The organism is Curtobacterium sp. Arg-1 (assembly GCF_025643395.1).
Taxonomy (GTDB): domain Bacteria; phylum Actinomycetota; class Actinomycetes; order Actinomycetales; family Microbacteriaceae; genus Curtobacterium; species Curtobacterium poinsettiae.
Map to the genome: position 1 here is coordinate 1 of NZ_CP095731.1, position 57,671 is coordinate 57,671.

The 57,671-nt window shown below is 69.3% G+C and carries 49 protein-coding genes and 3 tRNA genes (1 of these 52 running past the window's edge); 35 read left to right on the plus strand and 17 right to left on the minus strand.

The features are described 5' to 3' along the window. The 10 genes from dnaA to MXD64_RS00050 all read left to right on the plus strand — a co-directional run bounded on the left by dnaA (position 1) and on the right by MXD64_RS00050 (position 11,423). Positions 1–1,455, plus strand: coding sequence for a chromosomal replication initiator protein DnaA (gene dnaA, locus MXD64_RS00005; RefSeq protein WP_017887816.1), 1,455 nt, complete (start codon positions 1–3; stop codon positions 1,453–1,455). A gap of 407 nt (positions 1,456–1,862) precedes the next feature. Next, positions 1,863–3,008 (plus strand): DNA polymerase III subunit beta, encoded by a 1,146-nt coding sequence (gene dnaN / locus MXD64_RS00010; protein ID WP_017887815.1) that lies wholly within the window; start codon positions 1,863–1,865, stop codon positions 3,006–3,008. Between the two features lie 71 nt (positions 3,009–3,079). Next, a complete protein-coding gene (gene gnd / locus MXD64_RS00015; protein ID WP_017887814.1) occupies positions 3,080–3,967 on the plus strand; it encodes a phosphogluconate dehydrogenase (NAD(+)-dependent, decarboxylating) in 888 nt (295 codons plus the stop codon). Positions 3,968–3,998: 31 nt separating this feature from the next. Next, complete coding sequence (recF, locus tag MXD64_RS00020; protein ID WP_262118206.1) at positions 3,999–5,333, plus strand: DNA replication/repair protein RecF; 1,335 nt, start codon at positions 3,999–4,001, stop codon at positions 5,331–5,333. Further along, positions 5,333–5,833, plus strand: coding sequence for a DUF721 domain-containing protein (locus MXD64_RS00025; RefSeq protein WP_017887812.1), 501 nt, complete (start codon positions 5,333–5,335; stop codon positions 5,831–5,833). Before recF ends, MXD64_RS00025 begins: the two co-directional genes overlap by 1 nt. Before the next feature lie 133 nt (positions 5,834–5,966). Next, complete coding sequence (gene gyrB / locus MXD64_RS00030; protein ID WP_017887811.1) at positions 5,967–7,970, plus strand: DNA topoisomerase (ATP-hydrolyzing) subunit B; 2,004 nt, start codon at positions 5,967–5,969, stop codon at positions 7,968–7,970. Between the two features lie 114 nt (positions 7,971–8,084). Then, on the plus strand, positions 8,085–10,742 hold the full coding sequence (gyrA, locus tag MXD64_RS00035; protein WP_017887810.1) for a DNA gyrase subunit A: 2,658 nt from the start codon (positions 8,085–8,087) through the stop codon (positions 10,740–10,742). Further along, the gene (locus tag MXD64_RS00040) at positions 10,735–11,142 is read left to right on the plus strand and encodes a DUF3566 domain-containing protein (protein ID WP_017887809.1); all 408 of its coding nucleotides are present in this window, start codon (positions 10,735–10,737) and stop codon (positions 11,140–11,142) included. Before gyrA ends, MXD64_RS00040 begins: the two co-directional genes overlap by 8 nt. A gap of 75 nt (positions 11,143–11,217) precedes the next feature. Beyond that, positions 11,218–11,294, plus strand: a tRNA-Ile gene (locus MXD64_RS00045). A 56-nt stretch (positions 11,295–11,350) separates the two neighbouring features. Continuing rightward, positions 11,351–11,423 (plus strand) — tRNA-Ala (locus tag MXD64_RS00050). A gap of 413 nt (positions 11,424–11,836) precedes the next feature. On the opposite strand, the gene MXD64_RS00055 is transcribed toward MXD64_RS00050, so the two are convergent. After that, the gene (locus MXD64_RS00055; protein ID WP_017887808.1) at positions 11,837–12,412 is read right to left on the minus strand and encodes a hypothetical protein; all 576 of its coding nucleotides are present in this window, start codon (positions 12,410–12,412) and stop codon (positions 11,837–11,839) included. Between the two features lie 115 nt (positions 12,413–12,527). On the opposite strand from MXD64_RS00055, the gene MXD64_RS00060 reads away from it, so the two are divergent. Further along, positions 12,528–13,067, plus strand: a complete 540-nt coding sequence (locus tag MXD64_RS00060) for a peptidylprolyl isomerase (RefSeq protein ID WP_017887807.1) — start codon at positions 12,528–12,530, stop codon at positions 13,065–13,067. Between the two features lie 7 nt (positions 13,068–13,074). Continuing rightward, positions 13,075–13,929: a rhomboid family intramembrane serine protease gene (locus MXD64_RS00065; RefSeq protein WP_017887806.1), complete on the plus strand. Its 855-nt coding sequence runs from the start codon at positions 13,075–13,077 to the stop codon at positions 13,927–13,929. 349 nt (positions 13,930–14,278) lie between these two features. Here MXD64_RS00065 and MXD64_RS00070 read toward each other — a convergent pair whose 3' ends face one another. Next, the gene (locus MXD64_RS00070) at positions 14,279–14,533 is read right to left on the minus strand and encodes a cell division protein CrgA (RefSeq protein WP_017887805.1); all 255 of its coding nucleotides are present in this window, start codon (positions 14,531–14,533) and stop codon (positions 14,279–14,281) included. Positions 14,534–14,614: 81 nt separating this feature from the next. Here MXD64_RS00070 and MXD64_RS00075 point away from each other — a divergent pair, with 81 nt between their 5' ends. Next, complete coding sequence (locus tag MXD64_RS00075) at positions 14,615–15,259, plus strand: anthranilate synthase component II (protein WP_017887804.1); 645 nt, start codon at positions 14,615–14,617, stop codon at positions 15,257–15,259. 320 nt (positions 15,260–15,579) lie between these two features. Here MXD64_RS00075 and pknB read toward each other — a convergent pair whose 3' ends face one another. The 7 genes from pknB to MXD64_RS00110 form a co-directional block, all read right to left on the minus strand. After that, positions 15,580–17,412 carry a Stk1 family PASTA domain-containing Ser/Thr kinase gene (gene pknB, locus MXD64_RS00080; RefSeq protein WP_152427298.1) on the minus strand — a complete coding sequence of 611 codons (1,833 nt, stop codon included), beginning with the start codon at positions 17,410–17,412 and terminating at the stop codon, positions 15,580–15,582. A gap of 120 nt (positions 17,413–17,532) precedes the next feature. Continuing rightward, entirely contained in the window at positions 17,533–19,320 is a 1,788-nt protein-coding gene (locus tag MXD64_RS00085) for a serine/threonine-protein kinase (protein WP_056072692.1), read from the minus strand. Continuing rightward, positions 19,317–20,771: a peptidoglycan D,D-transpeptidase FtsI family protein gene (locus MXD64_RS00090; protein ID WP_017887801.1), complete on the minus strand. Its 1,455-nt coding sequence runs from the start codon at positions 20,769–20,771 to the stop codon at positions 19,317–19,319. Before MXD64_RS00090 ends, MXD64_RS00085 begins: the two co-directional genes overlap by 4 nt. Beyond that, positions 20,768–22,213: an FtsW/RodA/SpoVE family cell cycle protein gene (locus tag MXD64_RS00095; protein WP_259576541.1), complete on the minus strand. Its 1,446-nt coding sequence runs from the start codon at positions 22,211–22,213 to the stop codon at positions 20,768–20,770. The genes MXD64_RS00090 and MXD64_RS00095 overlap by 4 nt, the downstream gene beginning before the upstream one ends. Then, positions 22,210–23,568: a Stp1/IreP family PP2C-type Ser/Thr phosphatase gene (locus MXD64_RS00100; protein WP_017887799.1), complete on the minus strand. Its 1,359-nt coding sequence runs from the start codon at positions 23,566–23,568 to the stop codon at positions 22,210–22,212. The genes MXD64_RS00095 and MXD64_RS00100 overlap by 4 nt, the downstream gene beginning before the upstream one ends. 6 nt (positions 23,569–23,574) lie before the next feature. Further along, positions 23,575–24,126 (minus strand): FHA domain-containing protein FhaB/FipA, encoded by a 552-nt coding sequence (locus MXD64_RS00105; protein WP_017887798.1) that lies wholly within the window; start codon positions 24,124–24,126, stop codon positions 23,575–23,577. Then, on the minus strand, positions 24,123–24,803 hold the full coding sequence (locus MXD64_RS00110; protein WP_017887797.1) for an FhaA domain-containing protein: 681 nt from the start codon (positions 24,801–24,803) through the stop codon (positions 24,123–24,125). The genes MXD64_RS00105 and MXD64_RS00110 overlap by 4 nt, the downstream gene beginning before the upstream one ends. Positions 24,804–24,889: 86 nt before the next feature. Between MXD64_RS00110 and MXD64_RS00115 the strand changes: the two genes are divergently transcribed. After that, positions 24,890–24,976: transfer RNA gene (locus MXD64_RS00115), tRNA-Leu, on the plus strand. Positions 24,977–25,077: 101 nt separating this feature from the next. Here the strand turns inward: MXD64_RS00115 and MXD64_RS00120 are convergent. Continuing rightward, positions 25,078–25,557 (minus strand): hypothetical protein, encoded by a 480-nt coding sequence (locus MXD64_RS00120; RefSeq protein ID WP_263136908.1) that lies wholly within the window; start codon positions 25,555–25,557, stop codon positions 25,078–25,080. 90 nt (positions 25,558–25,647) lie between these two features. Here MXD64_RS00120 and MXD64_RS00125 point away from each other — a divergent pair, with 90 nt between their 5' ends. Continuing rightward, positions 25,648–26,328 carry an NUDIX domain-containing protein gene (locus tag MXD64_RS00125; protein ID WP_017887795.1) on the plus strand — a complete coding sequence of 227 codons (681 nt, stop codon included), beginning with the start codon at positions 25,648–25,650 and terminating at the stop codon, positions 26,326–26,328. A 35-nt stretch (positions 26,329–26,363) separates the two neighbouring features. Next, complete coding sequence (locus MXD64_RS00130) at positions 26,364–26,525, plus strand: hypothetical protein (RefSeq protein ID WP_156155365.1); 162 nt, start codon at positions 26,364–26,366, stop codon at positions 26,523–26,525. 84 nt (positions 26,526–26,609) lie between these two features. On the opposite strand, the gene MXD64_RS00135 is transcribed toward MXD64_RS00130, so the two are convergent. Beyond that, a complete protein-coding gene (locus MXD64_RS00135; protein ID WP_042539994.1) occupies positions 26,610–27,263 on the minus strand; it encodes a DUF1345 domain-containing protein in 654 nt (217 codons plus the stop codon). Positions 27,264–27,373: 110 nt separating this feature from the next. Between MXD64_RS00135 and MXD64_RS00140 the strand changes: the two genes are divergently transcribed. From MXD64_RS00140 to MXD64_RS00155, 4 genes are all read left to right on the plus strand, one after another. After that, on the plus strand, positions 27,374–29,959 hold the full coding sequence (locus MXD64_RS00140; protein ID WP_263136909.1) for a carboxylate--amine ligase/circularly permuted type 2 ATP-grasp protein: 2,586 nt from the start codon (positions 27,374–27,376) through the stop codon (positions 29,957–29,959). Beyond that, entirely contained in the window at positions 29,959–31,752 is a 1,794-nt protein-coding gene (locus MXD64_RS00145; RefSeq protein ID WP_263136910.1) for an N-acetylglutaminylglutamine amidotransferase, read from the plus strand. The genes MXD64_RS00140 and MXD64_RS00145 overlap by 1 nt, the downstream gene beginning before the upstream one ends. Further along, complete coding sequence (locus tag MXD64_RS00150) at positions 31,749–33,698, plus strand: S9 family peptidase (RefSeq protein WP_263136911.1); 1,950 nt, start codon at positions 31,749–31,751, stop codon at positions 33,696–33,698. The genes MXD64_RS00145 and MXD64_RS00150 overlap by 4 nt, the downstream gene beginning before the upstream one ends. A gap of 177 nt (positions 33,699–33,875) precedes the next feature. After that, positions 33,876–34,778: a GNAT family N-acetyltransferase gene (locus MXD64_RS00155; RefSeq protein WP_194589895.1), complete on the plus strand. Its 903-nt coding sequence runs from the start codon at positions 33,876–33,878 to the stop codon at positions 34,776–34,778. Positions 34,779–34,799: 21 nt separating this feature from the next. Here the strand turns inward: MXD64_RS00155 and MXD64_RS00160 are convergent, their stop codons facing one another. Beyond that, positions 34,800–35,654: an aminoglycoside phosphotransferase family protein gene (locus MXD64_RS00160; RefSeq protein ID WP_056072670.1), complete on the minus strand. Its 855-nt coding sequence runs from the start codon at positions 35,652–35,654 to the stop codon at positions 34,800–34,802. 499 nt (positions 35,655–36,153) lie between these two features. Here MXD64_RS00160 and MXD64_RS00165 point away from each other — a divergent pair, with 499 nt between their 5' ends. The 9 genes from MXD64_RS00165 to MXD64_RS00205 all read left to right on the plus strand — a co-directional run bounded on the left by MXD64_RS00165 (position 36,154) and on the right by MXD64_RS00205 (position 49,974). After that, positions 36,154–40,383 carry an RHS repeat-associated core domain-containing protein gene (locus MXD64_RS00165; protein ID WP_162243028.1) on the plus strand — a complete coding sequence of 1,410 codons (4,230 nt, stop codon included), beginning with the start codon at positions 36,154–36,156 and terminating at the stop codon, positions 40,381–40,383. 948 nt (positions 40,384–41,331) lie between these two features. Further along, positions 41,332–41,940 carry an RHS repeat-associated core domain-containing protein gene (locus MXD64_RS00170; RefSeq protein ID WP_031260109.1) on the plus strand — a complete coding sequence of 203 codons (609 nt, stop codon included), beginning with the start codon at positions 41,332–41,334 and terminating at the stop codon, positions 41,938–41,940. 457 nt (positions 41,941–42,397) lie between these two features. Continuing rightward, positions 42,398–43,114 (plus strand): GntR family transcriptional regulator, encoded by a 717-nt coding sequence (locus tag MXD64_RS00175; RefSeq protein WP_017887786.1) that lies wholly within the window; start codon positions 42,398–42,400, stop codon positions 43,112–43,114. Between the two features lie 93 nt (positions 43,115–43,207). After that, positions 43,208–44,230 (plus strand): sugar phosphate isomerase/epimerase family protein, encoded by a 1,023-nt coding sequence (locus MXD64_RS00180; RefSeq protein WP_017887785.1) that lies wholly within the window; start codon positions 43,208–43,210, stop codon positions 44,228–44,230. Then, the gene (locus tag MXD64_RS00185; RefSeq protein ID WP_017887784.1) at positions 44,227–45,180 is read left to right on the plus strand and encodes a 3-hydroxyacyl-CoA dehydrogenase family protein; all 954 of its coding nucleotides are present in this window, start codon (positions 44,227–44,229) and stop codon (positions 45,178–45,180) included. The genes MXD64_RS00180 and MXD64_RS00185 overlap by 4 nt, the downstream gene beginning before the upstream one ends. A 16-nt stretch (positions 45,181–45,196) precedes the next feature. Then, a complete protein-coding gene (locus MXD64_RS00190) occupies positions 45,197–45,976 on the plus strand; it encodes an SDR family NAD(P)-dependent oxidoreductase (protein WP_017887783.1) in 780 nt (259 codons plus the stop codon). Positions 45,977–46,124: 148 nt separating this feature from the next. Further along, on the plus strand, positions 46,125–47,516 hold the full coding sequence (locus MXD64_RS00195) for an MFS transporter (RefSeq protein ID WP_017887782.1): 1,392 nt from the start codon (positions 46,125–46,127) through the stop codon (positions 47,514–47,516). Next, positions 47,513–49,219 carry a dihydroxyacetone kinase family protein gene (locus tag MXD64_RS00200; protein WP_056072624.1) on the plus strand — a complete coding sequence of 569 codons (1,707 nt, stop codon included), beginning with the start codon at positions 47,513–47,515 and terminating at the stop codon, positions 49,217–49,219. The genes MXD64_RS00195 and MXD64_RS00200 overlap by 4 nt, the downstream gene beginning before the upstream one ends. After that, positions 49,216–49,974: a triose-phosphate isomerase family protein gene (locus MXD64_RS00205; RefSeq protein ID WP_159556190.1), complete on the plus strand. Its 759-nt coding sequence runs from the start codon at positions 49,216–49,218 to the stop codon at positions 49,972–49,974. The genes MXD64_RS00200 and MXD64_RS00205 overlap by 4 nt, the downstream gene beginning before the upstream one ends. On the opposite strand, the gene MXD64_RS00210 is transcribed toward MXD64_RS00205, so the two are convergent. From MXD64_RS00210 to MXD64_RS00220, 3 genes are all read right to left on the minus strand, one after another. Beyond that, positions 49,971–50,642, minus strand: coding sequence for a response regulator (locus MXD64_RS00210; RefSeq protein ID WP_017887779.1), 672 nt, complete (start codon positions 50,640–50,642; stop codon positions 49,971–49,973). The two genes, MXD64_RS00205 and MXD64_RS00210, sit on opposite strands and share 4 nt — an antisense overlap. Further along, positions 50,639–51,850, minus strand: a complete 1,212-nt coding sequence (locus tag MXD64_RS00215; protein ID WP_017887778.1) for a sensor histidine kinase — start codon at positions 51,848–51,850, stop codon at positions 50,639–50,641. The genes MXD64_RS00210 and MXD64_RS00215 overlap by 4 nt, the downstream gene beginning before the upstream one ends. A 250-nt stretch (positions 51,851–52,100) precedes the next feature. Then, complete coding sequence (locus tag MXD64_RS00220) at positions 52,101–52,787, minus strand: SDR family NAD(P)-dependent oxidoreductase (protein ID WP_017887776.1); 687 nt, start codon at positions 52,785–52,787, stop codon at positions 52,101–52,103. Between the two features lie 177 nt (positions 52,788–52,964). On the opposite strand from MXD64_RS00220, the gene MXD64_RS00225 reads away from it, so the two are divergent. Both MXD64_RS00225 and MXD64_RS00230 read left to right on the plus strand, forming a co-directional pair. Continuing rightward, a complete protein-coding gene (locus tag MXD64_RS00225) occupies positions 52,965–53,171 on the plus strand; it encodes a hypothetical protein (protein WP_139179578.1) in 207 nt (68 codons plus the stop codon). Between the two features lie 112 nt (positions 53,172–53,283). Beyond that, entirely contained in the window at positions 53,284–54,165 is an 882-nt protein-coding gene (locus MXD64_RS00230; protein WP_031260104.1) for a manganese catalase family protein, read from the plus strand. Positions 54,166–54,234: 69 nt separating this feature from the next. Here MXD64_RS00230 and MXD64_RS00235 read toward each other — a convergent pair whose 3' ends face one another. Together MXD64_RS00235 and MXD64_RS00240 are read right to left on the minus strand one after the other, a co-directional pair. Further along, positions 54,235–54,561 carry a hypothetical protein gene (locus tag MXD64_RS00235; RefSeq protein ID WP_017887773.1) on the minus strand — a complete coding sequence of 109 codons (327 nt, stop codon included), beginning with the start codon at positions 54,559–54,561 and terminating at the stop codon, positions 54,235–54,237. An 11-nt stretch (positions 54,562–54,572) separates the two neighbouring features. Next, positions 54,573–55,031, minus strand: coding sequence for an Hsp20/alpha crystallin family protein (locus MXD64_RS00240; protein WP_017887772.1), 459 nt, complete (start codon positions 55,029–55,031; stop codon positions 54,573–54,575). A 226-nt stretch (positions 55,032–55,257) separates the two neighbouring features. Here MXD64_RS00240 and MXD64_RS00245 point away from each other — a divergent pair, with 226 nt between their 5' ends. The 4 genes from MXD64_RS00245 to glgX all read left to right on the plus strand — a co-directional run. Beyond that, positions 55,258–55,440, plus strand: a complete 183-nt coding sequence (locus tag MXD64_RS00245) for a hypothetical protein (protein ID WP_017887771.1) — start codon at positions 55,258–55,260, stop codon at positions 55,438–55,440. Positions 55,441–55,458: 18 nt separating this feature from the next. Next, positions 55,459–55,995: a MarR family winged helix-turn-helix transcriptional regulator gene (locus tag MXD64_RS00250; protein WP_017887770.1), complete on the plus strand. Its 537-nt coding sequence runs from the start codon at positions 55,459–55,461 to the stop codon at positions 55,993–55,995. 133 nt (positions 55,996–56,128) lie between these two features. Continuing rightward, the gene (locus MXD64_RS00255) at positions 56,129–56,743 is read left to right on the plus strand and encodes a TetR/AcrR family transcriptional regulator (RefSeq protein ID WP_017887769.1); all 615 of its coding nucleotides are present in this window, start codon (positions 56,129–56,131) and stop codon (positions 56,741–56,743) included. Positions 56,744–56,802: 59 nt separating this feature from the next. Continuing rightward, positions 56,803–57,671, plus strand: the start of a protein-coding gene (gene glgX, locus MXD64_RS00260; RefSeq protein WP_263136914.1) for a glycogen debranching protein GlgX. 1,150 nt of this gene lie beyond the right edge of the window; 869 of the gene's 2,019 nt are visible here — the first part of the coding sequence; its start codon is at positions 56,803–56,805; its stop codon lies off the right edge, out of view.

The following is a 57,671-nucleotide window of genomic DNA, read 5'->3' on the forward strand; positions in this document are numbered from 1 at the left end:
ATGACGATGCCGGCCGACCCCGTCGAGGACCTCTGGTCATCCGTACTCCGAATCCTCGCCGAGGACCCCCGCATCACGCCGCAGCTCCACGGGTTCCTGAACCTGGTCGAGCCGAAGGGCGTGCTCGCCGGCACCCTGTACCTCGAGGTCCCGAACGACCTGACCCGCGGCATGCTCGAGCAGCGCATCCGCATCCCGATCACCGAGGCCGTCGCACGCATCGGCGACGACTCGGTCGCGAACTTCGCGATCACGGTCAACCCGGACATGGCGTCGGAGCCGCGGGTGGACCCCAACGTGCCGGAGTACGCCGAACCCGTGCAGGAAGCCGTCGAGCAGAGTGCCGCGCCGCGTCAGTACATCGAGGCGCCGTTCGTCCCGAGCCAGATCGACTCTCCCGGCACCAGCGGGCGCCCGGAGTCGCGGCTCAACCCGAAGTACAACTTCGACAACTTCGTCATCGGCTCGTCGAACCGGTTCGCCCACGCCGCAGCCGTCGCCGTCGCCGAGGCACCGGCCAAGGCCTACAACCCGCTCTTCATCTACGGGGACTCCGGACTGGGCAAGACCCACCTGCTCCACGCCATCGGGCACTACGCCGAGAGCCTCTACCCGGGGATCCGCGTCCGCTACGTGTCGAGCGAGGAGTTCACCAACGACTTCATCAACTCGATCGCGAACAACCGGTCGAACCAGTTCCAGCAGCGCTACCGCGACATCGACATCCTGCTGATCGACGACATCCAGTTCCTGCAGGGGAAGGACTCCACCCAGGAGGCCTTCTTCCACACCTTCAACACGCTGCACGACCACAACAAGCAGGTCGTCATCACGTCGGACGTGGCGCCGAAGCACCTGACCGGGTTCGAGGACCGGATGCGGTCGCGCTTCGAGTGGGGTCTGATCACCGACGTCCAGGCGCCCGAGCTCGAGACGCGCATCGCGATCCTCCGCAAGAAGGCACAGTCGGACCACCTGCAGGTCCCCGACGACATCCTCGAGTTCATGGCGTCGAAGGTGTCGAGCAACATCCGCGAGCTCGAGGGCACCCTGATCCGGGTCACGGCGTTCGCGAGCCTGAACCGGACGGCCGTCGACATGGCGCTGGTGCAGACGGTGCTCAAGGACCTGATCACCCTCGACGAGGACAACGTCGTCGCGCCGACGGACATCATCAACCACACCGCGGAGTACTTCAAGCTCTCCGTCGACGACCTCTACGGCTCGTCCCGCTCCCAGGCGATCGCCACGGCACGACAGATCGCGATGTACCTGTGCCGTGAGCTGACGAGCCTGTCCCTGCCCAAGATCGGGCAGCTGTTCGGCAACCGCGACCACACCACGGTCATGTACGCGAACAAGAAGATCACCGAGCTGATGAAGGAGCGTCGGTCGATCTACAACCAGGTCACCGAGCTCACCAGCCGCATCAAACAGGACCGCCGCTACCGCTGAGATCGGCGGGTTCCCGGACCCATCCACCATCTGAGACGGTTCCATGGGCCGGAGTTCTCACAGTGTGGATAGCCTGTGGATAACTGTGGAGGACACGCCGCCCGGTTGTACACAGGTGGGGGGTCGCCTGTGGACACTGGGGATGGAAGTGGATAGATGAGATTCATTCATCCCGTTAACGCTCACACACCGCTCACAAGTCACAAGCGTGTAGTTCCCTACTCCGGACCGGGATGCACAGGGTTATCCACAGTGTGCACAGGCGTTAACACCATTACTCCTGGTTAACGATCAATCTCCGCGGGACAACCTTGTGGACGGCGGGATGACAAGAAATCCGGCGCTCCTCCGCCTGTGCCAGAATGGGGCGGCCGGACAGTCCAAGCCGATCGACAGGGGTTCCAGCTGTGAAGTTCGAGGTCAACCGGGACGTCTTCTCCGAAGCCGTCTCCTTCGCAGTGAAGCTCCTCCCGCAGCGCACGACCCTGCCGATCCTGTCGGGCGTCCTGATCCACGCCGACGGCGATCGCCTGACGCTCTCGTCGTTCGACTACGAGGTCTCGGCGCAGACGTCGATCTCGGCGCAGATCGACGAACCGGGCACCGTCCTGGTCTCCGGCCGGCTGCTGAACGACATCGCGAGCCGGCTGCCGAACGCCCCTGTGTCGTTCACCACCGAGGACGCGAAGATCTCGGTCACCTGCGGTTCGGCACACTTCACGCTGCTGTCCATGCCGGTCGAGGAGTACCCGACGCTGCCGGAGATCGGTCCGCAGACGGGTGTCATCCCGGGCGACGCGTTCTCCGAAGCCGTGTCCCAGGTCGCCGTCGCCGCCAGCCGTGACGACGTCACCCCGGTGATCACGGGCGTGCAGCTCGAGGTCGGCGACAACGACCTGTCCCTCATCGCGACCGACCGCTACCGTGTCGCCGTCCGCACCATCGCGTGGGACTCCGGCCGAGTCGGCTCGGACCCCCTGCACGCACTGGTCCCGGCCCGCACCCTGCAGGAGGTCGGCCGCACGTTCGGTTCGGCGTCGACGGTGTCGGTGTCGATCAGCGGCAACTCGGACCGCGAGCTCATCGCCTTCCACGCGGACGACAAGACCGTGACGTCGCTGCTCATCAAGGGCAACTACCCGCCGGTCCGCCGGCTCTTCCCCGAGACCGTCAACGACCACGCGGTGATCAACACCGCGGAGCTGGTCGAAGCGGTCCGACGGGTCTCCCTCGTCCTGGAGCGCGAAGCCGCGCTCCGGTTCTCCTTCACGGTCGACGGGCTCACGCTCGAGGCGATCGGATCCGAACAAGCGCAGGCGTCAGAGTCGATCAGTGCGTTGTTGACCGGCGAGGAAACGGTGGTCTCGTTGAAGCCCGCCTTCCTCCTGGACGGGCTGAACGCGGTGCACTCCGAGTTCGTCCGCATCTCCTTCACCAAGACGGAGAACCCCAACAAGCCGGGCCCGGTGCTGATCACCGGCCAGACTTCGCAAGAGGCCGCAGCGACCGATGGATACCGGTACCTGCTGCAGCCCAACCTGCTGCTGCGATAGGCGCAACAGGCAACCTGCGCTGGCGCACACCACCGGCAGCATCAGCGCGACGACGAACAGAAGAGGAAATCATGCACATCGGTCTTGTCGGCCTCGGTCGCATGGGCAACAACATGCGTGCCCGTCTCCGCAACGCAGGGATCGAGGTCACCGGGTACGACGCCAACCCCGCCGTCTCCGACGTCGCTGACCTCGGCGCCCTCGCCGCTGCTCTCCCGGAGGGCAAGCGCCTCGTGTGGGTCATGGTCCCGCACGGCAAGATCACCGACGACGTGATCACCGACCTGGCCGGCGTCCTCGGCGAGGGCGACCTGGTCATCGACGGTGGCAACTCGAAGTGGCTGGACGACACCAAGCACGCCGAGCAGCTGGGTGCGCGCGGCATCCGCTACATGGACGCCGGCGTCTCCGGTGGTGTCTGGGGCAAGGACAACGGTTACGGCCTGATGGTCGGCGGTGACGCTGCGGACGTCGAGTTCGCGATGCCGGTCTTCGACGCCCTGCGCCCCGAGGGCCCCCGCGAAGAAGGCTTCTCGCACGCCGGCCCGATCGGCGCCGGCCACTACGCGAAGATGGTCCACAACGGCATCGAGTACGCGATCATGCAGGCGTACGGCGAGGGCTACGAGCTCCTCGAAGCCAAGGACCTGATCACCGACGTCCCCGCCGTGTTCGCCGGGTGGCAGCGCGGAACGGTCGTCCGTTCCTGGCTGCTCGACCTCATGGTCCTGGCCCTGAACGAAGACCCGAAGCTCGACGAGCTCGAGGGCTACGTCGAGGACTCGGGCGAGGGTCGCTGGACGCTGGAAGAGGGCATCGAGCTCGCCGTGCCGATGCCGGCGCTCTCGGCGTCGATCTTCGCGCGCTTCGTCTCGCGCCAGGGCAGTGCCTCGCCGACGATGAAGGCCGTCGCGGCGCTCCGCAACCAGTTCGGCGGCCACGCCGTCAAGAAGTCCTAGGACTTCCCGGGGGAACCCGGCCTCGGCCCGCGTGCACGTCGACCATCTCCAACTGACCGACTTCCGGAACTACCGGGAGGCGGACGTCGACCTCGCACGCGGGCCGAACCTGTTCGTCGGACGCAACGGACAGGGCAAGACCAACCTGGTCGAGGCGATCGGCTACCTCTCCACCCTCGGCTCGCACCGCGTCCCCACCGACGCAGCGCTCGTCCGCCAGGGTTGTGACGCCGCGATCGTCCGGGCTCGACTCGCGCACGAGGACCGCAGCATCCTCGCCGAGGTGCAGATCAACCGCACCGGTGCGAACCGTGCGCAGGTGAACCGTTCGGCGATCAAGCCGCGGGAGCTGCCGCGCTACTGCACGTCGGTGCTCTTCGCACCGGAGGACCTCGCCCTGGTGCGGGGCGAACCGGCCGGGCGACGCCGGATGCTCGACGAGCTGCTCGGTCAGATCGCGCCGCGGATGCAGGGTGTGCTCGCCGACTACGACCGCACGCTCCGGCAGCGGAACACCCTGCTGAAGTCGGCCCGCGCCACGGGTGCGAAGGCCAACGCCCTGTCGACGCTCGACGTCTGGGACGACCGCCTCGTGGGGCTCGGTGCCGAGATCGTCGCGGCTCGCGACCACCTGACCCGACGCCTCGCCCCCTTCGTGGCCGAGGCCTACGCGACCGTCGCCGGCGAGCACCACGACGCCTCGATCACGGGGGTCCTGTCGATCCGCGGTGGCGACCCGGAGTCCGCGGCGGCCACCGACCCCGTGCTCGGGACACCTGACGAACCGGTCACAGTCGCGTCGGCGGCCGAGGCGTTCGCGGCAGCGCTCGAACGACGTCGGCGGGACGAACTCGACCGCGGACTCACCCTCGTCGGGCCGCACCGGGACGACGTGCTGTTCCAACTGAACGGGTTACCTGCCCGCGGCTACGCGAGTCACGGCGAATCTTGGTCCTTCGCGCTGGCGATCCAGCTCGCGAGCGCGTCCATCCTGCGCGCGGAGTCGAACCTGGGCGACCCGATCATCATCCTCGACGACGTGTTCGCCGAGCTCGACGAATCGCGACGGGAACGGCTGGCGAACGCGGTCGCCGACTACGAGCAGGTGCTCATCACGGCAGCGGTGTTCGGTGACGTGCCCCCGAAGCTGGCGGCGCACACGGTGCGGATCGAAGCGGGCACGATCGTGACCGACGAGGCGGACGCGACCCGCGCCTCCAGTCCGTCGACGGACCGGACGGACCGGACGGACTGGACGGACCGGACGGGCGCGACGGAGCCGGCGGACGCCGACACCAAGGCGGGCGCCGACAGCAAGACCGATCCGACCGACGACGACCCCACCCCCGCCGGAGCCGACGCCTGATGCCGAAGCCCCGCAAGCCCACCGAACCCTCGCAGGTGTACCGACACCTGCGCGCGGTGTTCGGCGACCCGTCCAAGCGCGGCACCGATGCCCGCCGCCGACGCGCTCGCGAGTTCGACGCCGACACCGTGCCGTACGGGCGAGGCCGTGAGCCGAAGGGCCTCGCCGACATCGTCGGGTCGCTCGCCCACGAGCTCGGGTGGACCGAACCACTCGCCCGCTCCGAGCTCTTCGTGGACTGGCCGAGCGTCGTCGGCGAGGAGCTGGCGAAGCACTCCCGCCCGGTGACCATCGACGACGGCGCACTCGTCATCCGGTGCGACTCGACGGCCTGGGCGACCCAGCTCCGACTGATGCGCGCGACGGTCACGACCACCATCGCGGAACGGCACCCGGAAGCAGGGGTCGAGTCGATCAGGGTTTCCGGCCCGGACGCCCCCACCTGGAAACGCGGCCCCAGGACGGTCCAGGGGCGCGGTCCTCGCGACACCTACGGTTGAGGCGACGAAATCATCCTGGAGTGCCAGAAAAGCCCGTCTGTGGGGCAGATGAGCCCTCGAAAGAGGGGGCTCTGCGGTAGACTGGGAGGTGCAGTGCGCGGGCGTTCCGCGCGCAGGCAGGAGCACGCTCGACATGGCATCAGAATCTGAAGACGACCCGCAGAACCCGCTCGAAGCGGAGACCCCGCAGAGCGAACCGTCCTACGGCGCAGACCAGATTCAGGTGCTCGAGGGGCTCGAGGCGGTCCGCAAGCGTCCCGGTATGTACATCGGTTCGACCGGTCCCCGCGGTCTGCACCACCTGGTCCAGGAGATCGTCGACAACTCGGTCGACGAAGCCCTCGCCGGGTACTGCGACACCATCGACGTGAGCATCCGTGAAGACGGTGGCGTCCGGGTGGTCGACAACGGCCGTGGCATCCCGGTCGACGTCCACGCGGCCGAGGGGGTCTCGACCCTGCAGGTCGTCCTCACCGTCCTGCACGCCGGCGGCAAGTTCGGCGGTGGCGGCTACGCCGTCTCCGGTGGTCTGCACGGCGTCGGTTCGTCCGTCGTGAACGCGCTGAGTTCCGAGCTCGACGTCGAGGTCCGTCGGCAGGGCCACGTCTGGCGTCAGAGCTACACCGACGGTGTCCCCGTGGCCCCCGTCTCGAAGGACGAACCGGCCGACGAGACCGGGACGACGATCACGTTCTGGCCGAACGCCGAGATCTTCGAGTCCGTCGTCTTCGACTACGAGACCCTGCGCACGCGCTTCCAGCAGATGGCCTTCCTGAACAAGGGTCTGCGGATCAACCTGCGCGACGAGCGCGCCCCCGAAGAAGGGGAAGAAGCTCGCAACGACACCTTCATGTACGAGCGTGGGCTCGCCGACTACGTCGAGTTCATCAACGCGCAGAAGAAGGCCGACCTCGTCCACCCCGACGTCATCGGCTTCGAGTCCGAGGACCCGGACCGCAAGATCGCGCTCGAGGTCGCGATGCAGTGGAACACCTCGTACCAGGAGAGCGTCCACACCTTCGCGAACACGATCAACACGCACGAAGGCGGGACCCACGAAGAGGGCTTCCGCGCCGCGCTCACGACCCTCGTCAACCGCTACGCGCGTGAGGCGAAGATCATCAAGGAGAAGGACGACAACCTGACGGGTGACGACATCCGCGAAGGGCTCACCGCTGTCATCTCCGTGAAGCTCGGCGAGCCGCAGTTCGAAGGGCAGACGAAGACCAAGCTCGGCAACACCGAGGCGAAGTCGTTCGTGCAGCGTGTCGTCGGCACCGAGCTGACCCACTGGTTCGAGAGCAACCCGACGCAGGCACGCGACGTCGTCCGCAAGGCGATCCAGGCGTCGCAGGCTCGGCTCGCGGCCCGCAAGGCACGCGAGACCACCCGTCGCAAGGGGCTGCTCGAGTCGGGTGGCATGCCCGGCAAGCTCAAGGACTGCCAGTCGAAGGACCCGACCCTGTCGGAGATCTTCATGGTCGAGGGCGACTCCGCCGGTGGTTCCGCCGTGCAGGGCCGCAACCCGATGACCCAGGCGATCCTGCCGCTGCGCGGCAAGATCCTGAACGTCGAGAAGGCCAGGCTCGACCGTGCCCTCGCCAACCAGGAGATCCAGTCGATGATCACGGCGTTCGGCGCCGGCATCGGTGAGGACTTCGACCCGGACAAGGCCCGGTACCACAAGATCGTGCTGATGGCCGATGCCGACGTCGACGGCCAGCACATCACGACGCTGCTGCTCACGCTGCTCTTCCGCTACATGCGTCCGCTCATCGAGCGTGGGTACGTGTACCTCGCGCAGCCGCCGCTGTACCGCCTGAAGTGGTCGAACTCGGCGCACGAGTACGTGTTCAGCGACCGGGAGCGCGACGCCCTGATGCAGGCCGGCCTCGCCGCCGGCAAGCGCATCCCGAAGGACAACGGGATCCAGCGCTACAAGGGCCTCGGCGAGATGGACTACAAGGAGCTCTGGGACACCACGATGAACCCGGACACCCGCACGCTCCTGCAGGTCACGCTGGAGGACGCAGCCGCGGTCGACAGCACCTTCTCGACGCTGATGGGTGAGGACGTCGACGCACGTCGCCAGTTCATCCAGCAGAACGCCAAGGACGTCCGCTTCCTCGACATCTAACGGCCAGGAGGCGCGGTGTGAGCCGCGTCGACCAGTCCTGACCACCTGTGGTCGCGCCCGGCGCGACCAACGGAACCACAGCCTCCAGGCTGTCCAGAAAGGGAACGAAGCCACATGGCTGACGACAACGAGAACGGCGCCGACGAGCAGCCCGAGATCGTCCACGGCGACAGCGGGGACATCGTCGTCTCCGGTGACCGCATCTCGCAGGTCGACCTGCAGCTCGAGATGCAGCGCTCGTACCTCGACTACGCGATGTCGGTCATCGTCGGTCGTGCCCTGCCGGAGGTCCGCGACGGCCTCAAGCCGGTGCACCGCCGTGTGATCTACGCGATGTTCGACGGCGGTTACCGCCCGGACCGTGCGTTCTCGAAGTGCTCCCGCGTCGTCGGTGACGTGATGGGCCAGTTCCACCCGCACGGTGACTCGGCGATCTACGACGCCCTGGTCCGCCTGGTGCAGCCGTGGTCGCTCCGGTACCCGCTGGCGCTCGGCCAGGGCAACTTCGGTTCGCCCGGCAACGACGGCGCCGCCGCCCCGCGGTACACCGAGACGAAGATGGCGCCGCTCGCGCTCGAGATGGTCCGCGACATCGACGAGGACACCGTCGACTTCCAGGACAACTACGACGGCCGCACGCAGGAGCCGGCGATCCTGCCGGCCCGGTTCCCGAACCTGCTCGTCAACGGGTCCGTCGGCATCGCGGTCGGCATGGCCACGAACATCCCGCCGCACAACCTGCGCGAGGTCGCCGAGGGTGCGAAGTGGGCGCTCGACAACCCCGACGCCACCCGCGAAGAGCTGCTCGCCGCGCTCATGCAGCGCATCAAGGGCCCGGACTTCCCGACCGGTGCGCAGGTGCTCGGCACCAAGGGCATCCAGGACGCCTACCGCACCGGCCGTGGCTCGATCACGATGCGTGCCGTGGTCTCGGTGGAGGAGATCCAGGGGCGCACCTGCCTCGTCGTCACCGAGCTGCCGTACCAGGTCAACCCGGACAACCTGGCGATCAAGATCGCCGAACTGGTCAAGGACGGCAAGCTCGCCGGCGTCGCCGACATCCGCGACGAGACCTCCGGTCGGACCGGGCAGCGCCTGGTCATCGTGCTGAAGCGCGACGCCGTCGCCAAGGTCGTGCTGAACAACCTGTACAAGCACACCCAGCTGCAGGAGAACTTCGGCGCGAACATGCTCGCGATCGTCGACGGCGTGCCCCGCACCCTGCCACTCGACGGCTTCATCTCGGCGTGGGTCGCCCACCAGGTCGACGTCATCGTGCGCCGCACGCAGTACCGGCTGCGCGAGGCCGAGAAGCGCGCCCACATCCTGCGCGGGTACCTGGCTGCGCTCGACGCCCTCGACGAGGTCATCGCGCTCATCCGTCGTTCGCCCGACGTCGAAGAGGCCCGCACCGGCCTGATGGACCTGCTGTCCGTCGACGAGATCCAGGCGCGCGCGATCCTCGAGCTGCAGCTCCGTCGCCTCGCGGCCCTGGAGCGCCAGAAGATCCACGACGAGGCCGAGGAACTCGAGCGCAAGATCGCCGACTTCCAGGACATCCTGGCGTCGGAGAGCCGTCAGCGCTCGATCATCCGCGACGAGCTCAGCGAGATCGTCGACCGCTTCGGCGACGACCGCCGCACCGAGATCATGTTCGGCTACGACGGCGACATGTCGATGGAAGACCTGATCCCCGAAGAGGAGATGGTCGTCACCATCACCCGCGGTGGCTACGTCAAGCGCACGCGGAGCGACCAGTACCGCTCGCAGCACCGCGGTGGCCGAGGTGTCCGTGGGGCCCAGCTCCGCGCCGACGACATCGTCGAGCACTTCTTCGTCACGACGACGCACCACTGGCTCCTGTTCCTCACCGACCAGGGACGGGTCTACCGCGCCAAGGCGTACGAGCTGCAGGAGGCCGGCCGTGACGCGAAGGGCCAGCACGTCGCGAACCTGCTGGCGATGCAGCCCGACGAGCAGATCCAGCAGGTGCTCGACATCCGCGACTACGAGGTCGCCCAGTACCTCGTCCTCGCGACCGAGCACGGCCTGGTGAAGAAGACCGCGCTGACCGAGTACGACACGAACCGCACCGGCGGCATCATCGCGATCAACCTGCGCGACGGCGACAAGCTCCGCCAGGCGCTGCTCGTCGACGAGCACGACGACCTGCTGCTGGTGTCCCGCCAGGGCATGTCGCTCCGCTTCACGGCGACGAACGACACCCTGCGTCCGATGGGTCGATCGACCTCGGGTGTGAAGGGCATGTCCTTCCGCGACGGTGACTCGCTGCTCGCGGCTCGGGTCGTCTCCGACGACGGGTTCGTCTGGGTGATGACCGAGGGTGGCTACGCCAAGCGCACCGCAGTCGACCAGTACCGCGTGCAGGGCCGTGGCGGTCTGGGCATCAAGGTGGCCAAGTTGGCGCTCGACCGAGGCGATCTTGTGGGCGCTCTCATCGTCGGCGAGGACGACGAAGTGCTCGTCGTGCTGCAATCGGGCAAGGTGGTAAGGTCTGCCGTGGCCGAGGTCCCTGCCAAGGGCCGTGACACGATGGGCGTCGTCTTCGCGAGGTTCGCGGAGAACGACCGGATCATCGCGGTGGCCCGGAACACCGAGCGGAACCTGGACGACCAGGACGACGCCGAGATCGAGCCCGCGGGCCCGGTGGAGACGGTCAGCCCTGCCGAAGCGGCCCCGGATTCCACTGATCCCATCGACACCGAGCCCGTCGCAGACGAGGCCGGAGAGGACCAGTCAAGCAATGAGTAGTGTCGCCGAGAAGCTCCAGAAGAAGGCGAAGCGACCCGTCGGCACCCGCCAGGTGCGGTTGCGACTGGTCTACGTCGACTTCTGGTCGATGGTGAAGCTGAGCTTCCTCATCGCCCTGGCCGGCAGCATCGTGATCGTGGTCGCCACGGCACTGGTGTGGGTCATCCTGAACCAGACGGGTGTGTTCACCCAGATCGACGCCCTGCTGAAGGACGTCACCGGTCAGAACAGTTACTCGATCATGGACCAGTTCTCGCTGGGCCAGGTCCTCGGGTTCTCCATCGTCGTGGGCATCCTCAACGTGGTCGTCGGCACCGTGCTCGGCGCCATCGTGAGCGTGCTCTACAACCTCAGTGTGCGGATCACGGGCGGGCTGCTCGTGGGCTTCACGAACAACTGACACACCCGGCCGGATGAGGCCGACCGCTCGATTTCGTTCTCTGGGATCGGTACGGTAGGCTTTCATCCGGTCCGAGGGGCTATAGCTCAGGCGGTTAGAGCGCTTCGCTGATAACGAAGAGGTCCAAGGTTCAAGTCCTTGTAGCCCCACCAGTTCTCCGGAACAGCACGACAATCCGATCCTGTCGCCGATCACCTCGGTGGCACTCGGGGCCTTAGCTCAGTTGGTAGAGCGCCTGCTTTGCAAGCAGGATGTCGGGAGTTCGATTCTCCCAGGCTCCACTCCCTCTGCACGAGTCCTGCTTCGCTCGTTCCTCGCTCCGCCGTCTTCGGTCGTCGTGCTTGTCTGCGCGCCTTCGGCGACGCGCCGCTCCGCGATGGTTGGGTTTGCCACTCTCCCTGCAGGTTGCTTCTTGTCGAGTGGTCACGACATGCCGCGTGCGGTTTGCCGAGGTGGCTGGAACTGTCGACTGCGCGTCCTCCGGACGACAGGATGCGACCTGTCGGGGGCTGCCCCAGGGCGTGTTGCGTGACGGCCCGCCGGACGGGAGGCGCGGTGCCAGGCCGGTGCGGGCCTCCAGACGGGTGGGTGGGCGCGCTCAGGGCGCGTCACCGTGCGCGGGTGCATGGTCGCCAGGCCCGGGAACGACGAAGGGCCCCGGCTGGTGCCGGGGCCCTTCGTACGAACCGGGAGGTCAGGCGGCGGGCTTCTCCGCCGTGTCAGCGTCGTCGGCGACCCAGAGGTCGTCGTCGGCACGGAGCGTCTGGTACGCGGCGTACGCAGCACCGGCGACGGCGACGACGCCGACGATGATGAGTGCGACTCCGCCGAAGCCGAGGCCCTTCTTCTGCTGCGACGGGACGTACTTCGCAGCGGCCTTCTTGGCCTTCTTGCCCTTCTTCTGGGCGTTCTTCACGATCTTCTTGACCCGGGGGTCCTTCGCGAGATCGGTCACGCTCAGCACCGAACCAGCGGTCGAGACGAGTCCGGGGACCACCTCGGACTGGAACTTGTGCGAAGCGCTCTGCGCTGCCGAGGTGGCAGCGTGCACGCCGGTCGCGAACGCGGGACGGATCCCGTTGTCGATCGCGTTCTGCACGCGGGGTGCGATGTCCTTGCGAGCTGCGTCCGCGGCGTTGGTCCGGGCCTCAGCCAGGATCGCGTTCGCGTGCTCGAGGACCTTGCGCTGCTCGCCGAGGAGCGAGGCGGTCTGGCCCTTGAGCTTCTTGATCTGCTTCCGACGCTTTCGCGGGATCTCGATCGTCGTCATCTGGTACCTCCATCGGATCGGCGTGACCCCATCCTGCCACCACACTGCCTGACAGGTCACGGAGCCGTAGCTGTGGGATCCGTCCACGGTCAGGAGTACATGCGAGAATCGGAACATGTCTCTGCACACCGCTGTCGCAACGATCCACACCAACAAGGGCGACATCCGCGTCAACCTGTTCGGCAACCACGCACCGAAGACCGTCAAGAACTTCGTCGACCTCGCAACGGGCCAGCAGGAGTGGACCCACCCCGGCACGGGCAAGGTCTCGACCGACAAGCTCTACGACGGCGTGATCTTCCACCGCATCATCAAGGACTTCATGATCCAGGGCGGCGACCCGCTCGGCCAGGGCATCGGCGGCCCGGGTTACCGCTTCGACGACGAGATCTCCCCGGAGCTCACGTTCCAGAACCCCTACATCTTCGCCATGGCGAACGCCGGCATCCAGGGCGGCCGCGGCACCAACGGCTCGCAGTTCTTCATCACCACGGTGGCGACGCCGTGGCTGCAGGGCAAGCACACCATCTTCGGTGAGGTCGCCGACGACGAGTCCCGCGCGGTCGTCGACGCGATCGAGGCCGTGCCGACCGACGGCCGCGACAAGCCCGTCGAGGACGTCGTCATCCAGAGCATCGACGTCGAAGGCGTCTGACCCGCACGTGACCGACCAGGCGTACAACCCGAACAACACCTGCTACCGGCATCCGGACCGGCAGAGCTTCGTGCTCTGCCAGCGCTGTGGGCGGACGATCTGCCCGGAGTGCCAGACGCCGGCGGCGGTCGGGGTGCACTGCCCGGAGTGCGTGCGTGAACAGCGCGCACAGTTCGCAGCGAACCGCCGAGCGTCCGGAGCCCCCAGCGGGTTCACGGTCGCTCGGCGTCGGTTCGCGATGCTCGACCAGAAGGGCACGACCGTCATCGTGGCGATCACGGTGGCGATCTGGTTGCTCGACCAGGTCAGCGGACGGTTCTTCACGAGCTTGCTCGCCTACAACTCGCTGCTGCTGCCGACGCAGCCCTGGCGTGTGGTGACCTCGCTGTTCGTGCACTCGGGCATCTTCCACATCCTGTTCAACATGTGGGCGCTCTGGATCTTCGGTCGCATGCTCGAGAACATGCTCGGTACCTGGCGGTTCGTGGCGCTGTACTTCATCACCGGGATCTTCGGGTCCATGCTCGTCACCTTCCTGGCGCCGGGGACGACCGTGCTGGGTGCTTCGGGTGCGATCTTCGGGCTGTTCGCCGCGTTCTTCGTGCTGCAGCGCAGCCTGGGGAACAACGCCGTGCAACTCCTCGTGCTCATGGGACTGAACCTGGTCATCGGGTTCCTGCCCGGAGTCAACATCTCGTGGCAGGCGCACGTCGGCGGGATCATCGGCGGGTTCCTGATGGGCTTCGTCTTCGCGCAGACGCGCAACGTCCGGAAGCGACCGCTGCAGATCGCCCTGATCATCGGCGCGGCGGTGCTCGGCATCGCGCTCACCGCTGTCGGGTACGCGGTCACGATCGGCTGACACCGCCACAACGCGCTCCTCGAACGCCCCGTCGCACTGCGACGGGGCGTTCGTCGTTCCCGGTGCTGTCCGTGCCCTGCTCGTCCACAGCTGTCCACAGCGCCACCGAGAGTTATCCACAGGTGTGGAGAAGGTGGTGAGTTACACCAGTGTGATTATCCCCACTGTGGACTCAGCTGTGGATAACTCCGGGGCGGTGCTGTGGATGATCGTGTGGAGAGTGGGGAGAAGTGTGGAGAACAGCAGGATCGTCGAGGATGTGCGGTTCGGTGTCGGTCCTGCTTGTGGAGAACGACGACGCCCGCCGCACCTTGCGGGGCGACGGGCGTCGGGGGCAGCGACCTGGAGGTCAGCGCCACCGGGTGGTCATGAGGAAGCCGACGAACATGATGCCGAAGCCGATCAGGATGTTCCACGAGCCGAGGCTCGGGACCGGCAGGGTGGCGTTCGAGATGTAGAAGACGATCACCCACACCAGGCCGACGAGCATGAAGCCGAACATGACCGGCTTGAACCACACCGGGTTGGGGGCGTCCCCAGCAGTGTCGACCGAGTCGGCTCGGGTCCTCCGGGCGGGCTTGGTGCGGTCCTTGTCCTTGGCCATGGCCGGTATCCTACCGTGACCACGTGTGTGGATCGGCCCGCGGACCGCCGCACACATCGCCCACGAGTACGGTGGACCGCCATGACCAGGATCCTCGTCGTCGACAACTACGACAGCTTCGTCTACACGCTCAACGGCTACGTGCAGCAGCTCGGCGCCGAGACGGACGTCGTCCGCAACGACGCCTTCCCCGAGTCCGAGATCGCCGACCGCATCGCGGAGTACGACGGCGTCCTGCTCTCCCCGGGTCCGGGGACACCGGCGGCAGCGGGCGTCTCGATCCCCACCGTGCACGCCGCCATCGCCGCCGAGGTCCCGCTCCTCGGCGTCTGCCTCGGGCACCAGGCCATCGCCGAGGCCCTCGGTGCCACGGTCACCCACGCCGAGGAGCTCATGCACGGCAAGACCTCCCAGGTCGACCACGACGGCAGTCCGCTGTTCGACGGCGTCCCCCACCCGTTCACCGCCACGCGCTACCACTCGCTCGCGATCGTCGACGGCACGGTCCCCGACGAGCTCACCGTGACGGCGCGCACCGGCGGCGGGGTCATCATGGGGGTGCAGCACCGCGAGCACCCCGTGTTCGGTGTGCAGTTCCACCCGGAGTCGGTCCTGACCGAGGGCGGCTACCGCATGGTCGGCAACTGGCTCGAGACCACCGGGCTGTCCGGGGCGGCCGAGCGTGCCGCCGGCCTCGGGCCGCTCATCGCGACGCACCGCGCCTGACGAGCCTCCGCGGCGGCAGACGCCGTCGTCTTCACGAGACGCCGCCGGAATCGGCGGCGTCTCGTGCGTTGCGGGGCGTCACGCTGACACGCCGGCGTGTGCCTGGCACTGGACCGGACCACCTGCGTGCCGCGCGTTCTGGGGCGGGCGTGCGCTGTGCCTCCAGGCTGTGACGAACACGCCGTGACGAAGGAGCCGTGACGAACGGGCGCGGCGCACGCGACGGCAACGCCGGTCCGCGGACTGGAGGCCCGTCACCCGTCCGTCAGGACGGCCCCGTCACGAGATGGTCGGGTTCGCCGCCCGGCCCCGTGGTCGGCTCAGCGGCCGTCGCCACCGTCGTCGCCACCGCGGTCAGTGTTCCCACCGTCACCACCGTTGCCGCCGCTGTCGTTGTTGTTGTTCGACGACGGTGCCTTCGGCGGCGCCGCAGCTCGTGCGCAGTAGGTGAGCGTGACGGCACTGCCCTGCGCGACGTCGCCAGCGGGGGTGTCCTGCTGCGTGACCACGCCGCCGGTGCACGAGTAGGACGGCGCCGGGTTCACGGTGAGTCCGAGCTGCTCCACGGTGGCCTTCGCCGCCGAGTACTGCTGCTGCGTCACGTCGGGCAGCTGTACCTTGCCGTTGGAGACCGTCAGGTTGATCACGATGCCCTTGGTGTGCAGGGAACCCGACTCGGGGTCGGAGCTCAGGACCGTGCCCTCGGGGACGTCGGTGGAGTAGTCGCTCGAGATCGCGCCCAAGCGGAAGCCGGCGTTGTCGAGCGCCTGTTGCGCTGCGGCTTGCGACTGCCCGTTCAGCTCGGGCACGGGGACGCGCTCCGGTCCGATGGAGACCACGACGTTGACGTTCTGGTTGCGTCCGACGTTCACGCCCGAACCCGGGTCGGTCCGGATGACCAGGCCCTTGTCGACGCTGTCGGAGTTCTCCTCGACCTTGACCGGCTTGAGGGACTTCTTCTCGATGGCGCTGGCCGCGGAGCTGTACGTCGACCCTGCGACGTTCGGCACGCTGACCGAGGACGACACCGGGGGCTTGCCGGGCTGCAGGTTCGCGACGAAGAACACCACGGCCACGATGACCGCGACGGTGAGCAGGATGCCCACCCAGATCCACGCGACCGGCGGACGGTTCTGCGTGCGCTGCGGGCGGTGCTCGGCGGTGTCGTCGTCGAGCTCGCGGAACGCCGAGGCGGCGTTGGTCGTCGTGCGGGGATCGACGCCGAACAGCACGGTCGACGCATCGTTCTGGGCGTTCTGCTGCTGCTTCTTGGTGGAGGTGGGGACCCGGCCGGCCGCGGCCTGCTGCAGGTCCGCGCGGAACTCGGCCGCGTTCTGGAACCGGCGCGTGCGGTCCTTGACCAGGGCGTGGAGCGTCACGGCGTCGAGGGCCGGGGACACCTCGGGCGAGATCGTCGACGGTGCGACCGGCTGCTCGCTGACGTGCTGGTACGCGACCGCCACCGGGGTGTCCCCGAGGAACGGCGCGCGACCGGTGAGGAGCTCGAAGAGCACGACGCCGGTGGAGTACAGGTCGGTGCGGGCGTCGACGGTCTCGCCGCGGGCCTGCTCCGGTGAGAAGTACGAGGCCGTGCCGAGGATCGAGGTGGTCTGGGCCACCGTGGCCGAGGTGTCGGTGATCGCCCGGGCGATGCCGAAGTCCATGACCTTCACCTGGCCGCTGTGCGTGACCATGACGTTGGCGGGCTTGATGTCACGGTGGACGACGCCGGCGCGGTGCGAGTACTCGAGCGCGGTGAGGATGCCCTCGGTGATGCGGACGGCTTCGTCCGGGGCGACGGCACCTTCGGCGATGATGTCGGAGAGCGGTCGGCCCTCGACGTACTCCATCACGATGAAGGGCACCTGCACCTCGGCACCCGAGGGCTCGGACACCGTCTCTTCGCCGGCGTCGTACACGCGCACGACGGTCGGGTGTGCCATGCGCGCAGCAGCCTGGGCTTCCTGCCGGAAGCGCGTGCGGAAGGCCGGGTCGTTGGCGAGGCTCGGCTTGAGGAGCTTCACCGCGACCTTGCGGCCGAGGCGGGTGTCGTTGCCGAGGTGCACGGTCGCCATGCCGCCCCGACCGATGACGTCACCGATCTCGTAGCGATTGGCGAGGAGCGTGATCCCCGCGGTCACACCTTCTGGCACGTACTCCTCCGTCTGTTCGTCCGGCTAGTGTACGGCAGCACGACCTGGTGAGACGCTGGCCGGAGAGGGGTCGACCGAACCGTTACCGAACGGTGTCGACAGCCCCCGTCCGGGGGTCGTTCACTGGCCGTCCTGCGGGCCGGGCTGGCTCGGGTTGGTCCCGTCGCCGGGGTCCGTTCCGTCACCCGGGTCCGTCGTCTCCTGGTCCGTGGGCTCGGTCCACTCGACCTGGGCGCCCGGCGAGGACGCCGAGACGACCGAGGCATCGGACTGCGGCGACTTGCAGGTGACCTTGTACGACAGGGCGACCTTGCCGTACTGGGCACCGGCGACGGTCACCGCGGTGCCCGAGGTGGAGCCGGAGCTGCTGCCGTTCGACGTCACGGTGCCGTTGTCGATCGTGTACGTGTAGCTGACGTCCGAGTACCCGGCGGGGCAGCTCGTGTACGCCGGCCAGCTGAAGGTCACGCGACCGGACTCACTGACGGTCCCACCGGTGGCACGCTCGGGCGCCGGTGCGGTCAGCACGTCGCCGTAGGACTTGATCGTGACGAGCGTGTTCGGTGCCAGGCTGCCCTCGGGGCTGAGCGACTCGACGGTGCCGACCTGGTCGGACGTCGTCGCGTTCGATCCGTCGACGACCTCGGCCTGCAGACCCCGGGCACGCAGCTGGTTCGCGACGTCCTCGGCGTTCTGCCCCTGGTAGTCGGCTGCCGACACCGTGACGCGGGTCTCGGTCGGCTCGGGGGACGGCGTCTCGCTGGGCGTGCGGGACGGCTTCGGCGTGCTCGAGGACTTCGTTGGCTCGGGCTCCGGGGCGTTGTTCGCGTTGAGGGCGTACGCCGTGCCGGCGGCGATGGCGAGCACGACGACGATGCCGACGACCCACCAGATCCAGGCACGCTTCTTCTTCGGTTCCTCGGGCTCGTCGCTGACGGGCGAGCGGGGGGCCCCGGGTCCGCCGGCCATCGATCCTGCCTGGGTGCCGATGAGTGCGGTCGCGGCGTCGTTCCCCTGGCCCTGGGGCGGGTTGAACGCGACGGTGCCGTTCCCCGCGATGGCGGGGACGGCCACGGTGGCGGCGGCGACGTCACCCCGGCGGAGCGCCTGGGCGGCGCGGGCCAGGTTCGCTGCCGTCGCGGGACGGTCGGCGGGCTTCTTCGCGATGCACGAGATGACCAGGGCCGAGACCGGCTCGGGGATGTCCCCGGGCAGCGGCGGCGGCTGCTCGTTGATGTGCGCCATCGCGATCGCGACCTGCGACTCACCGGTGAACGGACGACGACCCGCCAGGGCCTCGTACGCGACGATGCCGAGCGAGTAGATGTCGGTCGACGGCGAGGCGGGGTGGCCGCTGGCCTGCTCGGGCGACAGGTACTGCACCGTGCCCATCACCTGACCGGTCGCGGTGAGCGGGACCTGGTCGGCGATGCGGGCGATGCCGAAGTCGGTGATCTTGACGCGACCGTCGGGCGTGATGAGCAGGTTGCCCGGCTTGATGTCGCGGTGCACCAGGCCGACCGCGTGTGCGGCCTGCAGGGCGTTCGCGGTCTGCGCGACGATGTCGAGCACCTTGTCGACCGGGAGCGTGTGCTCGCGTTCGATCATGGTCGACAGGGCCTCGCCGGGGACGAGCTCCATCACGAGGTAGGCGCTGCCGTCCTCCTCGCCGTAGTCGAAGACGTTGGCGATGCCCTCGTGGTTGACGAGGGCGGCGTGCCGGGCCTCGGCGCGGAAGCGCTCGAGGAAGCCGGGGTCACCGAGGTACTCGTCCTTGAGGATCTTGAGTGCGACGGTTCGGCCGATGACGAGGTCGGTCGCCTGCCACACCTCGCCCATGCCGCCGATGGCGACCCGGGAGGAGAGCTGGTACCGCCCACCGAAGGTGAGTCCGCTGGTGGGTCTCATTTGTTCAGCACCGCCTCCATGACTTTCTTCGCGACCGGGGCCGCGACCGTGTTGCCGACTCCGGACTGCCCGAGCCCGCCGCCGTTCCCGACGACCACCGCCACGGCGACCTCCGGGTCCTTCGCGGGGGCGAACCCCGTGAACCAGAGCGTGTACGGATCGCCGGTGCCGCCTTCAGCCGTGCCGGTCTTGCCGGCGACGTCGACACCGTCGATCTTGGCATTGGTACCGGTCCCCGCGTTCACGACGCTCTGCATGGCCTCGGTGAGGTCAGCGGACTCGGAGGACGACAGCGGATCACTGTACTGCCTCGGAGAGAAGGACTCGACGGTCTTCAGGTCACTCGTGGTGATCGAGTCGACGAGTGAGGGCTGCATGACCTTGCCGCCGTTCGCGATGCCGGCCGACACCATCGCCATCTGCAGCGGGGAGACCCGGACGCTCGCCTGGCCGAAGGCGCTCAGCATGAGCTGGGCCGTCGAGTCGACGTCGGGGTACTGGCTGGCGGTCGCGGCCATCGGGATCTCGATGGCGTCGCCGAAGCCGTACTTGTCGGCCATGTCCTTGATCGCGTCGTACCCGAGCTTCTGACCGAGTTCGGCGAAGGGGATGTTGCACGAGTACTGGATCGCGGTGCGCAGCTTGACCTTGTCGCCGCCGCCGCAGGTGCCGCCCTCGGCGTTGTTGATGTACGAGCTCGTCCCCGGCAGCTGCAGTCGCGACGGGTTCGGGAACGTGGAGTCGAGGTTGTACTTGCCGCCCTCGAGCGCCGCCGAGGCGACGACGAGCTTGAACACCGATCCGGGCGTGTACAGGTCGCCGCCGATGGCACGGTTCTGCAACGGGGCGGTGTCGGCACCGAGCAGCGCGTCGTACTGCCGCTTGACCTCGGCCGTGTCGTGCGAGGTGAGCGAGTTCGGGTCGTAGCTCGGCTTCGACACCATCGCCAGGATCTTGCCGGTCTTGGGCTGGATCGCGACGACCGCACCGCTGTTCGTGCCGAGGGCGTCGTACGCGGCCTGCTGCACGTCCGGGTCGATGGTCAGGTTGACGTTGTCGCCCTGGACGTCCTGGCCGGTGAGGATCGAGTTGAGGTTCTGGAAGAACGAGGCGTCCGAGTTGCCGGACAGCACGGTGTTCTCCGCGCTCTCGATGCCGGTGTTGCCCTGGCCGATCGTGAAGTAGCCGGTGACCGCGGAGTACAGGTCGCCGTTCGTGTACTTGCGCTGGTACTCGTACTGGTCGTTCACCGGGGTCGACTCGGCGATCGGGCTGCCGTCCACGAGGATCGCGCCGCGCTTGGTCGAGTAACTGTCCAAGATGGTTCGGGAGTTCCGGGAGTCGGCGCGCAACGAGTCTGCCGAGAAGAACTGGATCGAGGTCGTCGACACGAAGAGTGCGACGAACATGAGCACGATGACGGTCGAGACACCGCGGAGCTGTCGGTTCATCGACGACGCTCCTTCCTGGTCGCGCGCGCGGACCGCCCGCTCGCGGCGGGGATCGCGCCCTGCTGGACACGCTGTTCGGCGGGGATCGCGTCGGTCAGGCGCAGCAGCATCGCGGCGATGATCCAGTTGGCGATGAGCGAGGAACCACCCGCGGCCATGAACGGGGTGGTCAGACCGGTGACGGGGATGATCCGGGTGATGCCGCCGACGACGACGAACACCTGCAGGGCGATGATGAAGCCGAAGCCCACACCGAGCAGCTTGCCGAAGTCGTCCTGCGCCATGAACCCGACGCGGATGCCACGGGACGCGAACACGATGAAGAGCGCGAGGATCGCGAAGACACCGATCAGGCCGAGCTCTTCGCCGAGTGACGCGACGATGTAGTCGGCGTTGGCGACCGGGGTGATGTACGGCCGGCCCTGGCCGAGGCCGGTGCCGGTGATCCCGCCGTTCGCGAAGCCGAACAGGCCCTGCACGAGCTGGTAGCTCGCCTGGGTGTCGCGGCTGAAGACCTCTTGGTTGAACGGGTCGAGCCACTGTTCGAAGCGGCCACGGACGTACTCGAGGAGACTCTGTGCGACGAGGGCGCCACCGATGAACAGCGTGAGACCGATCGCGACCCAGCTGACCCGTGCCGTGGCGACGTAGATCATCACGAGGAACAGGCCGAAGTAGAGCAGGGCGGTGCCGAGGTCGCGCTGGAACACGAGCACGGCCATCGCGGCGCCCCACATCACCAGGATGGGGCCGAGGTCGCGGGCACGCGGGAACGTCATGCCGAGGAACTTCTTGCCGACGATCGACAGCGAGTCACGGGCGGTGACGAGGTACCCGGCGAAGAACAGCGCCATGGTGATCTTCGCGAGCTCACCGGGCTGGAACGAGAACGGGCCGATCTTGATCCAGACCCGCGCGCCGCCGATGTTCGTGCCGATGCCGGGCAGCATGGGCAGGAGCAGCAGGATGATCGTCAGCGCCATGAAGATGTAGCGGTACCGCTGCAGGAACCGGTGGTTCCGGACGGCGACGAGCGTGATGATCGCCAGGACCATCGCGAGCATCGTCCAGACGATCTGCTTCACGCCGATGGCGTCCCAGCCGGACAGGCCGTTGTGGACGTCGATGCGGTAGATCTCGGCGATGCCGATGCCGTTCAGGACGAGCGCGATCGGCAGGATGAACGGGTCGGCGTTCTTCGCGACGACGCGCAGCACCACGTGCATGACGAGCGCGAGGCCGAGGATGCCGCCACCGACCCAGAGCACCGACTGGTCGAACAGCCGGCCCTTGGTGCCGAGCTGCACGAGCACCATCGCGCCCGCGCAGATGCCGCAGGCGATGACGAGCAGGAAGAGCTCGAGGTTCCGCGCACGGGCGGGCTCCCGGAGCTTGATCGTGATCGCCTGCGTGAAGGACTGGGCGGCCGTGGCGGTGCTCATCGCGAGCTCCGCGTCGGGTTCGGCGACGGCGAGGACGATCGCGTCGGTGAGGGTGACGGCGATGGACTCGCGTTGCCGTCCCCGCCGGTGCCGGCCTGGTCCTCACCGGTCGCGGCGGCCTTGCGCAGGCGCTCGACGATGTCACGGGCGTCGGAGAGCGACTGCGCGTTGATCGTCGAGCGGACGTTCTCGCGGGTGTAGTCCGGCAGCGACGAGACCGTGATGTCGCTGTCCTCGTACACGTCCGACAGCGCCAACGGCCCGATCGACTGCTGCACGCCCTTGTAGATCGCGACGGTGCCCCGGTCGGTGCCGACGTAGTAGTGGTCCTGGGTGATCCGCCAACCGACGAACACGGCGCCGACGAGCACGGCGACGGCGACCACGAGCGCGACGGTCCAGGACACCCGACGACGGATGCGGCGTCGGCGGTCCTCGGCGATCAGCTCGGCGAAGAACTGGTCGGACTCGGGCTCGAAGTGCGAGTCCTCGGGCGCGGTGGTGACCTTGAGCGGGTGCAGCAGGATCGTGGGGAGGCGGATCGGCTTGCGGCCGGTCGACGCCTCGAAGGTGAGGGGTGCCGCGGCGGACCCGACGGTGGTGGCCGCGTCGTCGTCGTCCTCGGGCTCGGTGTCCGTGACGTCCATCACCACGACGGTGACGTTGTCGGGGGCGCCGTGGTCGAGCGTCTCCTTCACCAGGCGCTGCGTGACCTGGTTGGCGTCCATGTTCGACGCCAGGGCGTGCCGGATCCGCTCTTCGGCCAGGTACGACGACAGCCCGTCGGAGCAGAGCAGCCAGCGGTCGCCCGGCTGGATGTCCATGATCGCGGTGTCGACCTCGGGTGCTGCGTCGACGTCGCCCAGTACGCGCATCAGCACGGAGCGGCGCGGGTGGACCGCGGCTTCCTCCGGCGTGATCCGGCCGCTGTCGACCAGTCGCTGGACGAACGTGTGGTCCGACGTGATCTGCTGCAGCTCGCCGTCGCGGTGGCGGTAGATGCGGGAGTCGCCGATGTGCGCGATCGCGATCTGCTCGCCGACGCGGATCATCGCGGACACCGTGGTGCCCATGCCGGTGAGCTCCTGGTGCTCGAACACGGTCTCGGTGATCAGCTGGTTCGCGGCGATGAGTGCCGACTGCAGTGCGAACTCGGCGTCGTGCGCCGAGGGGAACTCGCGGTCGACCTCGCGGATGCGGCGGATCGCGATCGCCGAGGCGACGTCACCGCCGGCGTGGCCGCCCATGCCGTCCGCCACCGCGAACAGGTGCGCCCCGGCGTAGCCGGAGTCCTGGTTGTTCGCGCGGATGCGCCCCACGTGGGACACAGCGGCGCTCAGCGTGCGAGCGGTCATGCCGGGTTACCGCCGCAGCTCGAACGTCGTCGTCCCGATCGTGATCGGCGTGCCCTCTGCCACGAGGACGGGAGCGCTCACCTTCTGACCGTTGACGAAGGTGCCGTTCGTGGACTCGAGGTCGGTGAGGAGCCAGCCGTCGGCGCGCAGGTCGAGGCGGGCGTGGTTGGTCGAGGTGTAGTCGTCGCGGATCACGACGTTCGACTCGCTCGAGCGCCCGATCGTGATGGGGCCGCCACCGAGCGGCATCTCCATGCCCTCGCGCGCACCCTCGGTGATGACCAGGCGGGACGCGGCCTGCGAGGCGGGACGCTGCCCACCACCGGGCTGTCCGATGACGTCCGTGAACGCGCCGCTGGACGCGGGGCCGGGGGCCGCCGCTGCCGGGACGGTGGGGGTGCTCGGCCCGGACGGGGCCGACTTGGGATCGGTCGGGATCGTGCGGACGCGCTGGCCGAAGAGATCGCTGCGCAGGGCGAACACGATCACGAAGACGAACAGCCAGAGCACCGCGAGGAACACGAAGCGCAGGACGAGCAGGGTCAGGCCTGTGGTCATCGAGCACCTCCGTCGTTCTCCGGGATCACCCGGAACACCATACGGGTCCGACCGATCTCGATGGTGGAGTCCGGCTCAACGATCGCCTGCTGGAAGTGCTGACCGTTCAGCTTCGAGCCGTTCGTGGAGCCGAGATCGGTGGCCTGCGCGTGCTTGCCGTCCCACAGGACCTCGACGTGCTTGCGGCTCGTCCCGGTGTCCGCGATGGTGATGTCCGCGTCGCTGCCGCGCCCGATCACCGTGCGCCCGCGGTGCAGTCGGTGCCGCTGGGAGCCGATGTCGAGCACGGGGATCCAGGCCACGTCGCGCTGCACGGTGGTGGAGTCGACCTGCAGGATGCCCGTCGAGAGTGTGCCGTCCTGCTGGAGCCGGATGGTGACCGGGCCGGAGAACGAGTAGTTCTGCGCCACGGCGTGTTGGTGCACCATCTGGGTCAGTTCGTCGATGAGTGGACGACCGACGTCGTTCATGCGCGTGCAGTCCGGCGGCGCGAGACGAACGGTGAACTCGTTCGGCACGAGGATGCGCTCGCGGGAGACCACTGCGGCCTTGGTGTCGAGCTCGCGCCGCAGGGCGCTCGAGATCTCGACGGGCTGCACCCCGGAGCGGAAGGTCTTGGCGAACGCGCCGTTGACGGCGCGTTCCAACCCTCGCTCGAAGTTGTCCAGCAGGCCCATGCGTCTCCCGTGTCGTCGGTCGTCAACCACTGCATGGTAGTGGTTGGCGTTGACACCCGTCTGTGCGTGGTAGTGTTTCGGGGCTGGCGCGAGTGGCGGAATTGGTAGACGCGCACGGTTCAGGTCCGTGTGCTGGAAACGGCGTGGGGGTTCAAGTCCCCCCTCGCGCACCAGGCGAAGAACAGGAAAGGCCCCGGAGGAATCCGGGGCCTTTCCTGGTTTCCGGGGCCTGGTCTCCAGGGGCTTCCCCGGGCCGTCCGTCGAGCCGCCGGCGTCAGGACCGGTCCGCCTCCGTCGTGCGGTCAGGATCCGGCGCGGAGGCACGGCTCGGCCCCGACACGCCGGTCCCGTCGAACCCGTGGCCGGTCCTCCACGCCGCTCGTGCGGCGAAGTACGGGCGCGCGGAGGGCAGGAAGAGCAGGACCGCGGCGACGACCGACAGTGCGATCGTCAGGACGTCGAGCTGTCCGCCGGTGATGCTCAGGACCGCGCGGAAGCCCGCGACGACGACGAGCACGATGCGTGCGACCCGGGATCCCGCTGCCGTCCGGAACACCGCCCACGTCACCAGGGCCCAGAGCACCAGGGCGACGATCCCGGCGATGACCGGCGCCGGGCCGACCGCCGCGTCCGGCGTCCAGAACTGCAGCACCGTGGCAGCGATGCAGGCGACCACCCACACCAGCCACAGCACGAAGGACACGGTGACCACCTGCGGTCGGTCCGGTCGTCGGAGGATGAACGTCCTGGTCATGCTGCACCGTCCTCTGCCGCTCCCTGGTGCGGCACGTCGAGCGTACCGAGGGGGCGGAGTCCTGCCGGGGTGCCTCGCTACGGTGATCGTGTGACCGACGAACGCACCACCGTCCAGCGTCCCGGAGTGGACGTCCCCGACGATCGTGGCCGGACGGGGCTCGACGCCGTCGGCCGCGACCTCGACCGCAACCCCGACGTCGTCGTGCGGGACGTCGAGGTGGTGTCGAACGGATGGCACGTGCTCCGCCGCACGACCCTGGACGTCCGGCGCCGTGACGGTCGGTGGGACCGGCAGCAGCGCGAGACCTACGACCGCGGCAACGGTGCGACGGTGCTGCCGTACGACGCCGAGCGCGGCACGGTGCTGCTCACGCGGCAGTTCCGGTGGCCGGCGTACGTGAACGGACACCCGGACGGGATGCTGATCGAGGCCGCGGCGGGTCTGCTCGACGAGGACGACCCGGAGACCGCCGTCCGGCGCGAGGCCGCCGAGGAGCTCGGCATCCGGCTCGGCGCGCTCGAGCACCTGGGTGCCGTGTTCATGAGCCCCGGTTCGGTCACCGAGCGGGTCCACTTCTACGTGGGCGCGTACACGCCCGCGGACCGGGTCGAGGCCGGCGGCGGTGTGGAGGACGAGGGTGAGGACATCGAGGTGCTCGAGCTCCCGCTCGATGCGGCACTCGCGATGGTCGCGGACGGCCGGATCGCCGACGGCAAGACGATCATGCTGCTGCAGTGGGTGGCGCTCCGGCGCGGGTCCGCTCGCTGAACGGTCGTGGTGCCGGTCCGCGTACCGTCCGGGCCATGACTGATTCGACGACACCGGACGGATCGAGCGATCCCACCGAGACCCAGCAGCAGTACACCGAGGACCTGCCGGACGGGTCGTCGACGGGTGACGCGACGAAGGACCCGCAGCAGGACAGCGACGTCGACTCGGGCGGCGAGCCCGCCGACCCGCAGTAGCGGCGACCGGACGACGGACGGGAGGCACGGTGCCAGCTGGCACCGTGCCTCCCGTCCGTGGTTCCACCGCTCCGGAGCGCGGTGTCAGCTGATGATGTTGACCGCGCGCGAGATGACCAGCGCCAGCAGGATGAACCCGCTGAGCGCCTGGTACGCCATGATCATCTTCGCCCGGACGGTCATCGGCATCGTGTCCGTGGGGCTGAAGGCCATCATGTTCGTCATCGCGACGTAGAGGTAGTCGAGGTAGACCGGGCGCCAGTCGGCGGTCTTCGGGTCGGTTTCCTGCGGGAACTGGAAGTCCGCTTCGGCGCTCGACCACAGTTCGGGGCGTCGCCGGGCCACCGGACCCCCGCGGTCGAGCTCCCAGTAGACGAGCCCGAACACGATGATCGTGCTCACCCACACCTGCAGGGCGGTGAGCAGCACGGCCGCTCCGTCCGCGTGGCCGCCCAGCAACTCGGTGATCGTCCGGATCACCGTGAGCTGGCTCGCGACGGTCAGCAGTCCCGCCAGCGCGAAGGACACCCACCGGGACCAGGTGGTCTCGCGGGTCAGGCGCCGCGGGTTGAAGACGATCAGCGGGGTGAGCAGCAGGACGCCGAGCACCGGCACGACCCACGACGGGAAGAACAGCACCTCGTCGGGCAGGAACAGGCTGAGCGCCAGGTTGACCAGCACCGCCGCGGCGACCGGTGCCCGGTGTTCGTGTCGGGGGCCGGTCCTGGTCTGGGTCACGGAGTGAGTGTCGCACGGTGCCGTGACCGCACCCCGCGGGCGTGTTACGAGTGTGAGTCGGGGGAGTGCCGCGGCAGACACGGCACGGGCGTCTCGCGTAGGTTCCAGCCATGAGTGCAGAGCTGACGCTCGGCGCCGAGGAAGAGCTGCACCTCATCGACCTCGAGTCCGGCCGACTTTCCGCGAAGGCCCCCCGCCTTCTGCCCAAGCTGCCCACCGACCGTTTCGGCGCGGAGCTGCAGCGCACGACGATCGAGACGAACACCCCGGTGGTGCGGACCCTCGACGACCTGCGGCGGGTGATCGTCGACCTGCGCAGCGAGCTCAGTGCCGCGATCGCCCCGGCCGGGGTCACGATCGCCGCCGTCGGCACCGCGCCGAGGTCGGAGTACGCCGACTTCGAGCTGAGCGCCGGCGGGCGGTACGGCCGGATGCAGGAGCAGTACCGGATGCTCGTCGACGAGCAGCTCATCTGCGGCCTGCAGGTGCACGTCGGGGTGAGCGACCGCGACCTGGCGGTGCTGATCGCCCAGCGGGTGGCGCCGGTGCTCCCGGTGCTGCTGGCCCTGAGTGCGTCGAGTCCGTTCTGGAACGGGCAGGACACCGGGTACGCCTCGTTCCGGAGCATCATCTGGCAGCGGTGGCCGTCGGCCGGCAGCTTCGGCCCGGTGGAGGACGCCGCCGAGTACGACCGGGTGCTCGACGACCTGATCGCCTCGGGCGTGATCGCCGACAAGAAGATGGCCTACTTCGACGTCCGGCCGTCGTCACACGCGCCGACGCTCGAGCTGCGGGTCTGCGACGCGACCCCGGTGGTGGACGACGCCGTGCTCATCGCCGGACTCTTCCGCGCCGCCGTGCGCAAGGCCGAGAAGTCGGTCGTGTCCGGCGCCGAGTGGCACCCGCGCAGCGAACCGCTGCACCGTGCGGCGATGTGGCAGGCCGCCCGCTCCGGGCTGAGCGGCGAGCTGGTCGGCCTCGGGCAGCACCCCGAACGCCTGCCCGCCGAGGTCGCGGTGCGCCAGCTCGTGTCCCGGCTGCGCCCGGAGCTCGAGGAGCTCGGCGACTGGGGCACGGTGACGGAGCTGCTCGACGCGACCCTGGCCCGTGGCAACTCCACCGACCGGCAGCGCACCGCGTACGCCGAGCGCGGGGAGATCGACGACGTCGTCGCCCTGGTGGTGGAGGACACCGCGGGGCTGCCGTCCGGACGCGACGAGGACCCGGTGGTCCCGATCCCCGGGTACCGCGTCCGCGCCGGCGACGAGGCGGTGGGCCCCGGGGCACGCCCCCGTCCGGCGTTCCGTGACCTGGCGGCGTTCTTCGACGGCTGGGACGCCGAGACCGCGATCGACCGCTGCACCGCCCGCGACGTCTGGACCCGCGAGCACCACGTCGGCTTCGTGGTGGACGGCGGGGCGCAGGCGTTCGGCTGCGACCTGGTGCCCCGGACGATCAGCGCGTACGAGTGGTCGCAGCTCGAGCGTGGCCTGGGGCAGCGGTCCCGCGCGATCGAACTGTTCCTGCGCGACGCGTACGGCGATCGGCGGATCGTGGCCGACGGCGTGCTGGACGCGGACCACTTCGTCGGTGCGAAGGGCTGGGACCCGGACGCCACGCGGCTGCCGGCGACCGCGGTCCGTGCGCCGGTGCTCGGGTTCGACCTGGTGCGCAACGAGTTCGGCGGCTGGCGGGTGCTCGAGGACAACGTCCGCTCGCCCTCGGGCGTCGCGTACGGCATCGCCCTGCGCGAGCTGATGGACGACGTCGTGCCGGACGCCCCGCGGCCGGCGAACCTGCGCGATCCGCACGGCGTGACCGACCGGTTGCGCCGGACCCTCTGCGCGAACACCACCGCGGTGACGGGCGCGACCGACCCGGTGATCGCGCTGGTCAGTGACGGCCCCGCCGCCGGCGCGTGGTTCGAGCACCGCAGGCTGGCCGACGGGGCCGGGCTGCGCCTGGTGTCCGGGTCCGACCTGGACGTCCGCGACGGACGCGTGGTCGACGCGACGACGGGTGACGTGCTCGACGGGCTGTACCTGCGGATCGACCGCGACGTCAGCGCGCTGACGGCGGAGCACGCTCCCGACCTCGGTGCGCGGATCCTCGACGCGGCGGAGGCAGGACGCGTCTACCTGGCGAACGCGCCGGGCAACGCGCTGGTCGACGACAAGGCGATGTACGTCACCGTGCCGGACCTGATCTGGTACTACCTGGACGAGAAACCCCTGCTGGCGTCCGTGCCGACGTACCGCACGAGCATCGAGGTCGAACGGCTGTCGGTCCTGGACCGCGTCGGCGAACTCGTCACGAAGCCGGTCGACGGCGAGGGTGGCCGCGGGGTCCTGATCGGACCGAGCGCGAGCGCCCCCGAGGTCGCCGAACGACGGCGCGAGATCGCCGCGGACCCCGCCGGGTGGGTGGGGCAGGAGGTGGTGCAGCTGTCCTCGCACCCGACGATCGGACCGGCCGGGCTCGACCCGCGGCACGTGGACCTGCGGGCCTTCGTCTACGCGACGGGGACCGGACCGGACGACGTGCACCTGGCCGACGTGGCCCTGACGCGCGTCGCGCCCGAGGGCAGCATGGTCGTCAACTCGTCGCAGGGCGGCGGCGCGAAGGACACGTGGATCGTCGGGAACGCCCCGGCGAACACCGACTCCGCCCCGGCGGACACCGAGGGAGAGCGCTGATGTGTGGACTCGCGGGTGCGATCCGGTTCGACGGCCGAGCGCCGGACGTCGGCGCGGTCGCCCGGATGACCGGCTGCATGACGCACCGCGGCCCGGACGGTGACGGCCTGTGGGCTCGCGGCCCGGTCGCGCTCGGGCACCGACGGCTGTCCATCGTCGACCTGTCCACCGCGGGCGCGCAGCCGATGGTGCTGGCCGAGGCGGGGCTGACGATCGCCTACAACGGGATGGTCTACAACTACCGGCAGCTCCGCGACGAGCTGCACGGCAAGGGGCACCGGTTCGCGTCGACGTCGGACACCGAGGTCATCGCCCTGGCGTACGCCGAGTGGGGCACCGGGTTCGTCGACCACCTGATCGGGATGTTCGCCATCGCCATCTGGGAGCACGCCAGCGGCCGGCTGGTGTTGGCGCGGGACCGGCTGGGCATCAAGCCGCTCTACGTCGCGCCCGTCCCGGGCGGGCTCCGGTTCGCGAGCTCCCTGCCCGCGATCCTGGCGGGAGACGACGGGTCGAGCATCGACACGTCCATCGACCCCGTCGCCTTCGCCTCGTACATGAGCTTCCACTCGATCGTCCCCGCGCCCCGCACGATCCTGTCCGGCGTCGGCAAGCTCCCGCCCGCGACCGTCCGGGTGATCGAGCCCGACGGCACCGCGCACGACACCGTCTACTGGGAGCCCCGCTTCGAGCGCGACCCCGCCAGGGCGGACTGGTCCGAGCGGGACTGGGAGCAGGCGTTCATCGGCTCGCTCCGCGCCGCCGTCGAGCGTCGGATGGTCGCCGACGTGCCGGTCGGGGTGCTGCTCTCCGGCGGGATCGACTCCTCGCTCGTGGTCGGGCTGCTCGCCGAGGCCGGGCAACAGGACCTCGCCACGTTCAGCATCGGGTTCGAGGCGGCCGGTGGTGAATCCGGCGACGAGTTCGAGTACTCCGACCAGGTCGCGAAGCACTTCGGCACCGACCACCACCGCATCCACATCCCCTCGTCGCGGCTGCTCGACGGCATCGACGGTGCGGTCGCCGCCATGAGCGAGCCCATGGTCAGCCACGACTGCGTCGCCTTCTACCTGCTGTCGCAGGAGGTCTCGCAGCACGTCAAGGTGGTGCAGTCCGGCCAGGGCGCCGACGAGGTGCTCGCCGGCTACGACTGGTACCCGCCGCTCGCCGACGTGCCGCGCGACCAGGCCGCCGAGGCCTACCGCTCCGTGTTCATGGACCGCCGGTGGCCGGCGCTGCAGGGCCTGCTCGGGGAGCGGTGGAAGAGCGACGACGACACCCCGTCGGCGTTCGTGGACCGCCAGTTCGCACGGCCGGGCGCGGAGACGAGCGTGGATGCCGCGCTCCGCAGCGACACGACGATCATGCTCGTCGACGACCCGGTGAAGCGCGTCGACAACATGACGATGGCGTGGGGGCTCGAGGCCCGCGTGCCGTTCCTGGACCACGAGTTCGTCGAGCTCGCCGCCGCGATCCCGCCGTCGATGAAGCTCACCGACGGCGGCAAGGGCGTGATGAAGCGCGCCTCGCGCGGGATCGTGCCCGACGCCGTCATCGACCGCAGCAAGGGCTCGTTCCCGGTCCCCGCCATCCGGCAGCTCGAGGGTCCGTACCTGCAGCGCGTCCGGGACGCGCTGCACGCCCCCGAGGCGCGGGAGCGCGGGCTCTTCGACCCCGCCACCGTCGAGCGGATGCTGCAGGACCCGAACAGCACCAGGACCGCGATCGGCGCGAACGCGCTCTGGCAGCTCGGCCTGATCGAGATGTGGCTGCAGCAGCAGGGGGTGCGGTGACCGTGGGTTCCGTCCGGACTGGAGGCGCGCAGGGCGTCGCGTCGTCGGCCACCGTCGAGCCGTCGGTCACCACCAGGGCCGCGGCCGACCTGGGTGCGCGGCTCACCGCCGCCTGGGGGTCGTGGGGACCGACCATGACCCGGAACGCCCGGCGTGTGGCGTTCGTGAGCGACCGGCACGGCACCCCCGAGGTCTTCGTGCAGGACGTCGTCGTCGACGGCGAGCTGGCGGAACCGGTGCGGATCGCGCTGTCCGACGACCCCGTGATCCGGGTGTCGTGGTCGTCCGACGGGGAGTGGCTCGCCGTCGCGCTCGCGACCGACGGTGGCGTGAAGCAACAGGTCTGGGTGGTGCGGCCGGACGGCTCCGACGCCGCGCAGATCGCCGGCTCGCGGTACCAGCACGCCGAACTCGGGCCGTGGAGCCGCAGCGGCCACCGGGTCGTCATCACCCTGCCCTCGACCGAGCCCGAGCAGCCGGCCCGCGCGTACCTGGTCGACCCGGTCACCGGGGACCGCGACGACCTGGCCGTGGGGGAGCTCATCCACATCCTCGACCTGTCGGTGGAGGAACGGCTCGTCGTGCTGAGCGACGGCCAGCGCGGCCAGGAGTTCGTCGTGGTGGTCGACCGGCTGACCGACGAGAGCCACGCCCTGTTCGCCGACGACCCCGACGGGTCCGCCGAGATCGCGTTCCTGCGGCCCTCGCCCGCGAGCGAGACCAGCCCGCTCGTCGCCTACGTCGCCACCGAGGCCGGACTGCCCCGCCGCGGCCTCGTCGCGCAGCCGGTCGGCCCGCACGGCTGGCGTGGCACACCCCGGCGGATCGTCGAGCGCGACGACGCCGAGCTCGAGTACCTGGACGCCGACGACGCCGGCCGCACGCTGCTGCTCGTCTGGAACGTCGACGGTCGCAGCGAACTCGACCTCATCAACACCCACGACGCCTCGCGCACCCCCGTGCCGGACCTGCCCGGGTACGTCGTCACCGATCCCGTGCTCAGCCGTGACGGCCGGAGCGTGCTGCTCGCCGTCGAGGGGCCGACCCGTCCGCGCGAACTCTGGCGGCTCGACACGAACGCGCTGACCTGGAGCCGGGTCACCGACGTCCCCGCGCTGCCGGACGTGCAGCTGGTCGAGCCGACGCTCGAGCGGTTCGCCGCCCGTGACGGACTGGAGCTGACCGGCTGGCTGTACCGGGCCGTGGAGCCGGCCACGTCGTCGGCCGTCGGCGCTCGTGCTGCTGCTGCCGTGCCTCCCGGCCCGCGCGCAGCGCTCGTCCACCTGCACGGCGGACCGGAGTCGCAGGAACGCCCCACGTTCTCGCCGCAGCACCAGGCGCTCGCCGCCGCCGGGGTGACCGTGTTCGCGCCGAACATCCGCGGGTCCTCCGGGTACGGTCACGAGTTCGTGCACGCCGACGACCTGGCGCTGCGGTGGAACGCGCTCGCCGACGTCGTCGACTGCGCGCGGTTCCTGGTGACCAACGGGTACGCCGATCGCTCCCGGGTCGCCGTCGAGGGGCGCTCGTACGGCGGGTACGCGACCTTGGCGTCCCTGGCGTTCACGCCCGACGTGTTCGCGGCCGGGGTCGCGGTGTGCGGGATGAGCGACTTCGCGACCTTCTACCGGGACACCGAACCGTGGATCGCGGCCGCTGCCGCCACGAAGTACGGCCACCCCGTCGAGGACGAAGCCCTGCTCGCGGCCCTGTCGCCGATGCGGGCGATCGACGACGTCACGGCGCCGTTGCTCGTCGTGCACGGGGAGCTCGACACGAACGTGCCGATCGGTGAGGCGCACCAGGTGGTCGCGGCGCTGCGGGAGCGGGCGTACGACGTGGAGTACCTGGAGCTCGAGGGTGAGGGGCACGAGTACCGGCGGGCGGCGTCGCAGGCGCTGCTCGTGCGGCGGATGGTGGAGTTCGTGGCGGCGCGGCTGGGGTGAGGCCTGGCGGGGCGGGGTGCTCGGTGCTGGTCTGGTGCGCGCGCGGGTTCTTCGTGGTGCGAGGTTGCACGCTCGGTGCGAGCTTGTTTCCTCGCACCGGGTGGTCAACTTCGCACCGTGCCGTCACCGGGTGCAACGATGCGCCGGCGGCGCTCGCCGCGGGCGGACAATGGTGGGATGACGACCACTGATCTGACGCGACCCGGAGAGGTCCTCGTGGCCTCGGCAGCGGACGTCGAGCAGGTCGTCCACCGTGCCACGAACCAGTACGCCTCGGGCGTGGTCGCGGACACCGCCGGGTGGGCGGACGGCGATCGTCGGCGGATCGAGGACCTCGGGTTCCGCGGCGGAGACTCCCGGGGCGAGGCGCTCCGGACCCTCGACCTGACCATCGCCGACGACGGCACCCCGACGCGCATGCTCGACGCCCCCGCGATGGCCGCACTGAACAGCCACCACGCGCGGTTCGCCGAGCGGCGCGGCGACGTCGTCCGCTACCAGACGGACGTGTCGGTGTGGACGGGGATCCCCGCACAGCCGACCGCGCAGGACTGGGAGGACGTCCGGGCGCTGCTCGGGTCGGGCGGGATGCTCGGCGTCGGTGCGGCTGCCGTCCTGCCCGAGGGGTGGGACCTCGTCGAGGGTGCCGGCGGCGTGCAGCTGACCGGTGAGGCGATCGAGGGTGCGCCGGACGACGAAGCCGTCGTGCTGACGCCCGACGACGTGCCGGAGATGACCGCCCTGGTCGAGCGGACGAAGCCCGGGCCGTTCCTGCCGCGGACAATCGAGCTCGGCACGTACCTGGGCATCCGGCGGGACGGACGGCTCGTCGCGATGGCGGGGGAGCGCCTGCACCCGCCGGGGTGGACCGAGATCAGCGCGGTGTGCACGGACGACGCGTACCGGGGGCAGGGGTTCGGGCGCCGGTTGGTGCTCGCCGTCGCGCACGGGATCCGGGAGCGGGGCGAGACCCCGCTGATGCACGCGGCCGCCGGGAACACCGGTGCGATCGGGCTCTACCAGCACCTCGGCTTCCGGTTGCGGGACCGTGGGGCGCCGCGGTTCGTGCGGGTGCCGTGAGCTGCGTTCCGGTCTGACGGGTCAGAACGCGGCGAGGGCACCCTGGAGCATGTCGTGGCCCTGGGCTTCGAAGCCCTCGTCGCCGACCGCGTAGGCCCAGGTCGCCGTCCCCACTGCTTCGCGGAGTTGGAGCCAGCGCCACGCGTCCGGAGTGCGCGGATCGTCGCCGTACCCGTCGAAGAACGCCGCTTCGAGCCTGGGATCGTGCTGCCAGTGCAGCACCGCGAGGCGGGTGAGGTCGAAGGACGCGGGGCGCCAGCCGAACCGGCCGAAGTCGATGACGCGCAGTCGGCCGCCGTCGACGATCCAGTTGCGCGGGTGGAAGTCGCCGTGGGTCGGGACGAGGGACTGCGTCGAGGTGTCGTTCGGGAGCGCGCGCAGTGCCGCTCGTGCGCGGGCGACCACGTCGTCGGGGATCCGGTGCGGTGCGTCGAGGGCGGCCAGTGCCTTCGCCTGCTCATGCTGCAGGAACGTCGGGTCCTGGCGGGTGTCCTGGTCGTGCAGTCGTCGGAGCAGTGATCCGGCCTGACGGTGGACGTCTGGATCGTGCTCGTCCGGGGTCCCGAGGGCGAGGTGCCCGGGGACGCGTTCGAGCACGAGGACGCGGTGCTCCTCGTTCGCCGCGACGAGGGCACCGGTGTCCCCGCTCGCTCGGAGCGCGGCGGTGGCGGTGCGGTGCGCTTCGAGCTCGCGGGGGAAGTGCGTGTTGGTCGGGCCGGAGGCCTTCACGGTGAAGCCGTCGTCGCCAGCGCGGATGTGCAGGACCCTGGTGTCGAGGAGCCCCCACGAGTCATCGGCCACGACGACGGCATCGTGGAGCGTCTCCTGCACGAACGCGATCTGGTCGTCATCGAGTCCGGTGTCCCCCCAGTGCATGGCGGCACGTTACCGTCCTGCTCCGACAGCTCGGGAGGCTGCAGCCCGCGTCCGGTGTCCGGATCGCGCGGATCGTTGCAGTACCCGTGAAGATCACCGTTCCGAGTCCGGCGCCGTGGGGGCGCGGAACCCCGGTGTTTCTGGGCCGGTCTTATCGGTTCCATCATGCAACTATCGACCCCCCGATGTGGGGGAGCATGCGTGAGCGAAGCTCCGTAACGTGCTGTGTGGCTGCACAGCACCGTCGCAGGGACTGGTGAGCTGCAGCAGCCGCAAGAGGGGTTTCTTGAGCGTGTTCGCTGCGTCGTGGTCCGGTCGTGTTCGTGGAGTGATGCTGGCGGTGGTGGCGTTGGTCGCCCTGCTGGGTTCGTTGTTGGTGGTGGTGTCGCAGCCGACATCGGCACAGGCTGTGGTGACCGGGACGGGCGGGCAGTACGTGCCGATGCCTTCGAACGCCCGCGTGCTGGAAGGTGCGACGTCGGCAGGGACGTTCCGCACGGTGAAGATCGCCGGAGCCGCCGGGCTCCCGTCGTCGGGGATCGGCGCCGTGACGATGATGGTCACGGTCGCTGACCCGAAGGGGTCGGGGCAGCTGCAGATGCGTGCCGACGATGCCGACACGACGACGCTGCTGATGATCTACAACTCCGGTGTCGGTGGGAACCGGTCGAACACCGGGCTGCTCGCGGTCGCGGACGACGGCACGATCCAGGTGCGGACCGAGACGGCGCAGTCGAAGGTCATCATCGACATCACCGGCTACTACACGTCGACGAAGAACGGTGTCTCGGCCGGTGGGTTCGTGGCGATGTCCCCGTCGCGCGTGCTCGACTCTCGTGGCGGGATCGGTGGCGCGCAGGGGCAGATCCCCGCGGGTTCGCAGCGCACGATCCAGGCGACGGGCTCGAACGGCATCCCCGAGGGTGCCGCGGCGGTCGCGGTGAACATCATCGTCATCAACCGATCGGGCAAGGCCGGCTACGTCCGTCCGACGCCCACCGGTGAGACCCGGAGCACCGGCGTCCTCAACTACAACTCGAATGAGGACCTCGAGACGGCGATGAACGCGCAGGTCGCGTTGAACGCCGACGGGAAGTTCAGCATCGACACCGCCGCGGAGGGCGGGAAGATCGACCTCGTCGTCGACATCCAGGGCTACTTCCTCAAGTCGAACCCGGGCGGTGGTTTCACCCCGTTGAACGGTCGCCTCATCGACACCCGCAAGACCGCGAGCATCGCTTCGGGTGCCTCGTTCACGGTGCAGGTCGGTGGCGTCCAGGGCGCCCCGACCGTTGAGGGCGGCTTGTCGGCTGCCGCGGTGACGTTCACTGCGGTCAACGACAGCGGTGCGGACTCGTACGCGAAGATGTGGGCCGATGGTGCGGCTGAGCCGACCTCGTCGGCGATCAGCAGTGACAAGACCTCGAAGGTGTCGAACACCGTGGTCGCTCCGGTGGGGGCGAACGGGAAGATCCGCATCAAGAACATGGGCAAGGGGGCGATGGACTACCTCGTGGACCTGCAGGGTGCGTACAACTCGCTGCCCGGCGGCCCGGGTGAGACGAACCGGACCGGCAAACGAACCTCGGCGACGACACTCCCGTTCCCGATCACGGACCAGACCAACGCGTCCGTCGACGTCGGCACCGGCAACTTGCTGGTCAGCACGACTGCGATGAGCCTGCCGGGAGTGACCGAGAACACCACGATCGGCGCCGCGTACAACTCGCGCAGCACCACCGTCGGTGACACCAACACGATGGACGCGAACCGGTGGCAGTACGCCCTCGCCGGCGCTGGGGACCTCACCGCGAACGCCGACGGTGTCATCTACACGGACGCCGTCGGGACGACGTGGCAGTTCCGTCCGTCCGGGGCGCAGGGCGCTTTCACCAGCCCGGCTGGTCTGCAGCAGACCCTGACCCGCGTCGACAACAGCACGACGCACGAGTACACGTTGAAGGGGTGGACGTCGAACTCGACGACGCACTTCAACCTCGCGGGTCAGCCCACCTCGATCGTGGACCGGAACAAGAACCAGATCAGCTTCAACTCCGACGAGCCGGGCTTCACCCTGAAGTCCCTCGTCTCGACCGCGGGTGTCACCGGGGCCCGGACGGCGAACTCGTCGTACGCCAACGGTGTGCAGACGTTCTCGCAGACCAGTGGCTCGAGCTCGCGGAGCGTGTCGTGGACGAAGAACAGCACCGGCGACATCACCACGTACACGGACGCGCTCGGCAAGAAGACCACGTTCGCGTACACCAGCGGAAACCTGACCTCGATCACGGCGCCCGAGGGTGGCGTGACGGCGTTCACGTACGACTCGTCCGACCGGGTCACGAAGGTCGAACAGCGCAACACCACTGCCGGCTCGCCGGGGACCGCTGTGACGCGATTCTCGTTCAAGGACGACACCACCACGCTGGTTGCTGACCCGCGGTCCGATCAGTCGGTCGCTGTGGCGGACACGAAGTACACCAACTACACCCTCGACGGGAACGATCTCGTCACGAACGTCGTCGACGCCGCGAAGCGGGAACAGTCCCGCTCCTACAAGTCCACGAACAACGGCGTCGAGAACTCGAGTGTCGGCGCGGGCGCAAGCGCATCGACGTCGAAGAACACCTACGGGGCGAACAACGAGCAGTCGCTGACGCAGTCGGAGTCCGGCGCGGGCACGAAGAACTCGGCGACGTACGGTTCCGGATCGGCTGCCTACCTGCCGTCAAAGGTCACCGACAGCTCGGGTAATGAGACCAACTACGGCTACGACGGCCCCGGCAACCGAACGTCGACCGCCACGGGCGGCTCCGGTCCGGAGGCGGCGAAGGCAGAGCTCGAGTACAACAAGAAGGGCACCGACCCGTATGCGTGGGGTGCGGTGAAGTCCGCGACGGCTCCCGGCGACGGTGATCGGAAGACGACGTATTCGTACGACACCCACGACCAGCTGCTCGCCATCACGGCGCCGGCCAACACGGTCGGGGAACAGAAGTACTCCTACGACGACTTCGGCCGTGTGAAGAACCACACCGACGGTGACGGCGGCGTCACGACGTACTCGTACGACAACGACGACCGGCTGCTGACGACTTCGTTCGATGACGGCACCGCAACGGTGACGAACACCTACGACGGGAACGGCAATCAGCTCACCGAGCAATCCGCGACCGGCACCATCACCAACACCTACGACCAGCGGAACCGGCTCACCTCGACCGTGAACACCGCCGGCGGTGGCACCGTGTCCTACGGCTACGACCTCGCCGGCAACACGGCCAAGGTCACCGACGCCCACGGCACCGTCACGCACGACTACGACGTCGCCAATGTCCTGACCCGCACCACCTACCCGACCGCGAACGGCGGTACGGCGAAGCAGGTCTACAAGAACGACGACCACGGCCGCCGCACCGACGCCTGGCTCGGCGCTGTCGAGAACACGGATCCGACCAAGGACCCGACGTCGTGGCAGGCGCACCAGACGATCACCTACGGCGTGTCCGACCACGTCACCGGTGTTCGCGCCGTGAACGCCGACGACCCGTCCAAGCCCGTCGTGAGCCTGACGTACTGCTACATCACCGGGATCGACGCCGGGGGCGACTGCTCGGCGACGAACAGTGCGAACGCCACGGACAAGATCCAGTGGGTCAAGGACAACATCACCCAGCAGACCACCACGTACACGTACGACTCGAACAGTCGCCTCACCAAGGCCGCGCAGGCCGGCGGTGCGACGAACATCACGTGGGCGTACACCTACGACGCGGCCGGGAACCGGCTCACCGCCAAGCGCGGCGGCGACGTCACCAGCTCGCAGACGCTGACCTACAACACCGTCGGGCAGATCACCTCTGACGGCTACGCGTACGACGGTGTCGGCAACTTGGTGAAGGCGCCCGGGCAGACGTTCACCTACAACGGGGCGCAGCAGATGACGTCCTCCACGAAGGACGGCGTCACCACCCGTTACGAGTACGCCGGCGGCAACATGAACAAGCTGCTCTCGCAGGCCACCGACGGGGGAACCGAGTACGACTACACGTATGGCACGTCCGACTCCAACGGTGTCCCCGTGATCACCAGCCGCACCATCGCGGGCACCGGGACTGCGTCGGTCATCAGCGACCCGGGGAACGGGCAGCCGCTGGACCTGCAGACCACCGACGGCACCACGAGCATGTGGGTCATCGACGGCAGCGGCAGCCCGGCCGCCGCGATCGCCGACACCGGGAAGACCGCGTACACCGTCTCCTACGACCCCTACGGCGTTGAAACCGTGACCGTTGGCGGCGACAGTGCGCAGTGGCAGCAGAACCCCTACGGGTTCAAGGTCGGGCTCCGCTCGAGCAACACCGACACCGGGCTCACCAAGTTCGGCTACCGTTGGCAGTCCAGCATCACTGGGGCATGGATCGAACGCGACACCCTCGATGCACCCCTCAGCTCAACGAACGCCAACCGCTACGCCTTTGCGGGTGCCGATCCGATCAACGGCAGTGATCCGACTGGCCTCTATAATTGGAGGCTGGCGGGAGCGGACTTCCTTCTTGCAACAGGCGTCGGAACGGGGATCGGGGCTGCGGTCGGTTGCATCGCCACCATCGCAATTGGGTGTGGGCCAGGTGCAGGACCGGGGGCTGCAATCGGCACTGCGTTGGGTGCAATATTCGGTGCCGGTTTCGTGCTCGGCGCGTCCCTTGCTGGAGGTTATAGTGAGTAAAAAACAATCCAACCCGAAACGCGATCGCATTGTCGCGATTTCGCCTGCTCTTGTGGGTGTCCTCGTTATTGGACTAATTGTCGGACTGCAACAGGTTGACATAGTGTTTGCGCTGATCATTCTTGGCGCTTTCGTAGTAGCCGTTTTGCCGCCCATCTTGGTTGTGCTCAAATTAACACCGGACGATTCGCAGTAGTTGGTGCGAGCGACCGCTCCATCGGTTGAGACCTCCACTACTGGTCCAGCGGTCGCCGGGTGAGGACGGTGCGACCATCGCCGAAGCGATCAAGGCTTGGGCTGTCCGGTAGCCGGTCGTTCACCGCACGGTCTGCGCGACCCCACTGGGGTGTGGAACGGACCGGAGGAGCTTCGTCTCGACTCCGGTCCGCACAGGAGCTGGTGCGACCCCTGCGCGCGACCGTAGCCCTAGGAACACGATGGCGCCGGCAACAGTCCGCGATCCGACGCGCCCGTGCCGAGCGCCACGGTCAGATCTACGCGAGGGCGCCAGCCGTCGCGGCTGCTCCCCCGATCGAACGGTGCAGTCGCGCGCGGAGCGTTTCACCCGTGTAGCGATCCTCCTCGATTCCTCCGACAACCGATCACTCGGCCGCGGTTGAACCCGCGATAGGGGTGTGAATCATCAACAGGACACGAAGTAAAAACGAACAGAAGTTAGTGGCTGGGGTGATGGGCGTAGCGGCCGTGATCATTGGAATTTACGCTGTGCTTTCTTTCGTAGAGGGTAGTTTATGGCGTGGCTCCCTAGCCGTAGTGAGTGCTGCTCTCCTCGGATATTTTGCGATAGGCTTAGCGTTCCCAAGTCGCACTAAGCATCGCTGATGGTTTGGGTGCTCACCGAGATATAGCGTTGCATAGCACCGGCAAATCAGCGACCCGGGCACGGGGCAGCCGCTGGACCTGCAGACCACCGACGGCACCACGAGCATGTGGGTCATCGACGGCACCGGCAACCCTGTCGCCGCGATCGCTGACACTGGCAAGACCGCGTACACCGTCTCGTACGACCCGTACGGCGTCGAAACCGTCACCGTCGGCGGCGACAGCGCGCAGTGGAAGCAGAACCCCTACGGGTTCAAGAGTGGTCTCCGCTCGTCCAGCACCGACAACGGGCTCACCAAGTTCGGGTACCGCTGGCAGTCCAGCGTCACGGGCGGGTGGATCGAACGTGACACTCTCGACGCGCCCCTCAGCCCGAGTAATGCCAACCGCTACGCGTTCGCGGGAGCTGACCCCATCAATAAGTCAGATTCCTCGGGTCGTAGCGTCGGGGGAGCGGCCGTCAATGCGGGTGTGGCGACAATCGCTGCCGTCGGGACCGCCGCAGTTTGCGCGTCAACCGCAGGAATCGGTTGCTTGGTGGGTGGAGTGGTCTTGGGTGGAGTGTTCGGAGGTTTTGGCGGTATCGCCCAGGAAGCAGTTGAAGGTGGAGATAACTATGGGCAGGCGGCACTCGAAGGAACGGTAAGCGGGGCTATTGGAGGCTTCGGCGGTGGCATCGCCGGCAAGCTGATCAAGTACCTGCCGCGTGGCTAGGAGGGCCGCGACATGTCGGGCTTTTGGATCACATGGACAGTCCTGCTGGTTATTGCAGTCGGCGCACTGGTGCTCGTTGGAGTGGGTGTCCAGCGAACAATTTCCACAGAAGGATGGCGCGACGGAAAGCTCCATCGCGGAGCCGGAGGGCGATGGTTCTGGAGTGGGATCATCGTCGCGTTGATCGACGGGGTGGCGCTGATCCTCCTTGTCCTGACGAACTAGGACGTGAGCGGCCTTTGACGGAGAAACCACGACATTCGGGCGTCGTGTCGGGGCAAGGGCGCATGGTCGATCAGGTGAAGGGGACTGGAAGGCCGCAATGTCTGCGAGCAAGTCCATCGTGAGCCCGATCATGCGGGTGAGTCGATTTCGCAAGAGTGGGGGGCCGATGGCAGCGCAGCCTGGTCGGAGCCCTCGCACTCAGCCCGAGTCGTGGATTCTCTAGGATCGACCCATGTCCACGACCATGCCCGGCTTCGGGACGGAGCGCATCACGCAGCTCGGCCTGCGCGACCGCGTCTACGACCGGGTGCTCGAGGTCCTGATGGGTCACGACGTCGAACCGGGCATGCGGCTGTCGATCGACGGCCTCGCTCGCTCGCTGGGGGTCTCGCCGACCCCGGTCCGCGAAGCCCTGGTGCAACTCGAACGCACCGGCCTCGTCACCCGTGAAGCGAACAAGGGGTACCGGGTCTCCCCGCCCCTGGCCGGCGACCAGCTCGAGGCCCTGTTCGACGCCCGGCTCATCGTCGAGAGCGGCGCCGTCGAACTCGCGGCCCGCGGCGACGTCGACGGCCTGCGCGAGCGGCTGGCGGCAGCGCTCGACGAGCAGGCGGCGGTGGCCGCCGAGGTCGCGTCCGTCGGTGCTGCGCACGCGCCGGAAGAGCTGATGGCCCGCTTCTTCCGCAGCGACTGGCAGTTCCACCAGCTGATCTTCGACGCGACACGGAACCCGTTCCTCGAGGAGATGTCCGAGATCATCACGACGCGCGTGCACCGCATGCGGCAGATCGTCGAGGGCGGCGGGGACGACACGGATCGTGCGGTCCAGGAACACCGGGCCATCCTGGAGGCGCTCGCTGCGGACCCGACGTCGGCCGTCGCCGCGATGCGGCTCCACATCGACGCCGTCCGGTTGCGTTCGCGCGCGGACGCGTCCCACACGAGCTGAGGCGGAGGGGTTGCGTTCCGGCGTCGTGCGAGTATCTTTCCTATAGGAAAGAGGTTCAAGGCTGAACCACCACGACATGCAAGGGAGCATTCCGTGACCACTCCACAGGACTGGGTCGACCAGGATTGGGACCCCACCACCTGGACGTCGGAGACCTGGCCGGTCGCCGCGTGCCTGCACGGGTTCGCGCAGGTCACCCGCGACGGGACGGCATTCCACGACGCCCCCGCCGAGGTGTGGGACGAGGTGTTCGGGCAGATCGAGGCCGTCGGCTTCTCGCTGGCCGAACTCGCTGACAGCCACATCCGGCCCGCTGACCTCGAAGCCTCGCGCCGCGACGAGCTGTTCGCCGTCGCGAAGTCGCACGGCATCGGGATCCCGTCGGTGCACCTGCAGCGCAAGAGCGTCATCCAGCCCGGGCACGAGGACGAGAACCTCGCTTACGCCCACCGCACGATCGACGCGGCGGCCGAGTGGGGCATGCAGGTGTTCTCGACCGGGCTGCACCAGCCGTTCACCGACGCCCAGAAGCGGGCGCTGTGGTTCTGGACGGCGCCGGGCCCGAAGGACCCCGACGACCCCGAGGTCTGGAACGCCGCGGTCAAGCGACTGCGGGAGCTCGGCGAGCACGCTGCGAGCGTCGGGCTGCCGATGGCGCTCGAGCTGTACGAGGACACGTACCTCGGCACTGCCGACAGCGCGGTCCGCCTGGTCGAGGAGATCGGGCTCGACAACGTCGGCCTGAACGCGGACGTAGCCAACCTCATCCGTCTGCACCGTCCGGTCGAGGACTGGCGGGAGCTGTTCGCGAAGACCATGCCGCACACGAACTACCTGCACGTGAAGAACTACACGCGTGACGAGGCCGGCGACGGCAGCTGGGCGACGAGTGCGCCGAGCACCATGGAGACGGGCCTCATCAACTACCGCCAGGTCCTGCGCGACGCCGTCGCCGACGGGTTCCGCGGGATCGTCATGACCGAGCAGTACGGCGGGGACAGCCTCGGCGTCTGCGCCACCAACCAGCAGTACATCCGATCCGTCCTCGCGACGACGAAGCTCGACGCGACGGCGACCCCGACTGCAGCAACCAGCACCGAAGGAGCAATCCGATGAGCACCCTCGACATCGCCGTCGTCGGGTCCGGCTACATGGGCGGCGGGATCGCCCAGGTCCTCGCCCTCGCCGGCCACACGGTCCGGATCGCCGACGTCTCGGCCGAGATCGCCCAGCAGAACCTGGAGCGGCTGCTCACCGAGACTGCGCAGTTCGTCGCCGACGGGCTGTTCCCCGAGGACGCCGTCGATCGGGTCCGCGCACACCTGAGCGCTGCCGAGTCGATCGAGGCCGCCGTCGCCGACGCGGACTTCATCGAGGAGGCCGTGCCCGAGAAGCTCGAGATCAAGCACGCGACGCTCCGCCGCATCAGCGAGGCCGCCCGCCCCGACGCCGTGATCGGCTCGAACACCTCGACGATCCTGATCGAGTCGCTGGCCGAGGCCGTCGTGGGCCCGGAGCGGTTCCTCGGCGTGCACTTCTCGAACCCGGCTCCGTTCATCCCCGGCGTCGAGCTCATCCCGCACCCGACCACCAACGAGCACGCGATCGAGGTCGGCGAGACCGTCGTCGCCGCGACCGGCAAGCAGTCGGCACGGGTGAAGGACTCGACCGGGTTCGTCCTGAACCGCCTGCAGTACGCGCTGTTCGAGGAGGCCACGAAGATCGCCGACGAGGGCATCGCGAGCCCCGACGACATCGACACCATCGTGCGGACCACGTTCGGGTTCCGCCTGCCGTTCTTCGGCCCGTTCGCGATCGCCGACATGGCAGGGCTCGACGTCTACGCCTTCTGCTTCGAGTCGCTGCAGACCCGCTGGCCCGAGCGCTTCGCCACCCCGCCGTCGCTGCAGCAGCACGTCGACGCAGGTGAGCTCGGCACGAAGTCGGGCGCCGGGTACCTCGAGGTGCCGGCCGACCGCACGCCCGAGCTCGTCGCCTACCGGAACAAGGCGTACGTCGCGATGCAGAAGCTCCTCGACGAGCTCGGCCCGGCACCGATCCACTGAGCCCGGAGCACGAACCATGAGCACGCAGAACCCCCAGACCGAACAGACCCGCACCGTCGTCCTCACCGGGGCCGCCTCACCGCGGGGCATCGGCCGCGCCACCGCCCACCACCTGGCCGAGGCCGGATGGGACGTCGGGATCGTCGACCTCGACCAGACGGCGAGCGAGCAGGTCGCCGCCGAGATCCGCGAACAGCACGGCGTGCGGGCCGTCGGTGTCGGTGCGAACGTCGCCGACGAGTCCGCCGTCCGTGCGGCCTTCGACACGATCGAGGCCGAACTCCGGCCGATCACCGCGCTCGTGAACCTGGCCGGGGTCTCCTCCGCGCACGCCTACCTCGACCTGCCCGAGGGGGAGTGGCACCGTGTGCTGTCGATCAACCTCGACGGCGTGCACTTCGCCAGCCTGCGGGCGGCGGAGTCGATGGTGCGGTCCGGCTACGGGCGCATCGTGAACCTGTCGTCGGTTTCCGCCCAGCGCGGCGGCGGCACCTTCAGCAAGACCCCGTACACGGTGGCGAAGGCCGGCGTGATCGGCCTCACCCGTGGTCTGGCACGCGAGCTCGGCCCACGCGGCGTCACGGTCAACGCGATCGCCCCCGGTCCGATCGACACCGACATCATGGGCGGCACCCTGTCCGAGGAGCGGAAGGCCGAGATGGCCGCCGACGGCGTGCTGCCGCGCATCGGCACCCCGCGGGACATCGCTGCCGCCATCGCGTACCTGATCAGCGAGGACGCCGGGTTCGTCACGGGCCAGACGCTCAACGTCGACGGCGGCCTGTACATGCACTAGGGCCAGCCGCCCACGGAACGCGCGCCGACCGGGCGACGCGATCCGTGCCTCCCGTCCGACAGGCCGACAGGCCGACAGGCCGACCAGCCGACAGGCCCGACCGCCGGACGCCAGAACGACCGCACCGTGCTCGCAAAGGAGCGATCCCGTGTCACTACCCCCTGCCCCCGCGCTCGGGTCGACGAACGACCCCGGCCTGAAGTCCGCCATCGGCAAGGCGACGAAGCACCTCATGCCGATGCTCGTCATCCTGTACTTCGTCGCGTTCCTCGACCGCACGAACGTCGGCTTCGCCGAAGAGGCCCTGCGCGTCGACCGCGGTATCTCCGACGCCGCCTTCGCCCTGGGCGCCGGCATCTTCTTCATCGGCTACGCGATCTTCGAGATCCCGTCGAACCTGCTGCTCAAGCGGTTCGGTGCGCGCTTCTGGCTCGCCCGGATCGCCGTCACGTGGGGCATCGTCGCCGCACTGTTCGCCTTCACGACGAACGACACGATGTTCATCATCCTGCGGTTCATCCTGGGTGTGACCGAGGCCGGGTTGTTCCCGGGCGTGATCATGTACCTGTCCGAGTGGTTCCCGAACAAGGTGCGCGTGCGCATGTTCGCGATCTTCTACCTGGCGCAGCCGTTCTCGCAGATGATCGGCGCCCCGTTGTCCGGCGGCCTCATCAGCGTCGGTGACCAGGTCACCCCGTTCCACGGCTGGCAGGTCATGTTCGCCGGCGAGGGCATCCTCGCGGTGCTGGCCGGTGTCGCGGCCCTGGTGTTCCTGACGAACAGTCCACAGCAGGCGAAGTGGCTCGAACCGGGCGAGAAGGCGTCGCTCACCGCGGCCATGGAGCGCGAGGACACCGCTCGCACCGAGGACGGCCCGAAGGGCATCTGGCGCGCGATGGCGAGCGGGCGCGTCTGGTACTTCACGATCATCTACTTCTGCCTGCAGGTCGCCGTGTACGGCACGACGTTCTACCTGCCGCAGCAGGTGTCCTCGCTGCTCGGGCAGGACGTCGGCTGGCAGGTCGGGCTCGTGACCGCGATCCCGTGGCTCGTCGGGCTCGTCGCCTGCTACCTGATCGGGTCGCGGGCGGACTCCGTCGGCCGACGCCGGCGCTGGGGCACCCTGTTCTACGTCACGACCGGCCTGTCGATCCTCGGCTCGGCGTGGGCGGGGGCGAACGGGCAGCCGGTGCTCGGCATCCTGTTCATCACGCTGGCCGTCGCGAGCTTCCTGTCCGTCGGCCCGATCACCTGGGCGTACCCGACGGCGTTCCTGACCGGTGCCGCAGCCGCCGCGGGCATCGGCCTGATCAACTCGCTCGGCAACCTCGGCGGGTTCGTCGCCCCGATCATGCGCACCGCGATCAACGAGGTGGTGCCCACCGACAGCGGTGCGTTCGGCATCGTCTCGCTCGGTGTCCTGGCGTTCGTCGCCGCGGTGATGATCTTCTGCACCAAGTTCTTCCGCGGGGCCAAGGCCGACGAGTTGCTCGACACCTCGCACGTCCGCACCACCGACCCGAAGGGCAGCAAGCGATGACCCGACTGTTCAACGACCCGGCGGACTTCGCCGACGAGGCGACCGACGGCTTCGTCGCCGCGAACGAACGGTGGGTGCGGAAGGTGCACGGCGGCGTCGCCCGCGCCACCACGAGCCCCGACGGCACGGTCGCCGTCGTGATCGGCGGCGGCTCGGGGCACTACCCCGCGTTCGGCGGACTGGTCGGACACGGCTTGGCCGCGGGTGCCGCGATGGGCAACCTGTTCGCCAGCCCCAGCGCCCAGCAGGTCACCGGCGTCGCGAAGGCCGCGGAACACGGGGGTGGGGTGCTGCTCAGCTACGGCAACTACGCCGGAGACGTCCTGAACTTCGACGCCGCTGCCCGCACGCTCGAGGCCGACGGCATCCCGGTCCGGACGGTCCGCGTCACCGACGACGTGACGAGCGCCCCGGCCGACGACCGCGCGAAGCGCCGCGGCATCGCGGGCGACCTCTGCGTCTTCAAGGTCGCCGGCGCCGCCGCCGAGCGCGGGGACGACCTCGACACGGTCACCGCCGTCGCCGAGCGGGCGAACGACCGGACGCGCAGCTTCGGCGTCGCGTTCTCCGGGTGCTCGCTGCCGGGTGCCGAAGAACCCCTGTTCACGGTCCCCGAGGGCCGGATGGCGGTCGGCATGGGCATCCACGGCGAGCGTGGCATCGACGAGACGGACGTGCCCACCGCGGACGGGCTGGCCGAGCTGCTGGTGTGCCGGCTGCTCGACGAACTGCCCGACGGCGTGGCACTCGAGGGCCAGCGGGTGGTCCCGATCCTGAACGGTCTGGGCTCGGTCAAGTACGAGGAGCTCTTCGTCGTCTACCGCTCGGTGCAGCGGCGCCTGGCGGACGCCGGGGTCGTCATCGTGGAGCCCGAGGTCGGCGAACTCGTCACGAGCTTCGACATGGCCGGGGTCTCCCTGACGCTGTTCTGGCTCGACGACGAGCTCGAGGAACTCTGGGCAGCACCCGCGGACACCCCCGCCTACCGCAAGGGCGGTGCCGTCGCCGAACAGCGCGTCGACCCGTCCACCGTGGCGGCGGACGCCGAGGGCGTCGGCATCGGCCAGGCGACCGACGAGTCCCGTGCGGTCGCCGAGCAGGTCGCCGCCGGGTTCGCCGCGGTCCGCGCCGTCCTCGACGAGCACGCCGACGAACTCGGGCGCATCGACGCCGTGGCCGGTGACGGCGACCACGGCATCGGGATGCAGCGCGGATCGCACGCCGCCGACGTCGCGGCCGCCGACGCGGTCAGCCGCGGTGCCGGTGCCGGCACCGTCCTGCTGGTCGCCGCGGACGCCTGGTCCGACAAGGCCGGCGGCACGTCCGGTGCGATCTGGGGTGCCGCCCTGGAGGCACTGGGTCGCGTGGTCGGGGACGACTCGCGTCCGTCGGGTGCCACCGTCGCGCAGGGGGTCCGCGCGGCCACCGAGGCCGTGCTCGCGTTCGGCGCCACCGTCGGTGACAAGACGATGGTGGACGCGCTGGTGCCGTTCGACGAGGTGCTCCGCACCCGGCTCGACGCCGGGGCGGCGCTCGCCGAGGCCTGGGGTGACGCGGCCCGTGCCGCCCGTCAGGCAGCGGACGCCACCGAGTCCCTGGTGCCGAGGATGGGCCGGGCGCGGACGCACGCCGACCAGGCCGTCGGCACCGCGGACCCCGGTGCGCTGTCCTTCGCCCTCGTCGTGGAGACGGTCGCCCCGTGATCACCGTCGGGGTGTCGCTGAAGACGTACTTCTCGCACGCCCGGACGCTGTCGTGGGCGGCCGAGGTCGCCGACATCGCCCGGCGACACCCCGCGGTGCGCTCGGGTGCGGCGTCGCTCTTCGTGGCGCCGACGTTCCCGGCCCTCGTCCCGGTGCGTGAGCTGCTCACCGGCACCGGTGTGCAGCTCGCCGCGCAGGACCTGTCGTGGGCCGACGCGGGCGCGTTCACCGGCGAGGTCTCCGGCGCCGAACTGCGGGAGATCGGTGTCGACCTGGTCGAGATCGGGCACGCCGAACGGCGCTCCCTGTTCCACGAGGACGACGCGACGATCGCGGGGAAGGTGCACGCGGCCTTCCGCAACCACCTGCGTCCGCTGGTCTGCGTCGGGGAGCCGGACCGGGCCTCCGATCCGACGGAAGCGGTGGCGGCGGTGACCGCGCAGCTCGACCGGGCCGTCTCCACCGCCGTCGCCGACGGGCTCGCCGGACCCCTGACCGTCGCCTACGAACCGGTGTGGGCGATCGGCGCCCCGGTACCCGCACCGGACGACCACATCGTGGCGGTGCTCGCCGGGATCGAGCAGCACCTCGCCACGCGGCCCGAGCTGCACGGCAGCACCGTGCTCTACGGGGGCAGCGCCGGGCCCGGTCTGCTCACCCGGGGGCAGGGGCGGATCAGCGGCCTGTTCCTCGGACGCTTCGCCCACGACCCGGCCGCGGTCGAGGCGATCCTCGACGAGGTCGCCGCGGACTAGTCCTCGCGGGTGCCCGCCAGCCCGTGGTCGTGGGCGTAGACGACGAGCTGCACCCGGTCGCGCAGTGACAGCTTGCCGAGGATGCTCGAGATCTGGGTCTTCACCGTCGACTCGGTGACGTACTCCTTCGTGGCGATCTCGGCGTTCGACAGGCCGCGGGACGCCCACCCGAACACGACGCGCTCCCGCTCGGTCAGGGTCGCGAACTCCGGCGGCTGCGGTGCCGGGGCCCGTGCCACGTCGGTGCCGAACAGCTGCGCGAGGTCGTTCGGGGCGATGACCGAGCTGCCCTCGTGCACGGCCCGCACAGCGGCGAACAGGAACGGCGGCGTGGTGTCCTTGAGCAGGAACCCGCTGGCGCCGAGCCGGATCGCGGTCGCCGCCGCCGGGTCGAGCCCGAAGGTGGTGAGCACGACGACGCGCGGCAGCGGCCCCGGGACGGCGCCGGAGTAGAGCTGCCGGACGGTCTCCACGCCGTCCATGCCGGCCATCCGCATGTCGAGCAGCACCACGTCGGGCCGCACCTCGGGGATGAGCGCGAGCGCTTCGGCCCCGTCGGAGGCCTCACCGACCACACGCATGTCGTCCTGGGCATCGAGCACCACCCGGAGCCCCGCGCGGAACAGCGCCTGGTCGTCGGTGAGCAGGATCCTGATCGGTCCGGTCATCGGACGGGTCCCCCTTGGACGTCGAACGGGATGCGGGCGCGTGCCGTGAACACGTCGTCCAGCACGGCGGCGTCGAACGACCCACCGAGGGCGCCGAGGCGCGAGTCCATGCCGTCGATCCCGCGGCCCGAGCCGGCCGTGGTGCCGTCACCGGCGACGTTCTCGACCTCGAGCACCAGGTCGGCGTTCCGCCAGGTCTCCCGCACGACGACCGGGTTGCCGGGGGCGCCGTGGCGCAGGGCGTTCGTGAGCATCTCCTGCAGCACGCGGCGGGCGGCGGTGCCGGTGTCCGGGCGCAGGGCCAGCGGGACCCCGCGCACCGTGCGGTCGACGTCGACCCCGGCGTCGCGGATGCCCTGCACGATCTCCTCGAGCGAGCCCGGGCCGGTCGCCTCGGCGGAGCCGTCGATGTGGCCGAGGACCTGTCGGACCTCGACCAGGGAGCTGCGGGCGGTGCTCGCGATGGTGGCGCTGACCGCTCGGATGCGCGCCTCGTCGTCGAGGAACGGCACCGAGTCGGCCTGCGCGATGATGACCGCGAGCGAGTGGCCGACGACGTCGTGCACGTCCCGGGCGATGTCCGCGCGGATGCGTTCGGACTCAGCGACGTCGATCGCGCGGGTGGCGGTGGCCTCGGCCTCGGTGGCGACGGCCTCGGCACGTGAGGCTGCGGCCTCGGCATCGGCACGGCGCTCCGACTCGCGGTCGCGGGAGCGGAAGGCCCGGACGGCGACACCGCCCGCCCAGACCCCGAGCAGCGCGGTCACCGGGGCGGCCATCGCCAGGAACGCCTGGTCGCGGGGACCGTTGATGAGCACGAGGAACCGGAAGCCGGTCGACGCCAGGTAGACCGTCGCACCCGCTCCGGCGACGACCGCGAGCACACCGGAGACGACGACCTCGGTGCGGGTGCCGACGACCGCGGCGGTCCCGATCACGACGAACATCGCGAGGTCCACCAGCGACGGGCGCTCGCCGCCGCCGACCTGGATCACCCCGAGGACGACGACCATCGCCATCGCGGCCGACGGGGAGATGCGGCGCAGGGCGATCGCCACCGAGGCCGACAGCACCGCGGCGAGGCTCGCGTGCTCGAGCTCGAGGTCGATGGGCAGCAGGAAGACGAACGCCGCCAGGACCGCCCAGGCCACGTCGACGACGATCGACCGGGTGGCGAGCGGCCGGAGGAACCTGCCCCGTTCGGTCACGGCTCGATCATCGCATGCCGCCCACGCCGTGCAGCGCGGACCGACGTCACGCGCCCGCGGTCATGGCGGCGAGGGCGATGACGGTCGTGGTGACGATCGCGGCGCAGAGCAGCAGCGTGGCGATCGTGTGCTTCGTCGAGGACTCCATGTCACCAGACTCGTGGCGCGGAGTCGCCGGGGCATCGGGCGCAGGGGCGAAGCGCTTCGTCCCTGCGGGTGAAGCGAGGGGCGATCACCCGGTACTCGGGGATCAGACGACGACGGATCCCAGCTGCCGGTGCGCGATCGAGACGGACTCGCCGGACACCGCGTTCAGCGGCGACGACAGGAACGCGACGAGGTCGGCGATCTGCTGCGGTGTCGAGTCGCCGGGGCCACCTGGGCGGACCTCGGCGGACGGGGTGTCCGTCACGGTCCCGGGGTTGACGACGTTCACCGTGACCCCGGTGCCCGCCACGTCGTCGGCCAGGTTCTTTGCGATGACGCTCACCGCAGTGTTCCGGAGCGACGCCGTGATGTTGCCGGAGAAGTAGGCGTTCTGCCCGCTCACCACGACCACGCGACCGAATCCGGCCTCGCGCTGGGCGGGGAGCACGGCGTTCGCGACGCGGAGGAACCCGAGCGCCTTGCCGTCGATCGCGTCGAGGACCTGCTCCGGGTCGGACTTCCGGGCCGGGTCGAGGGTGCTCGCGCTCGGGGCAGCGGTCACGACCAGCACGTCGATGCGCCCGTGCCGCTCGAGGACGGCGGCGATGCCAACGTCCACCGACTCCTGCGAGGCGGTGTCGATCGGCACGCTGCCGTCGGAGTCCTCGGCGCTGCGGGAAGCGACGACGACGGTCGCCCCCTCGGTGCGGAGGCGGTCGGCGACGGCGGTACCGATGTACCCCTTGCCTCCGACGACGAGTGCGACACGGTTCTTGAGTTCGAGGTCCACGCGGCCACGCTATGCCGGGACGGTGCGGTCTGCCCGCCCGTCGCGCACCGGAGCCCCCACCCGATGGGGGCAGGAGCTCCGGTGGTCAGATCTTCGTCCAACGAACTTACTCTTGAGGAATCACAAGCAAGCCGTCAGGTGTGCATGCGGTGGGTATCGCAACGGAACGAGGTGGACATGGGCTCACGATCAGCTGGCAATGTCGCGACGATCATCGCCGCAGGGTGTTTGGTACTGCTCCTCGTCGTCGTCTGGCTCCGCGGACAGCAGTCGATCGGAGACGGGTTCGCGATCCCCGTCGTGTCCGTGCTCGTTCTCGGGTTCACCGGCTGCACGGTGTGGGCCGGGGTCGTCGCCTTGCGTCGACGCGGGAGAGGACGCTGACGCCCGTCTGCGCGATCTGGCTTTCCTTGAGGCGGCGCTGAGGCGGTCGCGCCGACCATCGCACACGGACCCGCTCGATCGACGGGCACCCGCTGGAGTGAAGGAGAGCCACGTGTACTTCCACAAGCAGGAACTGCAGTTCACGGCAACGCCCGACAAGCCCGACGCCGTCTACGCCCGCAAGCTGCAGGAGGTGCTCGGTGGCCAGTACGGGGAGATCTCCGTCGCCATGCAGTACCAGTTCCAGGCGTGGAACATGCACATCCCCGGCAAGTACCGCGACATGGTGTTCGGCATCGGCGCCGAGGAGATGGGCCACGTCGAGATGCTCGCGACGATGATCGCGCAGCTGCTCGAGAAGTCCCCGCTCGGCATCACCGAGGACGCGGTGCAGGACGACCCCACGGTCGCCGCGATCGTCGGTGGCACGGACGTCCAGCACGCCATCGTCGCCGGTGCGGGCGCCCGTCCAGTGGACAGCAACGGCAACCCCTGGCAGGGCTCGTACATCACCGCCAGCGGCAACCTGCTCGCCGACTTCACGGCGAACGAGAACGCCGAGATGCAGGGCCGTGTGCAGGCCGCCCGGCTCTACCACATGACCGACGACCACGGCGTGCGGGACCTGCTGTCCTTCCTCATCGCCCGCGACACGATGCACCAGAACATGTGGGCGACCGCCGCCGCTGAGCTGCGCGAGCAGGGCGTCGAGGGCTTCCCCGTGCCGAGCAACTTCCCGCAGTCGAAGGAGAACCAGGAGGTCAGCTACCAGTACCTCAACTTCTCCGACGGTGCCGAGGCGAAGAACGGCCCGTGGGCGAGCGGCCCCTCGTTCGACGGCAAGGGCGAGTACTCGTACCACGACGGCCCCACGACCTCGGTCCCGATGCCCCCGCCCACCCACCCCGACGTCCGGCTGTACGGCACCACCGAGCTGCCGAACGTCGTCGAGAAGACGGCCGGCCTGGTGCAGGACACGCTGCACAAGGAGTAGTCCCGCAACCCACGGAACGACGGGAGGCCCGGCGCACGACGTGCACCGGGCCTCCTGTCCGTCAGGTGGTCACCGCACCGACGGGGCGGACCCGCCCACGGTCATCAGCGCCCCCGTCTCGGGTTCTTCGTCGCGCGGTGCCTCGAAGATGCCCGAGTAGGCGCGGACCGCGCTCCACCCTGCGATCAGCAGGGCCGTGCCGAGCACCGACGCGACCCAGGGCGCCAGGAGCGACTGCTCGAGGAGCCGTGGAGCGGCGAGCCAGGCCAGGAACGTGCCGGTCAGGCTACCGGTGGCCCCGAGGAGCACGGCGGTGCGCCGGTCCAGGCTCGTCAGTGCGAGCGCCGCGGTGACGACGAGGACCGCGACCACCGCGTGCAGCAGGACGGACGTCATCGCTCAGCTCCTCACTCGGCGGCGGTGCCGGAACCGGCGGCACCGGAACCGACCGCGAGCTGCTCGGACCCGCCACCGACGGTGACGGCGATCTTGCGCGGCTTCGCGGACTCCTTGACCGGGATCGTGACGCTGAGCACGCCGTTGTCGTACCCGGCGGTGATGCGCTCGGCGTCGAGGCCGTCGCCGAGCGTCAGCTGCCGGACGTACGTGCCGGGCTGGCGCTCACGGGTGAGCCACTGCGAGCCCTCGGGCGCGCCCAGGGTGCGCTCGGCGCGGATGGTCAGGACGGAACCGTCCACGTCGATGTCGACGGAGCCCGGGTCGATGCCGGGCAGGTCGACGTCGAGGACGTAGTGGTCCCCGGTGCGGTACAGGTCCATCGGCATCGAGCGCGGGCCGGCGGCGGTGCCGAGGAGCGAACCCGCGAGTCGGTCGAGCTCGCGGAACGGATCGAAGTTCATCGTCATCGAAATCAACTCCTTCGTGGTTCTCGTTGAGTCCCCTCGACTCAACTGCCACCGTTTTAGCACTCGACCCTGGCGAGTGCCAAAAGAACGCTCAGAGGACGCCGAGAACCACGCAGCGCGCAAAACGTACACAGCGCGAATGGTTCGTTGAACTGACCGTTCACTGTGTGAAAGAGTTCAGCCGTCCGAACGGGACACACGGCAAGCAAGAAGGGCGGGACAGGACATGCACAGCACGTACTCCGGGATGCCTCGGGTCGCGACGATCGGCAGCAGCCACACGCGCGTCGGCCTCACCGACCCGGCGGTCATCGACGCGTACGTCGCGCGTCGCATCCAGGACCCCTCGCTGCTCGCCGGTCGCTCCGAGCCGTCCTACGCGGACTTCTTCACCACGCCTGCCGTATAGCAAGGAGCGCATGACCCCATGCCGTTGACCGTCGTCCGTCGAGAGCACGTCCACCTCTACACCCGCGAACCCGAGTCGCGGGCCGCGAAGACCGCCGTCGACGCGTTGCTCCGCCTGCAGCACGCCGAGGACCAGCAGATCGAGTCCGCCCGCATCGAGAGCGGCCTGACGAAGAACGAGTTCCTCGCCGTCCGGTACCTGCTGCAGGCGCACCGGGACGGCCGGACGACGGGCCCGAAGGACCTGGCCGTCATGCTCGCCGTCTCGAACGCGTCGGTCACCAAGATCGTCGACGGGCTCGTGCAGAAGGGGCTGCTGTCCCGCGCGGCGCACCCCACGGACCGCCGTGCGCAGGTGCTCGCCCCCACGGACCAGGCCACCGAGAAGATCGACGCCTCGTACGCACGGTTCCACGAGGCCGTCGTCCAGGTGCTCGAGCAGCTGCCCGACGCGGACAACGCCGTCCTCGCCGACTCGCTCACGAAGATCGTCGACGCGCTCGCCGCGGGCTCGCCCGCGCCGGTCGACGAGTACACGGTCGACGACCAGGACTGACGCGAGCGCGCCCGGCTGACGCGACCCGACGGGTGCGGCGCGACCGCGATGCGGACGGGAGGCCCGTGGTGCGCCCGCCACGGGCCTCCCGTCCGACGGTGGCGTAAAAACCTTCCAACGGTAAGTTGGGTGCATGACCCACCCCGCGGACGACGCCGACGCGGCCCAGCCGCGCCGCGGCGGGTACCGCAAGGGCGCCGAGCGGCGCACCCAGATCCTCGACGAGATGATCCGCATGGTCGCGGAACAGGGGGTCGACGCTTCGTCGCTCCGTTCCGTGGCCGAGGCCCTCGGGATCACGCACGCGGCACTCCGCCACTACTTCCCGAGCCGCGACGAACTGCTGCTCGCCGTCTACCGGGAGCACGAGGTCCGCGAGCAGGGCGCACCCGACCGGATGAAGTCGGCGATCGGCGACATGCGCGAGAGCGCGTCGCGCAACCGTGCCGTGCCGGGGCTGGTGCAGCTGTACACGACCCTCGCCGCCGACGCGGTGCAGGAAGGCCACCCGGCCACGCGCGACTTCATGCGCGAACGCTTCGCCCGGCTGCGCGCCGAACTCGCCGTGCTCATCGAGGCGGACCAGGCGAGCGGACGGATCCGCACCGACCTGGACCCGGTCGACCTGGCGAGCCTGAGCATCGCGGCGTCCGACGGGCTGCAGGTGCAGTGGCTGCTCGACCCCGACGCCGTCGACGGTGAACGGGTGCTGCGGCTGCTGGAGCAGCTGGTCCCGCCGGTGCGCTGAGCGGCCAGGGGTACGCCCAGACTGCCGGTGGCACAGCGACCGGCCGGTAGAAGGGCAGCATGACCACTTCCACGCGCACCCCGCTCGGCGTCACGCTCGTCGACGGGGGCGCCAACGTCGCCCTGTTCTCGAGCACCGCCGAGCGCGTCGAGTTCTGCACCTTCGACGACGACGGCACCGAGCACCGCACCGAGCTCCGCAACCGCACCGGCTACACCTTCCACGACGTCGTCCCCGGGGTGAGGGTCGGCACCCGCTACGGCTTCCGCGTGCACGGCGCGTGGGACCCGGCGAACGGCCTCCGCCACAACGGCGCGAAGCTCCTGCTCGACCCCTACGCCACCGCGATCGACGGCGAGTACGAGTGGGGCCAGGCGCTGTTCGGCCACGACATGAACGAGCCCGAGCAGATCGACGAGACCGACTCGGCCAGCGCGATGCCCAAGTCCGTCGTCGCCGACCGGTCCTTCGACTGGGACGGCGACAGCCTGCTGCGGACCCCGCTCGCCGACACCGTCGTGTACGAGGTGCACGTCAAGGGCTTCACGAAGCAGCACCCGGACGTCCCCGAGGAGATCCGCGGCACCTACGCCGGCATGGCCCACCCGGCGGCGATCAAGCACCTGACCGACCTCGGCGTCACCGCGGTCGAGCTGCTGCCGACGCACCAGTTCGTGCAGGACTCGACGTTGCTCGACAAGGGGCTCCGCAACTACTGGGGCTACAACAGCATCGGCTTCTTCGCGCCGCACGACGAGTACTCGTCCTCGGGCACCGCCGGACAGCAGGTCGCCGAGTTCAAGTCGATGGTCAAGGCCCTGCACGCCGCGGGGCTCGAGGTCATCATGGACGTCGTCTACAACCACACCGCCGAGGGCAACCACATGGGCCCGACGCTGTCGTTCAAGGGGATCGACAACCAGTCGTA

Excerpts from the sequence above, each read along its gene's own strand:
- dnaA (WP_017887816.1), top strand. The coding sequence starts at position 1 with ATGACGATGCCGGCCGACCCCGTCGAGGACCTCTGGTCATCCGTACTC.
- gnd (WP_017887814.1), top strand. The coding sequence starts at position 3,080 with ATGCACATCGGTCTTGTCGGCCTCGGTCGCATGGGCAACAACATGCGT.
- MXD64_RS00025 (WP_017887812.1), top strand. The coding sequence starts at position 5,333 with ATGCCGAAGCCCCGCAAGCCCACCGAACCCTCGCAGGTGTACCGACAC.
- gyrB (WP_017887811.1), top strand. The coding sequence starts at position 5,967 with ATGGCATCAGAATCTGAAGACGACCCGCAGAACCCGCTCGAAGCGGAG.
- gyrA (WP_017887810.1), top strand. The coding sequence starts at position 8,085 with ATGGCTGACGACAACGAGAACGGCGCCGACGAGCAGCCCGAGATCGTC.
- MXD64_RS00040 (WP_017887809.1), top strand. The coding sequence starts at position 10,735 with ATGAGTAGTGTCGCCGAGAAGCTCCAGAAGAAGGCGAAGCGACCCGTC.
- MXD64_RS00055 (WP_017887808.1), bottom strand. The coding sequence starts at position 12,412 with ATGACGACGATCGAGATCCCGCGAAAGCGTCGGAAGCAGATCAAGAAG.
- MXD64_RS00060 (WP_017887807.1), top strand. The coding sequence starts at position 12,528 with ATGTCTCTGCACACCGCTGTCGCAACGATCCACACCAACAAGGGCGAC.
- MXD64_RS00070 (WP_017887805.1), bottom strand. The coding sequence starts at position 14,533 with ATGGCCAAGGACAAGGACCGCACCAAGCCCGCCCGGAGGACCCGAGCC.
- MXD64_RS00075 (WP_017887804.1), top strand. The coding sequence starts at position 14,615 with ATGACCAGGATCCTCGTCGTCGACAACTACGACAGCTTCGTCTACACG.
- MXD64_RS00085 (WP_056072692.1), bottom strand. The coding sequence starts at position 19,320 with ATGAGACCCACCAGCGGACTCACCTTCGGTGGGCGGTACCAGCTCTCC.
- MXD64_RS00090 (WP_017887801.1), bottom strand. The coding sequence starts at position 20,771 with ATGAACCGACAGCTCCGCGGTGTCTCGACCGTCATCGTGCTCATGTTC.
- MXD64_RS00095 (WP_259576541.1), bottom strand. The coding sequence starts at position 22,213 with ATGAGCACCGCCACGGCCGCCCAGTCCTTCACGCAGGCGATCACGATC.
- MXD64_RS00100 (WP_017887799.1), bottom strand. The coding sequence starts at position 23,568 with ATGACCGCTCGCACGCTGAGCGCCGCTGTGTCCCACGTGGGGCGCATC.
- MXD64_RS00105 (WP_017887798.1), bottom strand. The coding sequence starts at position 24,126 with ATGACCACAGGCCTGACCCTGCTCGTCCTGCGCTTCGTGTTCCTCGCG.
- MXD64_RS00110 (WP_017887797.1), bottom strand. The coding sequence starts at position 24,803 with ATGGGCCTGCTGGACAACTTCGAGCGAGGGTTGGAACGCGCCGTCAAC.
- MXD64_RS00120 (WP_263136908.1), bottom strand. The coding sequence starts at position 25,557 with ATGACCAGGACGTTCATCCTCCGACGACCGGACCGACCGCAGGTGGTC.
- MXD64_RS00130 (WP_156155365.1), top strand. The coding sequence starts at position 26,364 with ATGACTGATTCGACGACACCGGACGGATCGAGCGATCCCACCGAGACC.
- MXD64_RS00140 (WP_263136909.1), top strand. The coding sequence starts at position 27,374 with ATGAGTGCAGAGCTGACGCTCGGCGCCGAGGAAGAGCTGCACCTCATC.
- MXD64_RS00145 (WP_263136910.1), top strand. The coding sequence starts at position 29,959 with ATGTGTGGACTCGCGGGTGCGATCCGGTTCGACGGCCGAGCGCCGGAC.
- MXD64_RS00155 (WP_194589895.1), top strand. The coding sequence starts at position 33,876 with ATGACGACCACTGATCTGACGCGACCCGGAGAGGTCCTCGTGGCCTCG.
- MXD64_RS00160 (WP_056072670.1), bottom strand. The coding sequence starts at position 35,654 with ATGCACTGGGGGGACACCGGACTCGATGACGACCAGATCGCGTTCGTG.
- MXD64_RS00170 (WP_031260109.1), top strand. The coding sequence starts at position 41,332 with ATGTGGGTCATCGACGGCACCGGCAACCCTGTCGCCGCGATCGCTGAC.
- MXD64_RS00175 (WP_017887786.1), top strand. The coding sequence starts at position 42,398 with ATGTCCACGACCATGCCCGGCTTCGGGACGGAGCGCATCACGCAGCTC.
- MXD64_RS00185 (WP_017887784.1), top strand. The coding sequence starts at position 44,227 with ATGAGCACCCTCGACATCGCCGTCGTCGGGTCCGGCTACATGGGCGGC.
- MXD64_RS00190 (WP_017887783.1), top strand. The coding sequence starts at position 45,197 with ATGAGCACGCAGAACCCCCAGACCGAACAGACCCGCACCGTCGTCCTC.
- MXD64_RS00200 (WP_056072624.1), top strand. The coding sequence starts at position 47,513 with ATGACCCGACTGTTCAACGACCCGGCGGACTTCGCCGACGAGGCGACC.
- MXD64_RS00210 (WP_017887779.1), bottom strand. The coding sequence starts at position 50,642 with ATGACCGGACCGATCAGGATCCTGCTCACCGACGACCAGGCGCTGTTC.
- MXD64_RS00225 (WP_139179578.1), top strand. The coding sequence starts at position 52,965 with ATGGGCTCACGATCAGCTGGCAATGTCGCGACGATCATCGCCGCAGGG.
- MXD64_RS00235 (WP_017887773.1), bottom strand. The coding sequence starts at position 54,561 with ATGACGTCCGTCCTGCTGCACGCGGTGGTCGCGGTCCTCGTCGTCACC.
- MXD64_RS00240 (WP_017887772.1), bottom strand. The coding sequence starts at position 55,031 with ATGACGATGAACTTCGATCCGTTCCGCGAGCTCGACCGACTCGCGGGT.
- MXD64_RS00245 (WP_017887771.1), top strand. The coding sequence starts at position 55,258 with ATGCACAGCACGTACTCCGGGATGCCTCGGGTCGCGACGATCGGCAGC.
- MXD64_RS00250 (WP_017887770.1), top strand. The coding sequence starts at position 55,459 with ATGCCGTTGACCGTCGTCCGTCGAGAGCACGTCCACCTCTACACCCGC.
- MXD64_RS00255 (WP_017887769.1), top strand. The coding sequence starts at position 56,129 with ATGACCCACCCCGCGGACGACGCCGACGCGGCCCAGCCGCGCCGCGGC.